The organism is Bradyrhizobium sp. CSA112, assembly GCF_029051645.1.
Lineage (GTDB): Bacteria > Pseudomonadota > Alphaproteobacteria > Rhizobiales > Xanthobacteraceae > Bradyrhizobium.
Genome location: NZ_JAACFS010000002.1, coordinates 505,167 through 552,793 on the forward strand (window position 1 = coordinate 505,167; position 47,627 = coordinate 552,793).

The 47,627-nt window shown below is 60.2% G+C and carries 43 protein-coding genes, 1 tRNA gene and 3 pseudogenes (1 of these 47 only partly in view); 24 read left to right on the forward strand and 23 right to left on the reverse strand.

The window, feature by feature from the left end:
* Positions 1-318, forward strand: partial view of an EAL domain-containing protein gene (locus tag GWE18_RS07385; RefSeq protein ID WP_275185102.1) — the 3' end only. The gene continues 2,403 nt to the left of window position 1, outside the view; 318 of the gene's 2,721 nt are visible here — the last part of the coding sequence; its start codon lies off the left edge, out of view; its stop codon occupies positions 316-318.
* Between the two features lie 19 nt (positions 319-337).
* On the opposite strand, the gene GWE18_RS07390 is transcribed toward GWE18_RS07385, so the two are convergent.
* Together GWE18_RS07390 and GWE18_RS07395 are read right to left on the reverse strand one after the other, a co-directional pair.
* Entirely contained in the window at positions 338-2,812 is a 2,475-nt protein-coding gene (locus GWE18_RS07390) for a PAS domain S-box protein (protein WP_275185103.1), read from the reverse strand.
* 44 nt (positions 2,813-2,856) lie between these two features.
* A complete protein-coding gene (locus GWE18_RS07395; RefSeq protein WP_275185104.1) occupies positions 2,857-3,621 on the reverse strand; it encodes a thermonuclease family protein in 765 nt (254 codons plus the stop codon).
* A gap of 205 nt (positions 3,622-3,826) precedes the next feature.
* Between GWE18_RS07395 and GWE18_RS07400 the strand changes: the two genes are divergently transcribed.
* From GWE18_RS07400 to GWE18_RS07415, 4 genes are all read left to right on the forward strand, one after another.
* Positions 3,827-4,036 carry a hypothetical protein gene (locus GWE18_RS07400; protein ID WP_275185105.1) on the forward strand — a complete coding sequence of 70 codons (210 nt, stop codon included), beginning with the start codon at positions 3,827-3,829 and terminating at the stop codon, positions 4,034-4,036.
* Between the two features lie 137 nt (positions 4,037-4,173).
* Positions 4,174-6,189, forward strand: coding sequence for an acetyl/propionyl/methylcrotonyl-CoA carboxylase subunit alpha (locus tag GWE18_RS07405; RefSeq protein WP_275185106.1), 2,016 nt, complete (start codon positions 4,174-4,176; stop codon positions 6,187-6,189).
* Between the two features lie 108 nt (positions 6,190-6,297).
* The gene (locus GWE18_RS07410; protein WP_275185107.1) at positions 6,298-7,167 is read left to right on the forward strand and encodes an isocitrate lyase/PEP mutase family protein; all 870 of its coding nucleotides are present in this window, start codon (positions 6,298-6,300) and stop codon (positions 7,165-7,167) included.
* Positions 7,164-7,463, forward strand: coding sequence for an acylphosphatase (locus GWE18_RS07415; protein WP_275185108.1), 300 nt, complete (start codon positions 7,164-7,166; stop codon positions 7,461-7,463). The genes GWE18_RS07410 and GWE18_RS07415 overlap by 4 nt, the downstream gene beginning before the upstream one ends.
* Before the next feature lie 88 nt (positions 7,464-7,551).
* On the opposite strand, the gene GWE18_RS42240 is transcribed toward GWE18_RS07415, so the two are convergent.
* The gene (locus GWE18_RS42240; RefSeq protein WP_342804234.1) at positions 7,552-7,710 is read right to left on the reverse strand and encodes a hypothetical protein; all 159 of its coding nucleotides are present in this window, start codon (positions 7,708-7,710) and stop codon (positions 7,552-7,554) included.
* 636 nt (positions 7,711-8,346) lie between these two features.
* Here GWE18_RS42240 and GWE18_RS07425 point away from each other — a divergent pair.
* Positions 8,347-9,261, forward strand: coding sequence for a metallophosphoesterase (locus GWE18_RS07425; RefSeq protein ID WP_275185110.1), 915 nt, complete (start codon positions 8,347-8,349; stop codon positions 9,259-9,261).
* A 58-nt stretch (positions 9,262-9,319) separates the two neighbouring features.
* Here the strand turns inward: GWE18_RS07425 and GWE18_RS07430 are convergent, their stop codons facing one another.
* Complete coding sequence (locus GWE18_RS07430; RefSeq protein ID WP_275185111.1) at positions 9,320-11,185, reverse strand: diguanylate cyclase; 1,866 nt, start codon at positions 11,183-11,185, stop codon at positions 9,320-9,322.
* A gap of 331 nt (positions 11,186-11,516) precedes the next feature.
* Between GWE18_RS07430 and GWE18_RS07435 the strand changes: the two genes are divergently transcribed.
* The 3 genes from GWE18_RS07435 to GWE18_RS07445 are packed head-to-tail and all read left to right on the forward strand — an operon-like array spanning position 11,517 to position 14,190.
* A complete protein-coding gene (locus GWE18_RS07435) occupies positions 11,517-12,074 on the forward strand; it encodes a MarR family transcriptional regulator (protein ID WP_275185112.1) in 558 nt (185 codons plus the stop codon).
* Positions 12,075-12,097: 23 nt separating this feature from the next.
* On the forward strand, positions 12,098-12,757 hold the full coding sequence (locus GWE18_RS07440; protein ID WP_275185113.1) for a DUF4166 domain-containing protein: 660 nt from the start codon (positions 12,098-12,100) through the stop codon (positions 12,755-12,757).
* A complete protein-coding gene (locus tag GWE18_RS07445; protein ID WP_275185114.1) occupies positions 12,754-14,190 on the forward strand; it encodes a TIGR01777 family oxidoreductase in 1,437 nt (478 codons plus the stop codon). Before GWE18_RS07440 ends, GWE18_RS07445 begins: the two co-directional genes overlap by 4 nt.
* 6 nt (positions 14,191-14,196) lie before the next feature.
* Here GWE18_RS07445 and GWE18_RS07450 read toward each other — a convergent pair whose 3' ends face one another.
* Together GWE18_RS07450 and GWE18_RS07455 are read right to left on the reverse strand one after the other, a co-directional pair.
* Positions 14,197-15,720, reverse strand: a complete 1,524-nt coding sequence (locus GWE18_RS07450) for a PAS domain-containing sensor histidine kinase (RefSeq protein WP_275185115.1) — start codon at positions 15,718-15,720, stop codon at positions 14,197-14,199.
* A gap of 102 nt (positions 15,721-15,822) precedes the next feature.
* Positions 15,823-16,677, reverse strand: a complete 855-nt coding sequence (locus GWE18_RS07455; protein WP_275185116.1) for a LysR family transcriptional regulator — start codon at positions 16,675-16,677, stop codon at positions 15,823-15,825.
* A 112-nt stretch (positions 16,678-16,789) separates the two neighbouring features.
* On the opposite strand from GWE18_RS07455, the gene GWE18_RS07460 reads away from it, so the two are divergent.
* Positions 16,790-17,218, forward strand: coding sequence for a 4-oxalocrotonate tautomerase family protein (locus tag GWE18_RS07460; protein WP_275185117.1), 429 nt, complete (start codon positions 16,790-16,792; stop codon positions 17,216-17,218).
* A gap of 20 nt (positions 17,219-17,238) precedes the next feature.
* Here GWE18_RS07460 and GWE18_RS07465 read toward each other — a convergent pair whose 3' ends face one another.
* Positions 17,239-17,538: a hypothetical protein gene (locus tag GWE18_RS07465; protein ID WP_275185118.1), complete on the reverse strand. Its 300-nt coding sequence runs from the start codon at positions 17,536-17,538 to the stop codon at positions 17,239-17,241.
* Positions 17,539-17,660: 122 nt separating this feature from the next.
* Positions 17,661-18,389 (reverse strand): lipoyl(octanoyl) transferase LipB, encoded by a 729-nt coding sequence (gene lipB / locus GWE18_RS07470; protein ID WP_275185119.1) that lies wholly within the window; start codon positions 18,387-18,389, stop codon positions 17,661-17,663.
* A 65-nt stretch (positions 18,390-18,454) separates the two neighbouring features.
* On the opposite strand from lipB, the gene GWE18_RS07475 reads away from it, so the two are divergent.
* On the forward strand, positions 18,455-18,697 hold the full coding sequence (locus tag GWE18_RS07475; protein WP_057835618.1) for a FliM/FliN family flagellar motor switch protein: 243 nt from the start codon (positions 18,455-18,457) through the stop codon (positions 18,695-18,697).
* A 97-nt stretch (positions 18,698-18,794) separates the two neighbouring features.
* Positions 18,795-18,879 (forward strand) — tRNA-Leu (locus tag GWE18_RS07480).
* Positions 18,880-18,902: 23 nt separating this feature from the next.
* Here GWE18_RS07480 and GWE18_RS07485 read toward each other — a convergent pair.
* From GWE18_RS07485 to GWE18_RS07495, 3 genes are all read right to left on the reverse strand, one after another.
* Positions 18,903-20,345: a hypothetical protein gene (locus GWE18_RS07485; RefSeq protein WP_275185120.1), complete on the reverse strand. Its 1,443-nt coding sequence runs from the start codon at positions 20,343-20,345 to the stop codon at positions 18,903-18,905.
* Between the two features lie 120 nt (positions 20,346-20,465).
* A complete protein-coding gene (locus tag GWE18_RS07490) occupies positions 20,466-20,885 on the reverse strand; it encodes a hypothetical protein (RefSeq protein ID WP_275185121.1) in 420 nt (139 codons plus the stop codon).
* A gap of 496 nt (positions 20,886-21,381) precedes the next feature.
* A complete protein-coding gene (locus tag GWE18_RS07495; RefSeq protein ID WP_275185122.1) occupies positions 21,382-22,545 on the reverse strand; it encodes a tyrosine-type recombinase/integrase in 1,164 nt (387 codons plus the stop codon).
* A 122-nt stretch (positions 22,546-22,667) separates the two neighbouring features.
* Here GWE18_RS07495 and GWE18_RS07500 point away from each other — a divergent pair.
* Positions 22,668-23,248: pseudogene (locus GWE18_RS07500) on the forward strand (adenylate kinase).
* Between the two features lie 560 nt (positions 23,249-23,808).
* On the opposite strand, the gene GWE18_RS07505 reads toward GWE18_RS07500, so the two are convergent.
* The 5 genes from GWE18_RS07505 to GWE18_RS07525 all read right to left on the reverse strand — a co-directional run bounded on the left by GWE18_RS07505 (position 23,809) and on the right by GWE18_RS07525 (position 28,204).
* Positions 23,809-24,159, reverse strand: coding sequence for a hypothetical protein (locus tag GWE18_RS07505; RefSeq protein ID WP_275185123.1), 351 nt, complete (start codon positions 24,157-24,159; stop codon positions 23,809-23,811).
* On the reverse strand, positions 24,156-24,905 hold the full coding sequence (locus GWE18_RS07510; RefSeq protein WP_275185124.1) for a molybdopterin-dependent oxidoreductase: 750 nt from the start codon (positions 24,903-24,905) through the stop codon (positions 24,156-24,158). The genes GWE18_RS07505 and GWE18_RS07510 overlap by 4 nt, the downstream gene beginning before the upstream one ends.
* Complete coding sequence (locus GWE18_RS07515) at positions 24,902-25,459, reverse strand: molybdopterin-dependent oxidoreductase (protein WP_275185125.1); 558 nt, start codon at positions 25,457-25,459, stop codon at positions 24,902-24,904. The genes GWE18_RS07510 and GWE18_RS07515 overlap by 4 nt, the downstream gene beginning before the upstream one ends.
* A gap of 363 nt (positions 25,460-25,822) precedes the next feature.
* Positions 25,823-27,241, reverse strand: a complete 1,419-nt coding sequence (locus GWE18_RS07520; RefSeq protein WP_275185126.1) for a TAXI family TRAP transporter solute-binding subunit — start codon at positions 27,239-27,241, stop codon at positions 25,823-25,825.
* Between the two features lie 12 nt (positions 27,242-27,253).
* Complete coding sequence (locus GWE18_RS07525; protein WP_275185127.1) at positions 27,254-28,204, reverse strand: hypothetical protein; 951 nt, start codon at positions 28,202-28,204, stop codon at positions 27,254-27,256.
* Positions 28,205-28,860: 656 nt separating this feature from the next.
* Here GWE18_RS07525 and GWE18_RS07530 point away from each other — a divergent pair.
* Positions 28,861-29,073 carry a DUF2945 domain-containing protein gene (locus tag GWE18_RS07530; protein ID WP_275185128.1) on the forward strand — a complete coding sequence of 71 codons (213 nt, stop codon included), beginning with the start codon at positions 28,861-28,863 and terminating at the stop codon, positions 29,071-29,073.
* Positions 29,073-29,660, forward strand: coding sequence for a DUF488 domain-containing protein (locus GWE18_RS07535; protein WP_275185129.1), 588 nt, complete (start codon positions 29,073-29,075; stop codon positions 29,658-29,660). The genes GWE18_RS07530 and GWE18_RS07535 overlap by 1 nt, the downstream gene beginning before the upstream one ends.
* 1,043 nt (positions 29,661-30,703) lie before the next feature.
* On the opposite strand, the gene GWE18_RS07540 is transcribed toward GWE18_RS07535, so the two are convergent.
* Together GWE18_RS07540 and GWE18_RS07545 are read right to left on the reverse strand one after the other, a co-directional pair.
* Complete coding sequence (locus GWE18_RS07540) at positions 30,704-31,405, reverse strand: hypothetical protein (RefSeq protein ID WP_275185130.1); 702 nt, start codon at positions 31,403-31,405, stop codon at positions 30,704-30,706.
* A 192-nt stretch (positions 31,406-31,597) separates the two neighbouring features.
* Positions 31,598-32,125 carry a hypothetical protein gene (locus GWE18_RS07545; protein WP_275185131.1) on the reverse strand — a complete coding sequence of 176 codons (528 nt, stop codon included), beginning with the start codon at positions 32,123-32,125 and terminating at the stop codon, positions 31,598-31,600.
* Between the two features lie 565 nt (positions 32,126-32,690).
* Here GWE18_RS07545 and GWE18_RS07550 point away from each other — a divergent pair.
* On the forward strand, positions 32,691-32,924 hold the full coding sequence (locus tag GWE18_RS07550) for a hypothetical protein (RefSeq protein ID WP_275185132.1): 234 nt from the start codon (positions 32,691-32,693) through the stop codon (positions 32,922-32,924).
* Positions 32,925-33,816: 892 nt separating this feature from the next.
* Here the strand turns inward: GWE18_RS07550 and GWE18_RS07555 are convergent.
* Positions 33,817-33,897 carry a hypothetical protein gene (locus tag GWE18_RS07555; RefSeq protein WP_275185169.1) on the reverse strand — a complete coding sequence of 27 codons (81 nt, stop codon included), beginning with the start codon at positions 33,895-33,897 and terminating at the stop codon, positions 33,817-33,819.
* Between the two features lie 343 nt (positions 33,898-34,240).
* Positions 34,241-34,708 (reverse strand): hypothetical protein, encoded by a 468-nt coding sequence (locus GWE18_RS07560; protein WP_275185133.1) that lies wholly within the window; start codon positions 34,706-34,708, stop codon positions 34,241-34,243.
* A gap of 911 nt (positions 34,709-35,619) precedes the next feature.
* Here GWE18_RS07560 and GWE18_RS07570 point away from each other — a divergent pair.
* The 4 genes from GWE18_RS07570 (at position 35,620) to GWE18_RS07585 (ending at position 38,549) form a co-directional block, all read left to right on the forward strand.
* The gene (locus tag GWE18_RS07570) at positions 35,620-36,051 is read left to right on the forward strand and encodes a DUF4145 domain-containing protein (RefSeq protein ID WP_275185134.1); all 432 of its coding nucleotides are present in this window, start codon (positions 35,620-35,622) and stop codon (positions 36,049-36,051) included.
* Positions 36,052-36,077: 26 nt separating this feature from the next.
* Entirely contained in the window at positions 36,078-36,431 is a 354-nt protein-coding gene (locus GWE18_RS07575; protein ID WP_275185135.1) for a hypothetical protein, read from the forward strand.
* A gap of 131 nt (positions 36,432-36,562) precedes the next feature.
* On the forward strand, positions 36,563-37,285 hold the full coding sequence (locus tag GWE18_RS07580) for a response regulator (protein ID WP_342804230.1): 723 nt from the start codon (positions 36,563-36,565) through the stop codon (positions 37,283-37,285).
* Positions 37,286-38,369: 1,084 nt separating this feature from the next.
* Positions 38,370-38,549 carry a hypothetical protein gene (locus GWE18_RS07585; protein WP_246738367.1) on the forward strand — a complete coding sequence of 60 codons (180 nt, stop codon included), beginning with the start codon at positions 38,370-38,372 and terminating at the stop codon, positions 38,547-38,549.
* A gap of 154 nt (positions 38,550-38,703) precedes the next feature.
* Here GWE18_RS07585 and GWE18_RS07590 read toward each other — a convergent pair.
* Positions 38,704-39,222 (reverse strand): annotated as a pseudogene (locus GWE18_RS07590) (PH domain-containing protein); the annotation flags it as partial.
* 857 nt (positions 39,223-40,079) lie between these two features.
* Here GWE18_RS07590 and lpxD point away from each other — a divergent pair.
* The 3 genes from lpxD (at position 40,080) to GWE18_RS07605 (ending at position 44,469) form a co-directional block, all read left to right on the forward strand.
* Positions 40,080-41,102 (forward strand): UDP-3-O-(3-hydroxymyristoyl)glucosamine N-acyltransferase, encoded by a 1,023-nt coding sequence (gene lpxD / locus GWE18_RS07595; RefSeq protein ID WP_275185137.1) that lies wholly within the window; start codon positions 40,080-40,082, stop codon positions 41,100-41,102.
* Between the two features lie 318 nt (positions 41,103-41,420).
* Positions 41,421-42,659: a cyclopropane-fatty-acyl-phospholipid synthase family protein gene (locus GWE18_RS07600; RefSeq protein ID WP_275185138.1), complete on the forward strand. Its 1,239-nt coding sequence runs from the start codon at positions 41,421-41,423 to the stop codon at positions 42,657-42,659.
* Between the two features lie 160 nt (positions 42,660-42,819).
* Positions 42,820-44,469: a B12-binding domain-containing radical SAM protein gene (locus tag GWE18_RS07605; protein WP_275185139.1), complete on the forward strand. Its 1,650-nt coding sequence runs from the start codon at positions 42,820-42,822 to the stop codon at positions 44,467-44,469.
* Between the two features lie 262 nt (positions 44,470-44,731).
* Here the strand turns inward: GWE18_RS07605 and GWE18_RS07610 are convergent, their stop codons facing one another.
* Entirely contained in the window at positions 44,732-44,866 is a 135-nt protein-coding gene (locus tag GWE18_RS07610; RefSeq protein ID WP_275185140.1) for a hypothetical protein, read from the reverse strand.
* A gap of 332 nt (positions 44,867-45,198) precedes the next feature.
* Between GWE18_RS07610 and GWE18_RS07615 the strand changes: the two genes are divergently transcribed.
* Positions 45,199-47,079 (forward strand): HAMP domain-containing sensor histidine kinase, encoded by a 1,881-nt coding sequence (locus tag GWE18_RS07615; RefSeq protein WP_275185141.1) that lies wholly within the window; start codon positions 45,199-45,201, stop codon positions 47,077-47,079.
* A gap of 298 nt (positions 47,080-47,377) precedes the next feature.
* On the opposite strand, the pseudogene GWE18_RS07620 reads toward GWE18_RS07615, so the two are convergent.
* Positions 47,378-47,627, reverse strand: a pseudogene (locus GWE18_RS07620) (hypothetical protein); the annotation flags it as partial.

Below are 47,627 nucleotides of genomic sequence, written 5' to 3' on the forward strand. Positions count from 1 at the left end.
GATTTCGGCACCGGCTATTCCTCGCTGCAATATCTGCAGCGCTTCCCGTTCGACAAGATCAAGATCGACCGCTCCTTCGTCAAGGAAGTGACGCGCAATTCCTCGTCGGCCTCGATCATCCGCGCGGTGGTCAGCATCGCCGCCGACCGCAACATGATCACGACGGCGGAAGGCGTCGAGACCCTGCAGCAGCGCGAGACCGTGCAGGATCTCGGATGCACGCAGATGCAGGGCTACCTGTTCAGCGCGGCGCGTCCGGCGCAGGAAGTCCGCGCGTTGCTGGCATCGGGAAAGGCCGGCGTCGAGGCCGCGGCATAAGGTTTGAGACCAGGTTGCTTCAGGCCTGCTGTGGGCGCGCCTCGGAAATCGCCTTCCTGAGAATCCGCGACAGCAACTCCACCGAATAGGGTTTCTGGATCAGCTCAAAGCCGCGGTGGGCGCTCTCCGCCAGCACGTTGCTGTAGCCGCTGGTCAGCACCACGGGCAGGCCGGGATAGCGCTCGCGCACGATGCCGGCGAGCTCGACGCCGTTCATCCCGGGCATAATGACGTCGGAAAACACCAGGTCGGCGGAAAACTCGTCCTCCGCAAGGATCGCGAGTGCGGCATCCGCGCTGGCGACGCGGCGGACGGTGTATCCGAGATCTTCCAACAGCTCGGTGGAGAACTGTCCGACGTCGTCATTGTCCTCGACCACGAGGACGCGGTAACCGCGGCCGCGCGCGGCGGGCTCGCTGCCGGTCGCAGCCGCCTCGACGGCATCGGCCGGCACCGCGGCCTGCGGCAGGTAGATCGTGAACGTCGCGCCCCGGCCGGGTTCGCTCGCAACCGCGATGTCGCCGTCGGACTGTTTGGCAAAGCCGAACGCCTGGCTGAGGCCGAGGCCGGTGCCCTTGCCGACCTCCTTGGTGGTGAAGAACGGTTCGAAGATCGTCTCGAGCAGGGCAGGCTCGATGCCGGTGCCGGTGTCGGTCACGGTAACGGCGACGAAGTCGCCGCTACGGGCGGACTGGGCGCGCAGCGGCGGAATGGCATCCACCTTGCGGACGCGGATGGTCAGCCGGCCCTCGCTGTCCATGGCATCGCGGCTGTTGACGGCGAGATTCATCAGCGCGGTCTCGAACTGCGCGACGTCGGCGATCGCAAAACAGTTGAGATCGGCGATGTCGAGGTCGATCCTGATCCGGGCGCCGACGAGGGGGCGGATCAGTTGCGCCACCGCCTCGACCTGGGTGCCGACATTGAACACCTGCGGCTTCAAAGGCTGCCTGCGGGCGAACGCCAGCAATTGCCCGGTCAGCTTTGAGGCGCGCTCCACCGTCTCGGCAATCGCGTCGATGTAGCGCCGGCGCCGCTCTTCCGGCAGCTCGCGGCGGCGCAGGAAGTCGGTCGCGGACCGGATGATGGTCAGGAGATTGTTGAAATCGTGCGCCACGCCGCCGGTCAATTGTCCGACCGCTTCCATCTTCTGCGACTGGCGCAGCGCTTCCTCGCCCTGGCGCCGCTCGGTGGTGTCGATCGCCTCCGGCACAGCGCCGATGATCGCGCCGTGCTGATCGCGCAGCGGGCGCATCGCAAAGTCGAAATAGCGCTCGCCGATCGGAAGCTGCAGCCGCATCTCGGTCTGGATTTCTTCGCCCCGCATCACGGCGATGAAGGCGTCGCGGACGGCGTCCCGCATGCCTTCGGTGCCCGTAAACCACGGCGTTTCCCAGTACGGCTTGCCGATCACCTCGCTGGCATTTGCGCCGATGCCGGCGAGCGAGGTGCTGTTCGAATGCAAAACGTCGCCGTGCGCGTTGAGCAGCCCCTGATACTGGTGGCTGGTCTCGAAGATCGCCCGCATCTGGGCCTCGCTGGATTCGAGCTGCGCCGTTCGCTCGGTGATCCGCATTTCGAGGATTTCGTTCAGCCGGCGCAAATCGCGCTCGGCCTGCTTGGCTGACGTGATGTCGTGGGCGACGCCGATGAAGCCGACATGATTGCCGGTCGCATCCCAGCGCGGCTGGGATTCCGACCGCAGCCATCGCCATTCGCCGTCGGCGCGCTGGTAGCGAGCCTCCAGCACGAACGGCTTGAGCGAGGCCTCGCCGGCGATCGACTCCTGCACGACGCGCTGCTGGTCGTCAGGATGCAGCCGCTTGCGCCAGTCGAACACGATAGCTTCCTCGAACGGTAGCCCGAGAAAATCGAGATAGGCCTGGTTGGCGAAGGAGCGCGTGCGATCGAGCTTGGTAACCCAGATCGGCACCGGCGCGCTGTTGGCGATCAGGCGAAAGCGCTCCTCGCTTTCGCGCAAGGTTTCTTGCGCCAGCATTTGAGCGGTGACGTCGCAATCCGCGCCGACCAGGCGCAGCGCGCGGCCATCATGGTCGCGCTCGATCTTGGCGACGACGCGGATCCAGCGGGTCGTGCCGTCATTGGGCCGCACGATGCGGTATTCGGCCGAATAGTCCTCGCTCTCGCTCTTCAGCACACCGAACAAATGCTGGACTGTTCGCTCGCGATCCTCGGGATGGATTCGGCTGACCCATTCCTCATAGGTTTCGTTGGCCGCCTCGGGCGGCAAGCCGTGAACCAGGAGATATTCGGGGGAGCGGCGGTTCTTGACGCCGTCACGGAAATCGATCTCGAGACCGCCGACGCCGGCGATGCGCTGGATCCGCGCCAGCTCCGCTTCGCGTTCCTGCAGAGCGCGATGGGCTCTGTCGCGCTCATCAGCGATTTCCTGCAGATGTTGCCGCAGACGCTCGGCGGCGGCGATTTCAGGCAAGACGTTCGAAGTATTGGAAGGGGTCATGCGTGCCGGCAACCTCTGCTGGCACTTTCACACAGGAAACGGCGGCTTTGCCAGCGTCATTTACTCTTGGTGGTTGATCGACAGTTATAGGCTTTGCGGAACCCGGCGGCTTGCGCGTCTTCCTCGGAACAAAACCAGCGATCCGGCTTGGTCAGGCCCGGGTAGGAGCGGCACATCTGAAGGTGGTAGATGCCGAGGTTCCCCGTGACGCGCGCGCGGACGGCGTATTTACCCTTGATGTTGCAGCTTGCCGGCATCACGAGATCCTCGGGGAACAAGGCCTCGCGGATTTCGCGGTCGCGGTCGGCGCGGCACGCGGCGCCGAGCAGGGCGCTATCCTTGTTGCCCGTGCGGAACTCGCGCGGCGCCACGAAGCAGCCTTTCCAGAGTCCCTGGCGGTCTTCCCGGGCGCGGGCTTCATCCACCTGGAAGCGGCCGCTGGCGGAGGCTTCGACATTCACGGCAAAGCCGTTGCGGACCAGCAACTGACTGAGACTTGTGGTGTCGCCCTCGATCTTGCAGACGCCGATGCGCCGTTTCTTATAGGCGGGGTCCGGACCAAGATCGTCGCAGCGGATTTGTTTGCCGCCGGTCAGTTTTGCCAATTGATCGCGCGCCTCGATACCGCAGGTCCAGCTATCGGCGTGTTCGTCGATGCAGAGCTGGTCGACGGTTGGGACATCGATGCCGTCGAGCCGGTAGGTGACATTGCCGAGCTGAAGCGTGCTGCCATCCCGGACGATGGCGGTGGCGGCCGAACTCTGGCTGGCCGGAAGTACGATCGATAGCAACGCCGCAACCAGAAAAATTCGTGACCGCATCTGTTTCATTTCTAATCAATTCCACACCCGCGAGCGCCTTCTAGCATAAGCCGAGGTGATTGAACCAAGCCACTGAAGCTAATCGCGCATGAAAGCACGTTGGGGAAAACCATCAGCGCCGTTGCGGCCAGGCGCCGAACGGCCCATTGACTTCGCAAGAACAAAATAGGAACATTGCCGGCGTCGCTCAACACGGAATATTGCCATGTCATCCTCTTCACAGCCGAAATTTGAAGAGAACGACGGGCTGGAAGCCGCGGTGGATCAAGCGATTTCCACCTGCGGCGGCGACATGAGGGCGACGATCCGCGCGCTGATTGTCGCCAATGAATATCTGGAGTCCGAGGTAGGCGAGCTGATGAAAGCGGTATCCCAGGCCTATGCGCGGGGCCGGTTTAACTCTTATTCCGGCTGAATTGCCGCCACCTGGTCTCGGTCGTCGACACGAGACCGTTGCCTCCATCGATTTTTGCTGTACGACGGGTGGGTTGCCCCGCGTCCCGCATTCCATTGCGGGGGGAGGGTCCTGCCCAAAGCTCAAGCAAGAAGAACATGTTCAAAAGAATTCTGATCGCAAATCGCGGCGAGATCGCCTGCCGGGTTATCAAGACTGCGCGCCGTATGGGGATCGAGACGGTAGCGGTGTATTCCGAGGCCGACCGCGATGCGCTCCACGTCGAAATGGCCGATGACGCCGTGCTGATCGGTCCGCCGGCGGCGGCCGAAAGTTATCTTCTGATCGATCGGATCATCGAGGCCTGCCGCAAGACCGGCGCAGAGGCCGTGCATCCCGGCTATGGCTTTCTGTCCGAGCGTGAAGCGTTTCCGCGCGAGCTCGCCAAGGCGGGCATCGTCTTCATCGGCCCCAACCCGGGCGCGATCGCCGCGATGGGCGACAAGATCGAATCCAAGAAGGCCGCCGCGAAGGCCAAGGTCTCGACTGTACCGGGGCACCTTGGCGTCATCGACGACGAAAAACACGCGGTGAAGATCGCCGACGAGATCGGCTATCCCGTGATGATCAAGGCCTCTGCCGGCGGCGGCGGCAAGGGCATGCGGATCGCGCATTCGCACAAAGAAGTCGCCGAAGGCTTCAAGCTCGCCAAGGCCGAAGCGAAATCCTCGTTCGGCGACGACCGCGTCTTCATCGAAAAATTCATCGTCGATCCCCGCCACATCGAGATCCAGGTGTTAGGGGACAAGCATGGCAACGTGATCCATCTCGGCGAGCGCGAATGCTCGATCCAGCGCCGTAACCAGAAGGTCATCGAGGAGGCGCCGTCGCCGCTGCTCGATGAGACCACTCGCCGCAAGATGGGCGAGCAGGCGGTGGCTCTGGCAAAGGCCGTGCACTACGATTCCGCCGGCACCGTCGAATTCGTCGCCGGCCAGGACAAGAGCTTCTACTTCCTGGAGATGAACACCCGTCTGCAGGTCGAGCATCCCGTCACCGAACTCGTCACCGGCATCGATCTCGTCGAGCAGATGATCCGCGTCGCCGCCGGCGAGAAGCTTTCGATCGCGCAGAAGGACGTCCTGCTGACCGGCTGGGCGGTGGAATCGCGCGTCTATGCCGAAGACCCGTTCCGCAACTTCCTGCCGTCCATTGGCCGGCTGGTGAAATATCGCCCGCCGGCGGAGGCGAGCCAGGACGGCGTCACCATCCGCAACGATACCGGCGTGCAGGAAGGCGGCGAAATCTCGATCCACTACGATCCGATGATCGCCAAGCTGGTCACGCACGCGCCCTCGCGCGCCGGCGCGATCGAGGCACAGGCGACCGCGCTGGATGCATTTTACGTCGACGGCATCAGGCATAACATTCCGTTCCTGTCGGCGCTGATGAATCATCCGCGCTGGCGCGAGGGCAAGCTTTCCACCGGCTTCATCGCGGAGGAGTTTCCGAAGGGCTTTTCGGCGCGCCCGCCGGAAGGCGAGATCGCGCGGCGGCTGGCCGCCGTGGGAGCTGCGATCGATCACGTGCTGGGCGAGCGCAAGCGGCAGATTTCCGGACAGTTGACCGGCCGGCTGGTGCAGCGCGAACGCCGCCGCGCGGTGTGGCTGGAGCGCGATGAAATCGCGCTCGATGTGGCGCGCGAGGCCGATGGCATCGCGGTGCGTTTCATCGGCGCCGACGGTCTGCCCGGCAATCCGCACAATCTGGTCTCGCACTGGACGCCGGGCGAACCGGTCTGGCAGGGCACCATCGACGGCCATTTCGTGGCGATGCAGGTACGCGCGATCCCGAACGGCTTTCGCCTTGCGCATCAGGGCTTTGAAGTTGCGGTCAACGTCTTCACCGAGAGCGAGGCCGCGGCCGCGCGGCTGATGCCGGTGAACTCAGCCGCCGACGCCGGCAAGAAGCTGCTGTGCCCGATGCCCGGCCTCGTGGTGTCGATTGCCGTGAGCGAAGGCCAGGAGGTCAAGTCCGGCGAGACGTTGGCCGTGGTTGAGGCGATGAAGATGCAGAACGTGCTGCGCGCCGAGCGCGATGGCACCGTGAAGAAGATTCATGCCGCTGCCGGTGCGACGCTGGCGGTCGATGCGTTGATCCTGGAGTTTGCGTAACGCTTCCGTCATTGAGAGCGAAGCGAAGCAATCCATCGTGCCGAGAAAGAAGTATGGATTGCTTCGCTTCGCTCGCAATGACGATGGATAGAACTGAGGGCACACTATATGGCTTTCCGTCAGCGCCGAGAGAGACTGCGTTCCATCTTGAACGGCTCGACCTGCATCCGGCCGGGGTCGGTCTATGACGCGACATCGATCCGCATTGCGGAAGACCTCGGGTTTGAGCTCGGCATGTTCGGCGGGTCGGTGGCCTCGCTCGTCGTGCTCGGCGATCCCGATATCGCGCTGATCACCTTGACGGAGCTGGCCGAACAGATGCGCAGGATGTCGCGCGCCTCGACCTTGCCGGTGCTGGTCGATGCCGATCACGGCTATGGCAACGGGCTCAACGTCCGACGCACCGTGCAGGAGCTTGAGGCTGCCGGCGCCGCTGGCCTGACGATCGAGGACACGTTGCTGCCGCCGGCGTTCGGACAGGCCGGAACGCAACTGATCCCGCTGGAGGAGGGCGTCGGCAAGATGAAGGCCGCGCTCGATGGCCGCAGCGATCCCTCGCTGGTCGTCATGGGGCGGACCGGGGCCGTGTCCATCACCGGTCTCGACGACGCGATTGCGCGCGCGCGGGCGTACGAGGCGACCGGCGTCGATGCGCTGTTCTTCACCGGCATCAAGACCCCCGCGGAGCTGGAAGCCATTTCGGCTGCGACGCGCCTTCCCATCGTACTCGGCGGCGCGCCCGAGGATATGGCCGCGCTCGATTATCTCGGAAGCCAGCGCGTGCGGATCGCGCTGCAGGGCCATGCGCCGTTCGCGGCCGCCACGCAGGCCGTCTATGATACGCTGAAGGCGTTGCGTGAGGGAGCCTCGCCGAAGAACCTGAGGGGACTGGCGTCGGCAGAGCTCACCGGCCGCGCGATGCGCGAGTCGGAAGTTAAAGCCCGCAGCGGTGAATTTCTCGGGTTGAAGAAGTCATGAGCGACGCGATCCGTCATGTCACGATCAGGGGCCGGGTGCAGGGCGTCGGCTACCGCGCCTTTGTCGACGACGAGGCGCGGTCGCATGACCTCGAAGGCTGGGTGCGCAATCGCCGCGACGGCAGCGTCGAAGCGGTGTTCGCCGGCCCCGCGGGAGCCGTTACGGCCATGATCGAGTCATGCCGGCGCGGACCATATTCGGCGCGGGTCGACGCGATACAGAATGAGGCCGCTGGTCCCGGCATGCTGAACCTGCGGCGGGCAGGGGAGCGCTTCTCGGTGCTGCCGACGATCTGAGCATCGTGATATGGGAAACACTCACAAACTTAAAACTTAAGCGGTCCCGGCAGACCGGGACCGTTTTTGTTTTGGCCCCGGTTACAACTCATTCAGCGGGCGGCTTACGCCTTTCCCTGAACGGGTCGGCGGCGTCGTCGTGACCACTACGGTTGCTGAAGAACATCAAAGCCATCAGCCCGCAGCCGATCAGGAGTGAAAAGAACGTTCCGAGTCCGAGGGCGATCCAGCCGTGCTTATCCATCACGGCGTCGCTCGTGGCGTTCCACACCGATACAGCCCAAACGCCAGTGAGGCCAAGCAGGGCTAGCAAGATCGCAAGAAGACCAACCTGTCCGAAGCTAAGGTTCCGCATGAGGGCACCCTTTCTAGCACACAGGGGAATGTGGGCAGTCAGAAGCGACACTTAGCCGAGGCTGATGCCTGGCGCGCCATTTCGGGCCGGGGCCACGCATGTAATGCAGCTCGGGCCGGTAGCTATCGCGCACGTCCATAGCCAGGTTGTGAACGATGCTGGCGAAGTCGGAGACTGTCTCAGCCGACTTGCGAGCAAAACCAGATATTGCGAACCAGCGCGCAGCAGCCGGTGCGATCGCACGAGGTCCGACGATGCTTTTCCAGATCATCCTTTTTCTCCGTCCGGTTCGATGTGGGCACCGTGATGATCTAGCGGATCGGAGCTGCGGGGGCGCCAGAGCGATTGCCCAACCTGTAGAGCGATTGCTGCTAGCGCCTGCGCGCCGCAGAGGGCCTGACCGAATACGGCATACGCCAAGTGGTCCGCGGGCACGTAAACAATCCTGAGGGATAGGTGTCACTTTGACAGTCGCTCGAAGGCGAGGTTCAATCGTCAACTGTGACTATATTGGCCTTACAAAGCTTAGTGGATCGGATCGGCGCCGAACATGTAGAACGGCGGCTGAAAGTTGAGACTGAACATGAGGCTCAACTTTTTGGCCAGGGACTGATTCTCTTCAATCTCGAAAATTGGTACAGGGCGCCTTGGATCATTGGAAGCGCGCTGAAGCTGATGGGACTGTACAACCGCGCGCGTCGCAACGCCGATCAGATCGCCATTAAGACGAATCTACTTGAATTTGAGAACCTTCCTCCGGCATTTGCAAATTTCACAATTCTTCATCTCAGTGACCTGCACGCAGACATAAGCGAGGGAGCGATGCGGCACCTCATCGGCATTGTCGGCGACCTCAAATACGACATTTGCGTACTGACGGGAGATTATCGCGGAAAAACCTATGGACCATTCGACCCGAGCCTCAAGAGCATCCATGAGCTGACGGCCCGGATAAAAGGGCCGATGTACGGCGTGCTCGGCAATCACGACAGCATATACATGGTGCCCGCGCTGGAAGAGATGGGGATCCGGATGCTTTTCAATGAGTGCGAAACAATTTCGCGCAAAGATAGTCAGATCTATCTGGCAGGCATCGATGATGCGCATTTCTACCGGACCGACGACATTGAGAGGGCGGCGAAGCGAATTCCAAGCGGCGCATTTTCCGTTTTGCTGTCTCACACGCCCGAGGTCTATAGCGAAGCGGCCAAAGCCGGCTTCAATCTAATGCTCAGCGGCCATACCCACGGTGGACAGCTCTGCCTTCCCGGCGGGATTCCAGTCAAGTTGGAGGCTCGCTTGCCGCGCTCGATGGGTGCGGGCGCGTGGCATCACGGTAGAATGGTCGGTTACACATCGGTTGGTGCCGGAACGAGCCTGTTGCCCGTTCGCTTAAACTGTCCGCCGGAAGTTACTTTACACACGCTTCGCCAGCGGATGTAAGCGCTTGACCTGTACTAATCCGCAGGAAGATGCCGTCGTGCTCGCGCGAAACCTCGCGCTAATGCGTCCGCTCGCCCGGCGCGACTTCGCCGTCGTGCTGGATGGAGGCGCTATCGACATAGTGCAGGTCGCGTGAAGAATACACGACGCTGCGATTGCGGCCGAGGCGCTTTGCCTCGTAGAGCGCGGCATCGGCTTCTCCCACCAACGCTGCCTCGTCGAGGGTCGAGCGGTTTTTGGCGGCGACGCCTGCGCTGATGGTGATGTAGCCGCGGCTGGAGGCCGTGTTCGGAATGCCGAGCGCCCGAATTGTCAGCCGGATGGCTTCGGCCACCCTCAGGGCTTCGTCTCCCGGGGTGTTCGGCAACACAATTGCGAATTCCTCGCCGCCATAGCGCGCTGACAGGCCAGACGTATTGCCGGCCGCATTGCCGATTGCCTTCGCAACCGCCTGCAGGCAGCGGTCGCCGGCCTGATGTCCGTAGGTGTCGTTATAGCCCTTGAAATTGTCGATATCGAACAGCAGCACCGAAATTTCTTCGCAGGCTTCGTATTCGCGTCGCAGGAAGCCATCGAAGGTGCGGCGGTTGGTGAGGCCGGTCAGTCCGTCGGTTGCGGCGAGCTGGGTGAGGCGGCGGTTGAGCTGGGTCAGCTCGTCCTCCATCCGCTTGCGTTCCGTCACATCGCGGATGACGCAGAGAAATTCCGTCCGGGCGGGGTCGCTCGGTTCCGTCGCCAGCTTGAACTTGCTTTCGACCCACGCCAGCGTTCCGTCGGCGCGATAGTGCCGGAACACGACCGTGCTGACGCTATCGATACCCCTGAGCCTTGTGGTGGCCTGCCTGACGCTCTCCCGGTCCTCGGGGTGGACCAGCTCGAAGCATGATTTTCCGATCAGGTCCCTGGCACGCAGCCCCAGCACCGGCTCGACGGAACGGGAAACATAACGGAGCAGGCTGCGGGCATCGATCAGGATGATGATGTCGGCGATATTGTTGGCCAGCAATCGGTAGTGCGCCTCGCGTTCGCGCAGCGTGCGTTCGGTCTTGTTGCGAAAGCGGAACTGCAGGGCAAGCAACGCCGCCAGCATCAGGATCATGCATAACAGCACGCCTGCGACGATGGCGTCGGTGCGCAATCCCTTCCACCATTCGGAAAGCAGCCAGTCTTCCGACATGGCCACGGTAACCACCATGGGGTAGTGCGGCGTTTTCTCGTAGCCGAGGTGCTTCACGATGCCGTCGAACGGCGAGATGATCTTGTAGTATCCGACAGAGCTCAGCTTAAGATGCTTTGAGAACAGGGCGGTCTTGGACAGATCCGTGCCCCTGTCCGACTGCGGCCAGCGTATCAGGAGCGTACCATCATTCCGTATCAGGGTGATGCCGCCGTCCGGGCCGAGCTTGAATGTCCGGTAAAAGCCGTTGAAGTAATCCTTGTCGATCGCTGCAGCGACAACCCCGCCAAAGCTGCCGTCGAGCTTGGTAATACGCTTCGAAAGAACGATCATTGAGGATTGTTCGTCTACACGGGACTGCATCGGCTCACTGATCCGAAGTGCGTTCTCCGGTGTGTCGCGGTGATAGGCGAAGTAGCTGCGGTCCGAGGCAGTGTGGCGCGGTGTCTCCGGCAATGACGAATAGGTCCAGTTGCCCTTGGCATCCGCGACGCCAATGTCGCGCAACTGGGGAAGCGTTCTCGCCGTTTCAGCGAGGTACCTGTTGAACCGATTCGGCTCGGGATCCCGGTATTTCAGCAGGTCCACCATTCCAGCCATCGCGATATCGACCGCCTGAATGGTGTGCGAGGCATGCTCGGAGAGCGAATGGACGAGGTTCTGGATGTCGGAGCTGCCGCTCGCCAGCGCCGCTTTCCTGGCGTCGAGCACCTTCCAGGCCATGACGCCGAGGACACTGGCGGTCATGACAAGCGCAAAGATGATGACCAGGGACGTCGACGTTACCCGCCGCAGCGGCCCGCCCGGGTCTGGGGGATTTCGATGGGGCATTCCATGCCTTGATGACCGCGCCAGACCTCGTTGCGGGTGATGCGCACGGTTGAATCTAAGCCGCGACCGGTACTGAGCGGTTAACGAATCGAACCGAAGAACGACGGAACGGCTTCGATCCGGGGTTCCATCTCGGGAACCCATGCGGAGCGTGGTGTCGGAGGCGGCCGTGCCGCGCACGGCCGCCGGGCCGCCGTGGACTCGCGGCGGGCTTGACATCCGTGCAGTAACGTCAGATATTTCTGTCATGACAGAAACAACCGGCAAAAAGAAACTCCCTGCCGTCGTCGAGCGGTTCATCCTGCACTGGGGCGACATGGGAGACGAGTGGGGCGTCAACCGCTCCGTCAGCCAGATCCACGGCCTGCTTTATCTCGCCGAGGCGCCGATGACGGCGGAAGATATCGCCGAGACGCTCGGTATGGCACGGTCCAACGTCTCCAATTCCATCAAGGAATTGCTGGCCTGGAATCTGATCCGCCGGGTGCCGATCCTCGGCGACCGCCGCGATCATTTCGAGGCGGAAACCGATATCTGGGAAGTCGCGGCGCGGATCGCCGCCCGCCGCAAGGAGCGCGAGATCGATCCTGCCATCGATGCGCTGCGTGCCTGCGTTTCCGACGCGGCTGATGACCCGACCATCAGCCCGGTCGCAAGCAAGCGGCTGAAGGAAATGCTGGCTTTCACCGAACTGGTCGACCGCTGGTACATGCAGATGCTGGGCGTGCCGCGTCCGAGGCTCGTCGCGCTGATCAAGCTTGGCGAGAAGATCGTCAGCTTCTTGCCCGCAGGCAAATCCAGATAGGTGCAGAGGGGCAGGAGTGTGTGATGGCGTCCACCAGAATACCAAGGCCTCCCGCAACACCCGCCTCGAACACCATCCTGCTCGACGACCACCGCTTCCACGATCTGTTGCCTGACGAGGAGTGGGGCCGTCTGCCGCTGGCGACCTGGCGGCGCTTCTCCAAGCGCTTCGCCGACGGCGAGACCGTGGTCTATGTCGGCACGGTCGAGGAAGCGAGCTTCACACCGGCCGGCTGGTGGCTGGCGCAGCTTGCGCGCGTCATCGGCGGACCGCTGCCGCTTTGCACCGAGACCGGCGTGCCGATGGTCGTGACGGTGACCGAGGCGAGCGGCGGCCAGACCTGGACCCGCATCTGCGCGCGCAGCAACGGCTTTCCGCAAGTCATTCACTCGGCGAAACGGTTCGCCGGGCCGACCGGGCTCGAGGAATATGTCGGCTACGGCGTCAGCATGGCGCTGCGGATGTCGGTCGAGCACGATGCGCTGGTGTTTCGCAGCGTCGGCTACTCCTTCCAGTTCGGGCCGTTGAGATTGCCGCTGCCCATGCGGTTCACGCCAGGCGATCTCACCGTGACCCATTCCGATCTCGGCGACGGCACATTCCGCTTCACGCTGGAGATCGTCCATCCGCGCTTCGGCAAACTCATTCGTCAATCCGCCGTGTTCCGGGAGGCCGCATCATGACGTCGCTGCTTTGGATCCTGATCGCCATTCAGGTCGCGATGGGCGTGTTCGACACGTTCTATCATCATGAGCTGACCGAGCGGCTCGCATGGCGTCCCTCGCAGCGCTACGAGCTGCAGCTTCATGCGTTGCGCAACATGCTCTATGCGCTGCTGTTCCTGGTGCTGGGCTGGCTGGAGGTGCACGGCATCCTTGCGATGCTGATCATCGCGGTGCTGGTCGCCGAAATCGTCATTACGCTGATGGATTTCGTCGAGGAGGACATCAGCCGGAAGCTGCCGGCCAGCGAACGCATCAATCACACGCTGCTCGCGATCAATTACGGCGCCATCCTGGTACTGTTGCTGCCGGTGCTGATCGGCTGGGCAGCGCAGCCGACCGGCGTCAAATCGGCTTACACGGGCTGGCTCAGTCTGATCGCGGCGGCAGCGGCCGCAGGCGCGGCACTATGCGGCCTGCGCGACTTCACCGCGTCAAAGCGTCTTTCGCGCATGACCTGCGCGCCCGCGGCAAGCCTGGTCGAAAAACTGCCCGCCGGGCAGACTGTGCTCGTCACCGGCGCTACCGGCTTCATCGGCAGCCGCCTGGTCGCGGGCTTGAGCGGTGCGGGGCATCAGGTCATCGCGCTGGTGCGCAACCCTGCGAAAGCCGACATGCTGCCGCCGCCGATCACGCTGATCACGAGCCTCGATCAGCTCCCGGCGGACACCAGGATCGATGCGATCGTCAATCTCGCGGGCGAGCCGATCGGCAACGGGCTGTGGACCGAAGCCAAGCGCCGCAAGATCCTCGATTCCCGCATCAACATGACGCGCGAGGTCGTCGCCCTGATCGCGCGGCTCGAACGCAAGCCGGCGGTGCTGGTCTCGGGCTCGGCGATCGGCTGGTACGGGCTCTGGCAGGACCAGGTGCTGACAGAATCAGCCAAATCGCATGCCTGCTTCAGCCACGAACTCTGCGAAGCTTGGGAGAACGCGGCGCGTCCGGCAGAAGAGCAGGGGATCCGCGTTGCGTACTTGCGGATCGGCCTCGTGCTCGGTACCGACGGCGGCTTCATCACGCGGATGCTGACGCCGTTCGAGTTCGGCCTTGGCGGGCCGCTCGGCTCGGGCCGGCAGTGGATGTCGTGGATCGAGCGCGATGACCTGATCCGCCTGATCGCCCATGTCATCGCGCGCCCCGAGATCTCAGGACCCGTCAATGCGACGGCGCCGATCCCGGTTACCAACCTGAAATTCACCGAAGAGCTCGGCCGCCGGCTGCGCCGGCCCGCGCTATTCCGGATTCCCGACGCGCTGCTGCGCCGTGTCGGCGGCGATTTTGCCAACGAATTGCTGCTCGGCGGCCAGCGCGTGCTGCCGAACAAGGCGCTGAGCCACGGATTCGTGTTCCGGCACGAAACGCTGCGCAGCGCGTTCGAGGCGATCTTGTGAGCGCCGTCACCGCGGCAGTTTCGCGATCGCCTGGCTGAGTTCGTGAATTTCGTAGGGCTTGCGCAGGATGGGAAAATCGCCGTGCACGTTCAGCGCGGCGTCGCTATAGCCGCTGGCGAGCAGGATCGGCAGTCGGGGTTTGATCGCCTTCAGGTGGCGGGCCAGGCTGAGGCCATCCATTTTGCCGGGCATCACGATGTCGGAGAAGACGAGGTCTATTCCGTCGAGCTCAATTTCGCGCAAGGCCGCTTCTGCATCCGCCACCCGGCGCACGGTGTAGCCGAGCTGTTCGAGCAGGCCGGCGCTGACGGAGGCGACATCCGGATTGTCCTCGACCAGCAGCACGGTGCCGCTGCCGGCGGCCTCGGCCGCATTGGCATCCTCGGCCGTGTCAGCGGTTTCCTTTCGCGGCAGCAGAATCGTGATCCTGGTACCCTTGCCGAGTTCGCTCGCCACCTTGACCGTTCCGCCGGCCTGATGTGCGAAGCCATGAACCTGCGACAGTCCCAAACCGGTGCCCTTGCCGATCGGCTTGGTGGTGAAGAAGGGATCGAAGATCTTGGAGAGGATATCCGGTGCGATGCCGGTGCCGGTGTCCGCCACCGAGATCGCGACATGTCCGCCTGTATCGGCCTTGCCACCGGGCGCGTCGTTGCGCGCCGATATCGTGATGACGCCGCCGCCGGTCATGGCGTCGCGGGCGTTGATGACGAGATTGACCAGCGCCGTCTCGAACTCGGCGACGTCGACCATGACCGGCCAGACGCCCTTGGCGACGTCGAATTGCAACGCCACCGCGCCGCCGGCGGCGGTATCGAGCACTTCGCGCACCGCATCGATGCGCTCGGCGACATCGACCGCCTGCGGGTTGACGCTCTGCCGCCGTGCGAATGTCAGCAACTGGCTGGTGAGGGAGGCGCCGCGTTTGGTCGCGCCTTCGATCGCTGACAGCGCCCGTTGGCACCTGGGATCGTCGCCCACCGCTTTCTTCAGCGTGTGAAGACTGCCGCTGATGATCATCAGAAGATTGTTGAAATCATGCGCCACGCCGCCGGTCAGTTGGCCGAGCGCGTCGAGCTTCTGCGATTCCGCAAGCTGCTGGTGCATCTGGTCCAGCTTGAGCTGGGCTGCGCGGCGCTCGGTAATGTCGCGGGTGATCTTGGCGAAGCTGACGAGCTTGCCGTCCTCGCAAATGGGATCGATGACGACGCTGGCCCAGAAGAACGTGCCGTCCTTGCGAACCCGCCAGCCTTCCTCCTCGTAGCGGCCCTGTTCCCGGGCGATACGCAGGGCACGCAGCGGCTTGCCGCTGGTGCGGTCGACTTCGGTATAGAAGCGGGAAAAATGCTGGCCGATGATCTCTGTCGGCGTGTAACCCTTGATCCGCTGGCCGCCGACATTCCAGCTCGTCACCAAGCCGTTCGGATCCAGCATGTAAAGCGCGTAGTCGGCAACGCCTTCAACCAGGAGTCGGAAATTACGTTCGGATTCGAATAGATCCCTTTGCTGCTGCTGATCTTTCTTGAACATTCGACTGCCCGTTTAAGAGGCGCAAACGCGCAAGGCACCAATTGGTTCCGGAAAAATCGGTCTTTTTAACGAAACGGTACGTTACGCCGGCGAAACGGACCGTTACGCCGAGGCAACCACGCTCCTGAACGTCGCCGCCAGCGTCCGCAACGCTGCGAGCTTGGCCGGGTCGCTGACCTTCGAATGCAGCACCACCTTCGAGGAAGAAAGCCGCGGCAGCCCTTCGGCCGGCCCGATGTCGACCAGACCCGGCGGCGCGATCCGCCGGGCCAGCGGCGCTACCGCGAGGCCCGCCAATGCCGCGGCGACCACGGCGGTGACGCCGCCGCCGACAAAACTCTCGGTCCATGGGATGCCGGCCTTGTCGAGGGCGCGGATGGCGAGCGCGCGCACGCCGCAGGGCGGCGCCAGCGTCGCCAGCGGCAGCGTCTCGCCGCGGCGCCAGACCGGGCGTCTTGCGGCGAACCAGCCGAAGGTGTCTTCCGTCAGCTTTTCGCCGTCGCGCCGGCTGCCTTCCTGCCGCACCACCACGGCGTCGAGTTCGCCGGCATCGTAGGCATCCAGCATCGCGCGCGAAAAGCCGATCGTCACGGAAAGCGCCAGTTGCGACGACATCGCGTGCAGCCGTTCGAGCAGCGGCACCAGTTCCGGACCCGCGGCGTGATCGGAGATCCCGAGCGACAATTGCTGGCGCGCGGGCTTTTCGCCCGACAGCGCGCGGTCATGCGCCTCGATGAGCGCGCGGGCGTGGGGCAGGAACGCCGCGCCGTCCGCCGTCAGCGCGACCGCCCGCGGCGAGCGTTCGACCAGGCGTTTGCCGGCCACGCTCTCGAGCCGCTGCAGCTTCATGCTCACGGCGGCCTGCGTGGTGCCGAGCGCCTCGGCGGCGCGGGTAAAGCTTTGCAGTTCGGCGACCAGCAAGAACGCCTGCACTGTGTCGATATCGAGGGTGTTCATCTGATCATCAATATTCGTTATCACTGTTATGAGAAGAGATAAGATACCAAAATGATGGCCGCGGGTCTAGGTAACGCGGAGCGCGATGCCAGCGCCTTTGAAGGAGAAGACCATGCCGCTCATCACCGTTACCTATTCCAGCGTCCGCAAGTCGCCGTCGCTGAAAGCCGAGATTGCCTCCGCCGTCAGCGATCTCACCGCGCGAATCCTGCGCAAGGATCCCAAGGTCACCGCTGTTATCGTGAAATCGGTCGATGCCGCCGACTGGTTCGCCGGCGGAAAGTCGCTCGCCGAACAGAGCCTCGCCAGCTTCTGGCTCGACGTTCATGTCAGCGAGGGCACCAACACCAAGGACGAGAAGGCGGCCTATCTCGCCGCGCTGTTCCAGCGCATGGGCGAACTGCTCGGGCCGCTGCATGAGGAAAGCTACGCGCATGTCGACGAAGTGAAGGGTGATGCCTACGGCTTCGGCGGCCTCACCCAGGAGCGCCGCTATATCGCGGGCCAGCTCGAGGTCGCGCCGCGCAAGGCGGCGGCGTGAACCTCATCGGGAAGCACATGTCACGCCCTTAGTACGCCCAGCACGGCCGCGGTGGCCGCGACAAACGAAAGGGCAATCACGGTGGCGCGCCACAGCAGTTGTTGGCGCGCGACCCGGCGATCCCTGTACGCAAGCCAGTCCCGGACGAACCCGGCCGGAATATCGAACACGACGGCCGGGCGCTCGGGATCATGAGTTTCGTGATCGGCGAACATCGCCCGCACATTCGGCACGCCCAGGCGGTCAAGTTCGCAATTCCATTCCCAGGCGTGGGCGCCGTTGGTCCATCGGTTCTCGAAGGGAAGCCGATGCGATTTCATCGCGACCTCCTGTTTCGAATCCGTCTGCGTTGGAATATGTGGCCCCGCTTGCCTCAGGCGGAAGATCGATCCGCGTCGGCCGGTGCAAAAAACGCTGCGGGATGAGACTTTGGCCAGATCAGCTAAGCCGTTGCTTCCGGTAGGCGTGTGGCGGTTGCCCCGAACACCTCTTCAAACGCCTGCCGCAGCGCGACGTCGACATCTTCCATCGTCACCGGCAGGCCGAGATCCACCAGCGAGGTAACGCCGTAACGCGGATCGATGACGCCGCAGGGCACGATCGCGGAGAAATGCGACAGGTTCGGTTCGACATTGATGGCGATGCCGTGGAACGACACCCAGCGCCGCAGCCGCACGCCGATCGCTGCGATCTTGTCCTCATAGCCCTGGCCCTTGTCGGGGCGCCTGACCCAGACCCCGACGCGATCCTCGCGGCGCTCGCCGCGCACGTTGAAGGCGTCGAGCATGCGGATGATCCATTCCTCCAGGCCGGCGACATAGGCGCGCACGTCTGGCCGGCGGCGCTTGAGGTCGAGCATCACATAGGCCACCCGCTGGCCAGGGCCGTGATAGGTGAGCTGTCCGCCGCGGCCGGTGGTGAATAGCGGGAAGCGCCGATCGAGCAGGTCGCCCTCCTTGCTGCTGGTGCCCGAGGTGTAGAGCGGGGGGTGCTCCAGCAGCCAGACCAGTTCGGCGGCCTTTTGGTCGGCGATCCCGGCCGCGCGGGCTTCCATTTGGGCCACGGCCTCGGGGTAGGGCACAGGAGCAGCCGAAATCCGCCATTCGACCTCGCCGCCGCCTTTGGCCTGCGCGAACGTCGTCAAATCAAGGTTTTGGCGGTCATTAACCATTGGCTAACCATAACGTGGTCAGGTGGAACCACACAGCAATTTAGTTCCCCTTTGGCGGTTCAGAAGTGGCCACCCTCGATAAAGTCAGCGTCGATCTCATGGTGGTGCTGGGCACCACAACCATGCCCATCCACCAGGTGATGCGGCTTTCCCGCGGCGCCATCATCGAACTGGACGCCACCGAGCAGGACGAGGTCAAGATCCTCGCCAACAACCTACCGGTGGCCAGCGGCGTGGTGCTGGTGGATCGCAACCGCATCGCGGTCGAAGTCAAGCAAATGCTGCCAAAATCTCCTGATGTCAGGTAGTTATCGGAGCGCAAAACTTCCTTGTCCCACCATCCCTGATTTGTTACATCGGCGCCGTTGATCCGGCGGGCCGCAATCCTTCCAGCCGGTATCCCAAGCGCTCGTGGCGGAATTGGTAGACGCGCTGCCTTGAGGTGGCAGTGAGTAAAATCGTGGGGGTTCGAGTCCCTCCGAGCGCACCACCCCCACGTTTGGCGTTGAAATCTCAGGGTTTTTTCCGCCGGTTACTCTCAAAAGTTACTATTCTGTTCTGGTCGGTCGGCATCGCCAGATCGGCGATGTTCTCCATTTGATCATAGGCCTCGATCTTCTCCATCCCACTGATCGCAAGCTTGTCCCGGTTCGCTTTGGCAATGTAGAGCGCCGGCATCTTGTGATCGCGCCAGCCGAACATCGCCATCATCTGCGCTTCCGTGCATTCCGAGTAGGCCGCAACTTCCGCGCGCGCCTTGCGCACGCCATGGCAATTCTTTTTGGGCTCGTTGACGCCGGCCAGCCGAGCAAACTTCTTGAACTTTGCCGCCCACGCCTTCTTGTTCATCGGCATGATCTCGCCCTTCACCAGCTTGCCGGTGAAGACCTCGCCGGTACCCAAGATGCCGGCATTGCGCGCTGCCGCCAGGGAGACCGCGAAGTCGCGATGCACGGGCACCGTCGCCGTGGTGTGGCCCTTGCTCTTTTCGGTCGCGACCTTGACCATCATTGTCTTCAACGTCCGCTGCAGGTGGGCGGATCCAAAGCGAGAAGCATCGCCGAGCCGCAGGTGAGTGTAGTGGAGGATGTCGAACATCAGCCGCGCCTCGGTGCCGAGCGGCCAGCGCGCGCGATACTTCGCCATATCCTCTTCTGTCCACGGCACCCAGCCACCGCTCTCGCGCGAGGCCTTTGCCTTGCCACTCTTAAGCCCGATGGTCGGATCGTCATCCGCCTCGATGTGCTCCTCGTCGATCATCCAGCCGATCATGTGGCGCAGCACCGACAACAGATTGCCGGCCTGAACCGGCGTGCGCGCCTTCAGCTCCTCGCGCAACACCCTGCGCGTAAGTGCGGCAAACGATCGCTCGCCGTTGTCACCAAGCAGCGACTCAATCAGCCCGGTCCGCGCATCTCGCGTACTCTCGGCCAGCCCTTCTTCACCAATCGCCAGATTGCCAAGCCACCGGTCGCTCTGCTTGTAGAGCATCCAGTACCAACGAAAGCTGCCCGGGACTGGCGGCGTAGTCGGCAGTGGCTCGCGCTTTTCGCGCGTCTGCTTTTCGGCGCGAACCCAGTCGGTGGCGTCGCCGAACTTGCCAATCTGGTCGACGATTGCGGCATCGACCGCGCGATTGAACTCATCGCTTCCGAACTCTTCGTTGATTCTGATCTTGGGCAGCTTGTCGCGCAGCTGTACATACCAACGCAGCTGCCCCTTGTCGGAGACGTCACTGATCAGGTAGCGGCGCGAGGTGGCGGGTGCCTCGTCGGGCTTGGTGCGGCGCATGCGTGGCACTCCTCCCAAGGCACGGACCGCAGCCTCCCAAGCCTTGTGAAAGTCGCTCTGCTCAGCCGTGCTGTACTCTTCAACGACGTCGATGCGGCGTCCCGTTTTGCTGATCTTGACGTACCAGCGCAGGCGGCCACGAAAATTGTCGTGGTACAGGTTCATCCGGTGATCCTCGGGCGCGCGAGGAGACCGGACTTTTTGTCCAAGCATTGGCTTTCTCCGTGATCCAATGCTTGGAGTCTAACGATGCGGGGACTCCGCATCAATTGCATAAGGTGCGTTTCACCCGCTTTCGGTGCGTTTCAGGTAACGCTGCAATGCCTCGGATGGTGTCCATTCTTGGTCGAAATCATTTGCAGGCTTGATCGGTGCCGCGCTTGCCGTGAGCGCAATACGAATAACGCCATCGCCATCAACGGTGACAGCGCTCGCGCCGGCTTCCTTGGCGGCGCGGATCGCACGGGCAATGTCTGCTTGTGTGACCTTGGCTGGGCGTCGCGGCATCGCGCTTCTCCTATAGACTGCAAAATTCAGCGCCGTCAGAACCGGAATCGTCGGTATGAAGAACTGAGAAAGCCGCGGACAAAAGAGTAGCCAGTTGTCCGTCGGGCGTTCGGTTAGATTGGAGTGGAAATCGGAGGGTAACTCAGAGGGTCGGGGTAGCTCGACTTGGATCGTCAAAGCGATCTGATTGCCGTTCACCCGTATCTCTGTGCGCGGCCAAGGCTTCGTGCTAAGCGATATCAAGCAAGCTGATCAGGCTCATAACCTGAAGGTCATAGGCTCAAATCTTATCCCGCAACCACTTTCATTATTACCCGCTCACCGTCCCGATCTAACGCCCGGGACGGACTTAGATTTTTCTTAGGAACGCGGAGCGGGCGGCGAGTTTAGTGGGCCGCTGCTGATCGCTACGCCTGCTTGGCGTTCTCCAATGAAAGGCTCGGCTTTGTTTGACAGGGTCGGCCACCGCCGCGGGGTCAACACTAACGCTGATTGAGTACGAATCTGGGGCTGAACGTTCGAATCGTTCGGGCGCGGCAGTTCTCGGGCAAAGAAGAGCACCACCGGGCCCCAGTTTTTCGCCGCGTGAGATTGTTGTAAAGGTCCTCGCTCAGACGCGGCCCTCTCGAGGCTGAAACAGGGGTTCGATTCCCCTAGGGAGCGCCATATCATCGCTCGCCTCCAACATTTTCAATCACTTAGACCCGCGTTTGTGTAATTGGGTCTCGATGTTTGTGTAAGTCGCGTTCGCGCTTTGATCGGTGATCCGCTTCGGCACCTTCGCGACGGCCTCGCGCATCTTCGCCGCGCCGCTGTCCGCAAGCTTCTTCTTGTTCGCCGCCTCGGTGTACCTTTGAACCTCGGCAAGTGACTTGTGGCCCGACTTCGCCATCAACTCATGCGTCGTAAAGCCTGCCTCGGCACCGCGCCGCATGCCGCCTTTCTTGAGGCCGTGCAGCCGGCACTGATCCGGCAAGCCTGCCAGCTTTACCCAGCCCGCGAAGTCGTTGCCAAGGGCCTTCTTGCTTCGCACCTTGCCGCGCTCGGTGTGCAGGTACGTCAGCGGAACGACGCCATTGACGACGCTCAGCCTCGGCATCGCGTCGATTGCCTCCGCCAGTGCGTCCGACATCGGGATATCGACGTCATCGGACCCATGCGTGCGCTCGATCCTGATCCGCCGCTCGCCCTCGCCGCCGACATAGCAATGCTGCGGGCCAAAGCGGACAACCTCGCCGCGCCGGGAGACGGTCTCCAGTGCGAACTCGAACACCAGCCGCTGCTTGGTCCCCAGCTTCCAATGCTTCCGATAGGTCGCAATCTGATCGTCCGTCCAGGTCCAATGGCCCTTGGACTTCGGCAGCTTCACTTGCGCGATCTTCTCTGCGGGATTGTTCTTCCGCATGATTGGCACCGCGTGCTGCAATAGATGCTTGATCGCCTTCAACCATGATCGCCGCGATGACAGCGAGGCGATGTCGTTCATGATCTTCACAAGGTGCGCCTCTTCGATCAGGCGCGCCCGCTTGGGGCCGTGCTTCAAACGGAATTTTTCGATGATCCGGCGCCGCGCGTCCCTCGTATCCTCAGCGAGCGCGCTCCAGTCGGACGACTTGTAATAGGAAACGCAAAGCGCATCGATCGTGCCGGGTGTCGTTCTCTTCTCGCCAATCTCGACCGTTGCATCTGGCAACGCGGCGAGCGCCATCTGATAGGCGTCCATGAACTCCTCGGAGCCCGGCAGGCCGGGCAACGGGATCGCCTTGTGCCCGCGCTTGCGAAAGTAGTACCGCAGCCGCTTGTCGGCGCGGTCTCTGTTCGCGAACTGATTGACGTATTTCAATCTAATGCGTGCCATCGTTCTCGTTGAAAACCTCGTCCCATTCATTGTCGGTTGCCGAGCGCTCGAGGATGCGTCGGTGTAGTTCTGCTGCCAAGCAGTATCAGGCCGAAGATCAGAAATCCGCAATGGAGAATGCAATGAGGATTGTTCTTTTGGGACCGCCTGGATCCGGAAAGGGAACTCAGGCGACCCGATTGGCTCAACGGCTGGCCATTCCGCAATTGTCCACCGGCGATATTCTGCGCGCCGCAGCGTCGGCAGGAACTCCGATCGGGCGAAAAGCCCAGGCGGTGATGGAACGCGGCGAGCTTGTTCCAGACGAGCTTGTAGTTGCCGTTGTCGCTGAGCGCATTCTACGGCCCGATGCCAGGCATGGATTCATACTCGATGGATTTCCTCGCACCATTGCCCAGGCCGTGGCACTTGACGACATCTTGCTGACCAAAGGGTTCGATCTCGACTGCGTGGTTGAGTTGAAGGTGGATGAAGAAGTCTTGTTGGGTCGCATTCTCAATCGCGCCAAAGAAGCAAAGATTAACGGTCACACTGTAAGAGCAGATGACAGCGAAGGTGCATTGAAAGTCCGCTTGGAAGAATACCGCAAGCAAACAAAGCCCTCGCCGACTATTATCGCGCGAAGGGAATTCTCAGAAGCGTCGATGGCTTACAACCAATAGATATCGTGGCGACCTCACTCCTCGAAGCTCTCGAGGCGTGACGCGACAGATTAATCCGCGACTACTTTTCGTGAAAGTCGAAACCGGGAGGCTCCAATGTCCGCCGACACCTGCGCTGACAATCCGGAAGCGGCCGTGCCGCCATGCGCTGTCGACGACGCGGGTCACAACGGTTTGTCCTTGGTGGTCTCAACCGGTCGACGCAGCACTTTAATCTTAGAGAGAAGATGGAGTGCATGGTGATGTGCCCAAGGCTTCACTGCGGCAGAGAAGGCGGACCGCATCCTCTAGGGCCGCAATGGGAAACGCGGTGCGACGTTCGCGATGGTGCCATCTCACAGAGCGCCCGCTCAAGATCTCCGAGCGCATTGTTTATTTCGCGTGCAGGCGAATATGCCAGGATTTTCTGGACGTAACCGATCCTACTGACTATGTCCGCTTACGGGTGTGCTGACCGTAGTCAACGGCTACCATAGGCCGCGAGTACCGGTTCCGCGGCTCTGCGGAAGTTTGCAGCGGGTGCGCAGCCTCGGCAAACGAAAGCCAAACTGATCCACCTTGAATATAACTCAATGCCGATCTGCGCACAAAGCGAAGACACTCACTTGGCAAACGGGTTTTGCCAACCTCTGCGACCCGTTGGCGCGCGCGGCGGATAGGCCGCTTCGAGATAGTTCAGCACCGTTTCGCGGTCTTTGCCGTCGAGCGGCGGCATGTTGTGGCTGCGGACCATCAGGTTGAGCGAATCCTCCCACCGCGCGCGCGTCATGCCCTGCTGCGCCACCAACCGAAAACCGTGGCAGGCGGTGCAGGCGTAAAAGGTCTCGTCGCGGCCGGCGCCCGCGGCGAACTCTTCCGGGCTTTCGTCGCGCGGCGTGAAGCCCGTTTGCGCCATCGCCGGCGCTATCCAAAGCGCGCCGGCCAAGGTGAGCCACGCCAAACGCTGCATCATCCGACCAGCACGGCGATGCGGTGCATGGCGTTGCCGCCATAGCCTTGCGGATTCCAGAAGCCGGCTTGGTGCGGCTGCATCGCGCCTTTGGAATCGGTGGCGCGCGCCCAGATTTCGAAATAGCCGTCGCTCGGCAGTTTTACGGTCGCGGTCCAGCGCTGCCAGTCATATTTGTTCGTCGGCTTTTCCAGCGTGGCCCGCTGCCAGCTCGCGCCGAAATCGGTCGAGAGATCCACCTGCTTCACAGTGAGATCGCCGGCCCAGGAGGCGCCGCGCAGTTTCAGCTCCTTGGTGCCGGCCGCGAACTTCGCGCCATTGGCCGGATTGGTGATGATCGAGCGCACCGGCATCGACTCCAGGATGCGGAAGTTCGCCGGGTCGGCCTTGCCGCCGGGCACCATCGGCTTGATCGCGGTGCGATAGGAAAACTCCGTCATGCCGGGACCATCATGGTCGCGGTCGCGGATGGTGATCCGCGTCAGCCATTTCTGCGAGGCGGAGCCCGACCAGCCCGGCACGATCAGGCGCACCGGCCCGCCATGGATATTCGGCAGCGGCTGGCGGTTCATGGCCCACACAATCATGGTGTTGGGGTCAAGAGCCTTCTCGATGCGCACGCCGCGCGAAAGGCTCGGCTTGCTCGGATCACCCGACAGGTGCAGGTCGGCCGCATAGTGGGCGGTATATTTGGCGCTTTTCTTCAGGCCGGCGGCCTTGAGCAGATCGGCGAGCGGCACGCCTGTCATTCCGCGCAGCCCGCGCCGCCGTTGGTCCATTGGTTGCCGCGCGCCGGCGGCGAGAATGCCGCGCGACCGTTGCCGCCACACTCCAGCACCATGCGGCGCGTCACCGCCTTGTGCTTCGATTTCAGTTCGCCGAGCGTGATCTCGATCTTGTTGTTGACCTCGCCTTCGATGGTGATTTTCCAAGCGTCGGGATCCTTCGTTTCCTCAGGGATCTGGCCGTTGTTGCGGATGTAGAATTTCTCGATCGGCGTGGTGTCGTCGTGGAGCAGGCTTTCCGGCGTCTCGGCGACGAGCGGTTTTTCGCCGAGCACGACGAGCTTGTCGTTCTTGCCGGGGAATTTCAGATATTGCGGTCCCTTCGGCTGGGCGGGTGCGGCAGCGCCACCGGCTTGCGCATGGGCGCCGGGAATGCCTGGGCCGTTGCCGGATAGCGGCACGGCGCTCCCAATGATCGCTCCCATGGCAGCCAGGCCTGTGCTGCCGAGAAATCCGCGCCGGTTGGTCTTGAAGCCGGTCCCGCCGTTCGCGGCGTTCCGCCCGGTTTCCCGCGCCATGATGTTCCTCCTTTATTGCCTGATGTTGTGTTCTTGTTAGCAGGGCTTCCGCAAGGACTCCCATATTGGCCTGAGTATTTGCACTTTGCGGCCTTGCCGTAAGCCTCACGCAATTCGTGATCAGGCCACCGTGCCAAAACGTCGCCGCCCGCGCTCAGACGGACGCACTGAACACGACGGGAATCGACGCGCGAACGGGCGAGCACCTTCCCTGGCGCTTGCCGTCCACTTCGCATGAGCTCCAGCCGTCGGCTCCCCCGTCCGTCTCTACCTAAAGAGTCCCGACAACCGGCAGCCGACACGTGCGTCAAGGCGGAAGATCGGGTTCGCAGCGGATGTCTTTCCTGTGACATTCTTGCGAGTCTAACGCGCCGCCGCCCGTTCCGCCTTAGACTCGGCTAGAAATTTCGTGAATCTGGCGAAAAGCATTTCCCGTTCTTCGGTGGAGAGCGTGTTCCGACCCGACGAAGAGACGTCGCTCTGTATGAATTTCTCGAATGCCGCCTTTAGCTCGGGTGAGGATTGGCCGAGCGTGCTGTCTGGTTTGGCGGATACGGCTTGATTTCGGTGGGCGGCAAGCCATTCGGCCGCGGGCTTAAATCGCACCCAGCCAGGCATTTCGGCCGAAAGATTGACTTCGCGCCACTTGGGATGCCTCGACGGGGTGTTGAATTGATTGATCTTACCGAAAAACGCGTCGATGAATTTCGCGACCCTCTTGTACCGCGGGGAATTCTCCGGCCAAGTATAGGCGACAAGCAATGCCCGGTTCGCGATGGTCGGGACAGAGCTCCCCTCTGCGATCAGGTTCGGATAGTTTTGATGGGTGATCTCTGCGGGAAGATAATTTGCGAACAAATCGCGCAGGTCATGATTTCGCAAGCTTTCCTGATCCAGCGGGAGGAAATGCACGCCGTCTTCCTTCTTCACCTTCGCCAGGGTGGCCTGCGGCGCTCCCGTGAGGATGATCATTGCCGAGATGTCTCCGGACATCAGCCTCTTAAGTGCTTCATCGTTGTCGTAATAAGAGCGCTGCACGGGGATGTTGAGGGCACTGAAAACGGTATCAGCGGTCACTTCGGTCTGGCTGTCCTTCAGGTTGAAGTTGACCTTCTTGCCCTTCAGATCGTCATAGGACTTGATTTCGTTTCGCGCGAGAACATGAAACTCGGAATTGTAGAGCTTCGTGATATATTGAACGCGCTGCTCGATATTGGCATACAGCACCGGATCCTTCTTCTTCAGGAGTCGAAGATTGTCCTCGTCGACGACAGCCATGTCCATGTTCTTGAGAAACAGCACATCATTCACGTTTTGAAGTCCGCCGACCCCAAGAACCGGCAGAACGCGCACCCCGTCCGGCCCCAAATCGTTCACGACGTTCCGGATGTCCTCAGTGAACCTGGCGCACGTACATGAGATGCCGGACACCACGACCGTGACGGCGATATCGTTGGCCTGACGCTTTTTTTCATCGTAACTGACCGCCGGCTTTTGGCTTTGAGCCACCGACTTTTGGCTTTGAGCCACTGGCTTGTGGCTTTGAGCCAAAACAGGACGCAAGGGGACTGTTAAGGATACAAAAAACAAGAGGAACGACAGGCACACGAAGAGATTTCTAGCAGTCGCGGTGAAGACGCCCATAACTTTGCCCTTTGCTGTGATCTGCGGCTCATTAAGTGCGTGCCGCGAAGTAAGTGCCGCGTCCGAAATTCGGTTGGACTCGGTCTGTTCGTTTGCGGCGAACATCCATCGGCAGTAAACGGCTTTGAAAACTGTCATACGATGCGCCGATTATTGCCGCTTGCTTGCGAGCAGTTCGAGCCGCTGAGGCGCCTCCGCCGATCCGAACTTTTTGGCCTTCTCGTACCAGACTCGCGCCATGGCTACGTCCGGCACGAAGCCATGGACGCCCATTTTCTCCAGGATCACTGGATCGTAGGTTCCGGCGAGCGTCATGGCGGCGCGCGCATCTCCGGCGTTAGCCGCGCGCCGCAGCACGAGGCGAGCCGCGGCGAGATCGCCACTCGCGATCAAATCATCCGCTCGCCTGAGCGACGAGGCGATTTCATTAGGATCGAGGTGGCGGATCGCATCTCCCGGGATCATGGGCTCTGGGACAGGTGCCGGCGGCAGAGCGGCAACGGGTGCCCCAGCCGGCGGCGCTACGGCAACTGACGCTGGAGCGCCCGGCGGTGTGGCGGCGGGGGCGCGGCCGTCCTGCATCGCACTCTGATAGGCCGTCGTGATCTCCTCACGCGCCGGCACCGCCGCGACCGTTGTGGCGGCTCGAAAACCAGCGGTCTGATTTGCCGGCGCCGATAGCCGCGCGGCATCCGTGGGATTCCTCAACTGTGTGTCATGTGCCGTCGATTGCGCGGGATCAGGCTGCACCGCTGCGTACGGCGTCGGAAGGGAAGCCGCAATTGAAGCCTTCGCGTTGACGATGATGTCGCGTGTGGCATCCGAAGAGAACATCGCTAATAGAATTGCCGCGGCCGCAGTCGCCAAAACGCCTGCCAGAACTCGTGCCGAGATGGAACGTCCGCCGTCCTTGCGCAAGGGAGTCACGTATTCGCTCGGATCTGGCACACCGTCGTAATCGGAAAGAAACACGGGGACGGGATCTTCCGTGTGCGAAGCGGTTCGGACTGATAGTTCGTACTTGTAAGGCGCCACTCGACGATCGGTCTGTACATCGACCTCAGGATCGTATGGTCGAAAACGCGGTGTCTGGTCCACCATGTTGACGCTCCCAGTACTCTAAAGCGACGATTGGGGCGTTGCCGGAAATTTTTCTTACTGTTCTTATTCCAGAGGCGCCTTGTTACCGAGCACCGATTCAAGCGCCTTGAATGGGTCCAAAAAGCGACCAAGGGTTGGAAAAACGGGAGTCAACTGTTCCCGGTATCGGGATCATGGACGGCTCACCTTCTTCCTTTGTACATGCCGCCGCGTATTCTTCGCTCAACTCGTCCAGCCATTTCAGCCATCCCCGATATGGCAATCGGGGCGGCCTACACATCGTCCTTTCGGCGCTTGCTCGGCGTTTGAGCGATCCAAGCAGTGAGACTAGTCAACTTGTTGTCACGATAGGCGCGGAAATCCTGAGCGGTCGGCACGTTGTCGAGAGTTTAGTCAACGTCCGCTTTTGTGGAGGTTGCGGATGCCGGCCCCGTGCGCGCTGCCACACCGTCATGGGGCCGGCATCCGAAAACCCACACAACGGACGTCACCGGACCTCAACGTCACGCCACATCGCGGCTGATCGATCCTCGCTCTCGCCTGTGCAGCGCGCCACGGTTATTCGCCAGCAGGAGGAACACAAAATGAGCGATCAAAGTTATACAGACGCGCTCTTTGCATCGCGCGTAGCCTTACGAGCGGACCAGGACTGAGCCATGGCCAAAACGTTCAAGGTTGGCGACCACGTGAGCTGGAATTCAGAAGCCGGACGTGTGCGGGGAACGATCGTTAAAGTGCACAAGCGAGCCGTCAATTATAAAGGCCACATCCACCGTGCTACGCCGGAGGATCCGCAGTATGAAATCAAGAGCGACAAGACCGATCACGTCGCCCTGCACAAGGCCGGCGTGTTGAGGCGCCTCGGCTGATGGCCCGGCGTGAATTCGAAAGCACAGCAGCCGGCGCGAAGTTTCCGTTTTTCACCATTGGCCATTCCACGCGCCCAATCGGCGAATTTATCGATCTGCTCGCTGCCTCGGAGATCGGCATCGTCGTCGATGTGCGCACTGTTCCGCGCTCGCGGACAAATCCGCAATACAATTGCGAAAAGCTTCCGGAGTCATTGTCGGGATTTCAGGTCGCATATGAGCATGTCGCCGAACTCGGAGGCCTCCGCGCACGCGCAGAGGATATTGCGCCTGAGGTCAATGCCTTCTGGCAGAATCAGAGTTTTCACAACTACGCCGACTACGCGATGAGCGGCAGTTTTCGCTCCGGCCTCGCCCGGATTCGCGATCTGGGCCGCGTGCGGCGCTGCGCCGTGATGTGCGCGGAGGCAGTGTGGTGGCGGTGCCATCGTCGGATCATCGCAGACTATCTGATCGTTGGTGGCGAGCAGGTGTTTCATATTCTTGGACCGGGCAAAGTCGCAATAGCGAGCCTGACGCCGGGGGCCCGGCCCGGGCCGGGAGACACAGTGACCTATCCGTCGCTAGTGGCGGAAGCGGGTCCATGAGTCAGTGTTGCGGGCCTAACAGTTCAAGCGAAACTGCTGGCAGTCCACTTGCCGGAGCACGGACGTCGCTTTTGGGTCAATGGCGTCGGTTTGACGATATCGGCGCCACTTCCGCGTTTGGCTCCACAGCGTCCACATAGCCGGCGATTTGTGCGACCTCGGCGAAAGGATCGTCCAGGCGATCATTGAAAGTCGGGGCCGCTTGCGACTCGAGACTCGATGATAGGGGTCTCAGAAACCCCGATCTGGACCGAGGTTTCCGGCACCCCGGTGGGTCCGCGCGCGACCCGCCGCTTGGACTTGCGCACCCGCGCACGGTGCGATGACCGATTCCGGCGAGAAGGCCTGCCGGTGACCGCACCGGCCGCAGCGCAGCTGCCGAGTCGCAAGTGGGCAGCGCCGCATTGATCTGACCACGATGACCGAACGCGCCGCCGGACCTTCCAATGGTAGCGGAGCGCCAGCATGATACGCGCGTTACAGGTTGAGGCCGTTACGCTCAGCGTTACAAGTTTACGCGCGCTGCCGCTGAATGGCCTTTGGGCATAGCTTCGCCCTTTCTCTCCGTGATCTGGTGAGGGCCGGCAAAACTTAGCCGCTTCTGACCTTCACCAAGTCACGCCCCGACATGAGGGGCCGGGCATTTGCGCCCGGGGATACTAGTTACCCTTCGCCTGCAAGCAGGCCCACTGCCGGCGGCGTTGGCGGCAGTGTCTCTAGGGCGCTTTTTTCGGCGCGCCCACAATGCGAGCGGCATGTCATCAAGCCCGCACTGCCTTTCACCGTCCCGGGGGCTGCCCGGATCATCACGTCGCAGGTCGCAATGGGCACAGCGTTGCCTGCACTGGTTTGTTTCCGACATTGAGCGGCCGGCGCGCTGCGATCATTCATGGCGGCTTCTTCGAGAGGCCGGCGGCGGGTCAAGATCGGGAGAAGACCGCAGCCATTCTCGCGGCGCGGCGATCTGGTCGGTCGCTCTGCATCAGGTGGGAACCTCCGAGCACCTGACCGAACGACCGGGACCACCGGCCGCGCGTTGGTGCTCAGGATGATCTATCAGGGAGGATCGGCTTGACCTCGTCATAGTTGGCGAGACGCTTCGAATTCCTGTTCCAGTCATCCTCCGTCTCTTCATGCCAGCAGCTGAAGAGGTTGCTGCCAATTACCCACTTCGTTTGATGATCGTGGCAGAAGAACCAATGAGAGCGGCCGGTGTTGAGGAAACCGCTTGATTTGCCGCAGATCGGGCAGCCGCCGAAATAGCTTTCGGTCGCGATCTCAAATACCGGTTCGATCTTGACCGGCTGTTGTGGCCCATCTTCCTCTTTCCATCCATTGACCCAGGCGATGGCGAGCGCGGTGAACTGCGGCCCGCGCCGTTCGATTGGTACTTCCGAGCGTTTGCGTTCGGCCTTGCAGGCGTCGACGCCGCACTGACGGGCGGCTGCGATCGTGGCCTGGTCAGCGTGACCGCGGTCGACCACTTCGTTGGCAAGGCGTTCGATTTTGTCTTGCTTCGCGCGCCAGCGTTCCTCGTAGGCACGATATTCGGCCGCGTTGCGATCTTCGACTCGCTCGACCTCCGCACGCCATTGCTCATAGGTCGGCGTGCGCAACCGGCCGATCAGGCTGCGCAAAGCACGCGCGGAGTCTTCGAGTTCCTGGGCATGGCTGGCGAGCCGCCAATCGATGCGATCCTCTTCGAGACAGCTTTCGCATACCCGGATGAGGCCGCCGTCCGGCAATCTGGCTTCTGCAGCGACCAGATTTTTTTCGGTGCAGCCCGCCGCATATGGTGCAGCTGCGGCGAAAGTACCCAAAGACCTCAACGAGCTTGATCTCGATAGCCATATTGTTGCGGCCGTTCATTGCGTGGTCTCCTCTGGTTGAAGTTCTGTGGCGGCGTGACTCCTGCGCGGGGGCCGCCCGCGCATGGATCAGCTGCTCGGAAGCTCGTGTTGAAGCGGCGCCGCGTTACGGTCGGGGGCGCCGTTACGGTGTGCGTTACGGTGCGTTACGCCCTCAGCGTTACGCTTGCGGTCCCTGTAACGGCGCTGGCGATCGGCGTTGGTCGTCGACCGTTCGGGCGGCGGTTCCGATCGGCTCGTGCCTGGCGGCTCGGACCGCTTCAGCGGCTCGCCGAAATAGGTCGTGGTGATGGTCTCCGGCCAAAGCTCGTCGCGCCCGCCGACCGCGTCGCATACGCGGTCGAGTAGATCAGCTGTCGCCTCCTGGCCGTGGCGCCTTTCAAAGTTGTGGACGATGCAGGCGAGGAAGTCGCCGATATTTTGCTCAGCGACCAGGACCCGGTCGGTCTCGGTATCCTGCGGGTCTTGCTGCTCGATCTCCAGGTCGTTGTCGACGGTGATCCGAACCAAGGTTTCGCACTGCGAAGGCAACGCAATGACCGGCTGGTCGTTAAGCAGTGCTTGCTGTTTCGTTTTGTCGGAGGTATCTGTCGCCATGCGTCTTGCTCCTTTTGGCGAGGGGGTAAAGCGCGTTCACGATCGTGACTTTGAAACCGGTGCCGTTGGTCGCGGCGCCGGTTTCGCGTTTCAGAACCAGTGATGATGGACAGAGAGGCGCGCGCGAGCGGTCGCGGGCGGCGGCGGGGACCGTTTGTAACTGTCGGAAAAAGCCGTTTAGCTTCAATGCACCCGCTTGGGAGCGTTTGTGCATCCAACTATTTGATTTTGCTTGTCTGGGCCACTTCCCTAGGGAGCGCCAATCTTTTCAAGTACTTAGCCTAGATCGGGAGCGCTGCCGTAGTTCTTCGACCAACAATCGACCAATAATCGAAGGGCTGTGAGCGCTTGGATGCCAAGCGTGTGGATTGCTTCGAGCGAACTCCTCAACCACAGCGGGTAACCGATCTTGATCCCGGACTGCTAGAGCGGACGAGATCGCGCGGAAGATTTCCTGTGGTGACGCGTCGGCTTCGACACGTCCACTCAACGAGGCTTGGAGTTAAGTTAATTGCAACCTTTTCCTGATCACGTGCTTCTCCTCCTCGCGTAATGGAGGGCTATGATGAACACTGTGGTGGATCTGGTTTCTCTTCGTGAGCTGGTCGCGGATAAAGAATGCCGCAGTCCCAATTACGACGGTGCGAGCGCCAAACCTTTAGGGGACGTGCGCTGGCGGAATCGCGCACAGGCCAAAAGCTCTTTCAGCGATAATCAAAAGGCTTTAACTCAGGAGCTTCCAGAAAAATCTCGCAAGTTCCTTGAAAACTTTTTAGCTGACAGGGGATCGCTCCTCTGAGCGAATAATTCGGATGGGCTCCGACGCGCGTGCGTGTCCTGATGGTAACACGCGTCATGCTGATGACCGCGACGATGAACGGCGCGTTCGCCGATAGGTACGGCCATAGCCTGAAAATCAGGCGGGGGTAGAGTTCGCAGCGATTTTCTTCTTGAGGGCCTCGGGAAACCGCGGTGCTCTTTTTTTCGTTCCGGCCTCGCTATTGTTAATGACGCGTCGGCGGACGCCTTCAATGATCTGGCTGACGTCCGGCTCTTCACCCTCTTCACCAGAATTTCATTTGCAAGGCATACCGGCTCCACAGTCGCAGCCGATGTCCTTATCCCATGCCTTATCAGGGTGATTTTCGCAGACCCACCCGATGCCGTGGCAGATGGGGCCATTAGGGTCTGTCACCACGCGGCGACCTAGCAAGGTTTGCCTGCGCGTCGCTTTCTGATTGCCGGAGCCGTTCGATCTGCTCTCGGAAGCTCACCGGTAGCTCTCGATCTTCTTTGAATGACGCGCGTAGTCGTTCACCAATCTTTTGGACGATCGCGAGACTATGGGTGGAGTCGATGTCAACAGGCTTTCGCATAACATCACTCCCAGGGAAAAACCGACGCCAATGTCGGGTAGCCGACTAAGACACGGATCAGGATTTCGTTCCGCGTTTTCTGAATATTTGTTCAGATTGCTTGTGGAACTCTGCGAAACAATTTCCACGTAGTGGATCAACGTCTGTCTGGTTCTCTGCAGTTGAAAACTCAGTATACTAACTTCGTGCATTGCCTGGATGCCCAACCGGGTAAGACGAGGACGGCCCCAGCAGCTATGCCCCAGCCCCCAAAAAGCTGGGGCCGTTTCCTCGGGCCATATCGGCAGTTTAGCCTCCGACCTTCGGCATCCACCACTATTTCCGAGACAGCCCCTTAAACGAACTCGAGCGCAAAAGTCCTTCTGAAGTGATGTCGCGGTATTCGACATCAGCCACGAAGGTTGGCTCAACCCATGTGGCCCTCGGCTTCCTGATGGGCTTTGTGAGCTTGGACTTTGGGCTGGACTGTATCGAGTTGCTTCCGGATTTGGCTTGAGACGGTGCGTGACCATCCCGTTCCGACCTTGCCCAGATAGACCAAGTCCTTGCCTTCCTCCTTTCCAAGGTAGAGCGCGGCGACGCCGCTAGGGTCTTTAACGAAGCCGACGACCGGGAATTTGCCCTTCTGAATGGTTTTGTTTTTCAGCCAAGCTTCATTGCGGCCGGAGCGGTAGGGCGCGCCTGGGTTCTTGGAGATGATGCCTTCCCAGTTCAGCTTCGCGGCGTGTTCAAATAACTTCTATCCGTCACCGGTGAGATGTTCGGAGTAGAGGACTGGCAGTTCAATCGCGTTTTCGCCGAGCAGGTCTAGCAGCGCTTGCTTGCGCTCGATTTGCGGGAGGTTACGAAGGTCACCGTCACGCCACAAAAGATCGAAGGCGTAGAAAACTAGCCGGTCCTGCCTGCCTGCCGCCGACTCCGCTTGCAGTTCTGAAAAATTGGGTCGGCCTTCATGGGCGACGACCGCTTTGCCGTCGATGATGGCTTCGCCGGGAATATCGAGCGCACCGGCAATCACAGAGAAGCGCTTGGTCCAGTCGAGCCCGTTACGGGTGAAGACCTTCTTCCTTCCCCTGTTGATGTGGACCTGGATGCGGTAGCCGTCGAACTTGATTTCGTGAAGCCATTGCTCGCCCTTCGGCGCTTTGGACTTCAACGTTGCTAGCTGAGGCTTAATGAAGCCCGGCATCTCAGTACGCTTTGACAATTACTCAACTCACAAAAAAGCCCGCCGGAAAGCGGGCATTCTTGCGCAGTTTTCAGAAATCTCGAACAATAGGAGACGTGATCGTTTCTGCCACTACCAATACCGCACGGCTTGTTCAGAAAGTAATCCCGGTTACCCCGCGCGGCTTCGGCGTACTGGTCGATCGCGACAGTGATCGCTTGGACATGTTGGTAACACCAACCTTCGCGCGGTGCTAACTGCCGAACTTCCGCAAGCGCTTTGATCCAGGGCGGATTGTCAGCTTTGTCGTCATACCATTTCAGGGGATTACTCATGGACGTTATGAGCCGCTGTGAATGAGCGTTGGGCAGAAAAGAACGGTCCCAGCCGTGGGGGAGGCGATGGGCTAGGGACCGTCCCAGGTTGGTGGATGCCTTTTTCTGCGGCGGGACACCCTCCGACTATTCCAAAGAGTTCCACACACCAAAGGTTCCAAACTCAACGATCACCTGCGAAACGACTAAGATTTGCATTGGACCTACAGCCCGATGATGAAGGTCGCCCGGTATTGCCCTAGCGCAAAGGTTGCGAAACACTCCCGCCGCGTCGAATCGGAGAACGTTCGTTGGCAGTTCGGGCGAGCAGATCAAGATCACAGATAACTAGAACGAGGGAAGACGGAGTGACTGAATACGTCGCAAACTGTCCAAGATGCCATGCCAACAGAACGACCTTTGACGTCCTTTCAACCACAGTCGTTGCCGTCCAGTATAGCTGGCAGCGTTTGTATGAGATGTTCTGTCGATGCCGTCACTGCTCACGTACAACTACCTTCGTGTTAGCCCAAAAAAATCACGCAGATGGGGATGCGTTAGACACGAAACCTCCGGAAGCAATCTCCGGAAGCATCAGCCGCTATTTCGAGCATAAGGGATACGTCAGTCAAAAGGATGAAGGCGCACCGAGCCACCGGACATGTCCCGGAGAATTTAGCCAAAATTTTTGCAGAGGCCACCAAATGCGTCGCTGTTCAGTGCTGGAACGCAACGGGCGCAATGTTTCGCCTGTGCGTTGATATGACAACAGAACCATTGTTGCCGGAAGCAGAAACTGAAGGCTTAAATTCTCACACGCGGAGAAATCTTGGGCCACGCGTAGAATGGCTATTTAAGAATGGCAAATTGCCAGCTGAATTATTTGCCTTGTCGGACTGTATCCGCGAAGACGGCAACGACGCCGCACATAGAGGCGCGTTAGGCAAAGAGGATGCCGAAGACCTGTTGGACTTCACCGTCGCTCTGCTCGAAAGGATGTTTACTGAACCTGAGCGCCTAAAGCTAGCGCGGCAGCGCAGGCAGGAAAGAAAAAAGCCGTCAGGCTAGTTTTTGCAACCTAAGACGAATTCAAAATGGCTATTCTCACAAAATTGAACGTTGCCAGACATCAGCTTGGCACCGCTCTCGACCTCTTTATACGAGACCGCGATCCTATCGCTGTTCAATGTTTGGCTTGTGGCGGCGGAGAACTAATCGACGGTATTGCCGCCTCCAATAATATTCCGACATTCTCAACCTACATGTTGGAAACCGTACCGGATCTGGATATTCCCAAATTGCGGTACCTGCAGCGCAAATACTGGAACGCCTTCAAGCATATGAATGGAAGAGACGGAAAGCAGCCGCGCGACGATACTGAGACATTGGCCGCGTTCAATGACACAAAGAATGATGCTGCACTCTTCGTCGGCTGGTGGCACTACTAGACCGGCAAACTCCCGCTACCTGTCCAGGTCTTCCAGACAGCCGGACAGAATCCGTTAAGATTTAACATGGCTCAGGTTGCGTTTGCTGATATCCTAAGACCCTTCTCGGGGAGAGACCTGTGCAGGGGTACGTGCATATTGTCGATGACGATGCGTCCTTCCGAGCAGCGATGGAACGTCGTTTGACGAAAGCCGGTTATGAGGTCGCCACCTATGCTTCGACCCAGCACTTGCTGGATCGCTTGCCGAGCGAAGGTGTCCCGAGCTGCGTTCTCCTTGACGTGCGGATACCGGAACTGAGCGGTCCGGAACTGCAAGAGCGCCTGGGCAAACTTGGTTTGACGCTGCCAATCATATTCCTCAGTGGGCATCCCGATATTCCGGCCACGGTTCGCGCTATCAAGGCGGGCGCGGATGACTTTCTGATCAAGCCTGTATCCTCGGATGTACTTCTTCAGGCAATCGAGCGGGCGATTGCGCATCATGAATTGACGCGAGCCTTGAAGTGCAAGCTGGATATCGTTCGCGCCCGCATCGGGACACTCACGCCGCGCGAACGGCAGGTCTTTGAACTCGTCGTTCGCGGTAACTCCAACAAAATGGTCGCCCGCGCATTGGGCGGGACAGAGCGCACTATCAAGGCCCATCGCCACAGGGTGATGGAGAAGATGCAGGTACGGTCCTTGCCGGAACTTGTGTCCCTTGCCGAGCGGGTCGGCATGGGGTCGGCTACTGGACAGACGGCGCGATGGACTGGCGACCTTGATCTCCTGCTTCATCAGCGCGGTCTTGCTGATCTGGATCGTCCGAGTGATACGGCCCGCTTGAAGACATCGGATCCACTCCGACGGTAAGAAAGGCTTGCTTCGGCCAAGCCCACATCACAGCACCGGCAGACCACAGCGAGCAGCCCTTGTATTATTGTCTACGAGAAAAGGACCATCGGAGCGACCGATGGTCCCAAAAGCCCTAAAGCTTTTCGTTGGCAATGCCGCCAGTTAACTGCACGCAGACTGGCTGGCTGCGGCAGGGTTGATGCTCGCTTTACGCTGGCCTTCTGGACACTGGCCCTTGGACGCTGGCTTTTGGACACTGGTCCCGTCGGACGCTGGTTGCCATCGGCACTGGTCGCTTTCGGCGCTCGTCGTTTTCGGCTCGGGATGGTGCGAGAAACCCGCTCAATCAACCGCCGACAATCCAACAACCGATCCGACGGACAGTCCAGACGACTATCAAGAGTTCCTCTATGAAATTTGGGTCACCGAGACTGTCAAAACACCGCGCCGACGTTCACAGCTAATTCCGCTTGGGGATCGGTCGTGCGTCGGTCTATCGAGCGCTCGACGCGTGATTTAATCAATGACCCGCAACGAGGGTCGGGGGATGCACTCTTGTTCAGGATACCCGGGGAGGGAAAACGCCTGACAAAAGCATGCTTTTCGCTGTAAGCGCAGTCGGCATTTGCGTCAAATTGAGAACTGATGAGCATACGCCAGTCAGGAGCGCTTCGCGATCAGCAATAGGAGAAGGCAATGAGGGGGATTGGAGTAGCACTTGTTCTACTGTTCGCCGCCCGTCTAACAGATCAGCATTTTGCTGAAGGAAAATACACTGATGCAGCAAAGCGCATGATCACACAAATAAGGCATTCGACCGGAATCCAAATCGCCGTTGGTATGCTGCAACGCCAGACCGAATCCCGGTTCGCTAATTCTTGGACCGCGCCATTCGTGTAGATCCAAATGCGCTCGCCAGTGACGCCCGCAAAAGCTTTTGTCTTAATCGTAAGTGGATTCAACCTCCAAGCTGTCCGCCACGACGGATGACGCTTCCACGTTCGCGGGGAGGAGCCGCATCAAGCTTGGAATAGCAGGCTTTGCAAGCGCTAGTATAGTGAGAATAAGCTAGAACTAGCTATTTCGCATGGAGGGGGTGCCAATGGCCGATCCAAGAGACGTGATCTACGCCGCGATTCATTCCGCGTTTGTCAAATATCCCAAGGAAGATGATCCCGCTTCGCACGATCATTGGATACAACCGGAAGAGGCCGCTCACTTGACGAAGGTGGTCATGACGGAGCTTGAGACCAACGGGTTCGAAATCGTGAAGAGGAAATAGGTGCGGGGACGCACTCATGAAATCCGATTTCGCGATTGGTTGGCCGGGTTCGCCTAGGGCTCAGGAGCAGGTAGGAATGTTATGGACGCCCCGCCGGGGGAAAATTCGACGTGAAGCCGCCTGTCACACCAGGCGTGATCTGCGTGCCAACCGGCCTTGTCGTGATGGCGTTGCGAAACGCGAGCGGCGAGGCAATGGTGGAAATGGTTTGCGTGCCCTCGCCGACGCCCTGAATGGTGAGGTCACCGTAGTCCATAAGGCGGCCAAGAATGCTCTGGTTGACGTCGACGCTCTCGACTTTATCGAGGCTCATCTCGAAGCCGCGATCGCAGTGCTTCTCGCTATAACCGCTCGCCATGCAACGGTTCTTTTGCGCTGCATCTATTTGCGCCTCACATTTAAAATAGATGCCCATTGCGTCCTTGATGTCCTCATCGGTCCAATCACTGGCCGGCTTGCCAAACACCTCCGGGTTCGCTCCCCTGGGAAAGTCGCGGCGTACGTCAATTGCGATGTTGCCTAACCGATTGAACGCCAGACGATGCTGCCCGCATCCACCGTTGGCGTCGAAGTAGTTCTGCAACCAGCGCTCTTCGCCAGCATGGCTTTTAGAGGTGGTAAGAAAAATTGTTAGTGAGGCTGCGAAGAAGCAGCAGCTAATCGTTCGTAACATTAGTGCCCCCGACCTTTAAGCGAGGTCTTTGGACAAGGATGGCGATAAAAATCGCAATATGACTTTGGCAGAGAGGTTACGGAACCAACAATTTCGTGGAGTTCAGGCGACGTGCTGGAAGAGGTCCGTCGCGGACGCGCGCTCGTAGGCGCCGCCGCCGGCACCCATACTTGCCCGGATAGAGCGTCCTGAATGGATGCCGCACAATTGCGGTGTTCATGAAGTTTTATATTTGCTTTCGCCCCGGTCGCCTCACTGGCGCGTTGGATCGCGTCGATATTCGCGTGCGCAGGATCAATTATGTTTCCTGAAGGAGAGAAGACACGAAGCTATGCATCGCGTTAGGGACGACCCTGTTTATGGCCGGGTTCCTGACCACAAGCGCCGATAAAGCGAGCGCCATGGTGCATGGCCAATAGGTTGATTACCGCGCCAATTGCATCGTGAGGCCCGGCGTCGTGCTGTGGCCGCTCCGGTGACGCGAGAGGAGTACGGCCTGGAACGCCGATGAACCGTGTCGGCTCGGTGGATCGGGTAGGCAGGCGCTGACCCGTAACGCCGCCAGCCTAGCTGGCATCGATCGAGGTGGATAACCGGCGATTACCGCCGGCAAGGAGGAAGCCCGCGACGTCATAGCGCCGCGGCGCGGACATCTCGTTTGTAGATGCGGAGTTCATACGAAGGCGGGGCGCTGCTAGAGGTAGCGGGCGCGGCAGGCGAACCGCCCCACGGCGGCGCGCACGTTGCGCCCGATAAGGGGCTGACGCATTTGATCTGTATCAACGCGCCGATCGCTCCGTTGCACCAGTCAAAAAGGGTAACCCTAGCTGAACCGGTTCGCTAGCAGGGAAACGCGGATGGTTGAAGCAACTTTGGGCAACGCAAGGTTCTTTCGCCGAAGTGGGCCATATTCGCTTGCAGTTGTTGCGAGTACGGCACACGGGGTTGCGGATGAACTCGAACTGCTCCTCGAAGGTGTGGCCCCCTTGCAAACGGCTGGCTCGAATGAAGTGAGTTTTCTGGATAATCGACGTTATGCGTCGGCACTCGATCAGACATCGGCCGGTGCTGTGATTGTGCATCCTGATATGGCAGCGCGAGTGCCTGCTGGGACAGTGGCGATCCGGACCACCGAACCCTACGCGGCATGGGCGCGTGTTGCTGCACTGTTCTATCCTGTGCCTCCAGTTTCTCCCGGCATCCATCCGTCCGCAATTGTCGCAGAGGGGACGCGCGTCGATCCGTCTGCGGAGGTCGGGCCGCTGTCCGTGATTGAGGCCGGAGCAGAGATAGGACCTGGCTGTCGGATCGGTCCTTGCGCGGTTATCGGCAGCGGCGTTGTCGGTCGGGACTGCCGGATTGGCGCACATGCGAGTCTAAGCCACGCGCTTCTGGGAGCACGTATCTACGTCTACCCCGGCGCCCGGATCGGACAGGAAGGGTTTGGGTTCGCCTCCACCACAGATGGATTTCTATCTGTTCCCCAGCTTGGGAGAGTTATTCTTGAAGACGATGTCGAAGTGGGTGCGAACACCACGATTGATCGAGGATCATTGCGAGACACGGTGATCGGTGCCGGCTCCCGTCTCGATAACCTCGTCCAGATCGGCCACAATGTTATCCTCGGCCGGTGTTGTGTCATCGTCGCACAGGTCGGTATTTCGGGTTCAACCATATTAGAGGATTTCGTTCGCGTCGGGGGGCAGGCGGGTATGGCCGGGCATCTTCGGATCGGTCAAGGCGCGGAGATCGGAGCGCAGGCGGGCATTATTTCGGATGTGGATCCAGGCGCTAAAGTGCTTGGCAGCCCTGCTCAGCCAAAAAGAGACTTCTTCCGGCAAATTGCCACGCTCAAGAAGATGGCAAAGGGAGAAGGATAACACGGTTTGTACCGCATGAGCGGTCTACAAAGTACATGAGAATATCCGCTTGCGACTTCCGTTGTTAGCACCAAGCGAACACGCCCGCGGATACCCGCATGTCCGATCTTCGGGGATAGTGTTGCAATGTCTTCAGTGACGCAAAAAGATGCTTTTGCAATACTATTGCTGAACTCAAGTTCCGATGAGCACCCGAAACGTACCTTGATGGTGCAAAATTCGATTCCGTGAGATCGTTCAGCGCTGCTTCGTCCGGCGCCCATGACCTCTTTCGGATACATTGCTACAGAGACTTGCGGCGCCACGGAGGACTGCCACGTGCGTTTGTTGTCCAATCTGCTTCGACGCTTCATCCGCCAGGGCACTCTGCGAGTCCGCGACGCCGAAGGCAAGATCCATGTCTTCGGCGAACGTCTGCCCGGGCCCGACGTCGCCATCCACCTCCACGATCGCAAGCTCTACACCACGCTGTTCATCAATCCGGAGCTATACGCCGCTGAAGCCTATATGGACGGCAGGCTCACGCTGGAGGGCGGTGCTGCAATCCATGATTTTCTGCTGCTGTTCTCAGTCAACCGCGCCGGGCTTTATGCGTACGGCTCACAGAAGCTGATGCGGCGGGTGTGGCGCGGCCTGCGCCGCTCGCATCAGGCCAATCCGATCGGGCTTGCCGCCGCTCATGCGCGCCACCACTACGACATCTCGACCGAGCTTTACCGCCTGTTCCTTGACGATCAGATGCAATATTCCTGCGCTTATTTTCGAGACCCCGAGCATGAAACGCTCGAACAGGCGCAGCGCAACAAGCTGATTCACGCCACTAGCAAGCTGCAATTAAAGCCCGGCATGACGGTCGCCGAGATTGGCTCCGGCTGGGGCGGCTTCGCCATTCATCTGGCGCGCGAAACAGGCGCCCATGTCACCGCGGTTAATGTTTCGCCCGAACAGATCAGGGCAGCACGCGATCATGCCGAGGCCGCCGGCGTCTCCAATCGCGTCTCGTTTCGCGAGTTAGACTATCGCCAACTCACCGGCCAGTTTGACCGAGTGGTTTCGGTCGGCATGATGGAGCATGTCGGCATCCGTCATTTTGATGAATATTTCCTGAAAATCCGTGAGCTCCTGGCGCCTGACGGCTATGCCTTCATCCATTGCATCGGCCGGATGTCGCAACCCGGCACCACCGGCCCCTTCATCCGCAAATACATCTTTCCTGGCGCCTATGTGCCGGCGCTATCCGAGACCTTCGCTGCCACGGAGCGCTGCGGTCTGTGGTGCAACGACATGGAAGTGCTGCGATTGCATTATTATTACACGGTGAAACACTGGCGCGAGCGCTTCGCCAAAAATAGAGCCCGGGCTGCTGCGATCTACGACGAGCGGTTCTGCCGGATGTGGGAATTCTATCTTGCCGCCGTCGAACTCGAATTCCTGCATGGCTCTCACATGGTGTTTCAAATTCTGCTGTCGACCAAACGTGATGCGGTGCCGATCACGCGCGACTTTATGATCGACTTCGAGCGGGCAGCCTGGGCGCGCGAGCAGACGGCCGGCTGAAGGACGTCGAATCGGCATTCCACCGACCTTGCTGACACGCGTCGGGATGATCGAATAGATCGGCCGATCACTTACGGCAATGGAACTCTTCGGAAGAAGCGCCCCCTTGAGTCCCGGCAAACTGCGTGACACCCTGCGCCCCAAACCTACGGGGAGGCACATGACGATTCTCTGCCGTGTCCTAATGGTCTATCCGGAGTTCAATCCGAACTCGTTCTGGAATTATACGGAAGCCTGCGAACTGGTCGGCGCGAAGTATCCGGCCGCGCCACTCGGCCTGATCACGGTCGCCGCCATGCTGCCGAAGCATTGGGACATCCGTCTCGTCAACCGCAACACCGAACCTTTGACGGACGCAGACCTCGACTGGGCCGATCTCGTGATGATCGGCGGTATGCTCAACCAGCAGCCTGATTTCATCTACCTGATCGATCTCGCCCACCTGCACGGCAAGCCGGTATGCGTCGGTGGACCTGACGTGTCCTCCAGCCCGCATCTTTACGCGGACGCGGACTTCCAGGTGATCGGCGAGGCCGAGCAAGTCATCCAGCACTTCATCGCCGCCTGGGAAAGAGGTGAGCGTAAGGGCGTGTTCATCGCCGAGAAATTCAAGATCGACGTCACCCTAAGCCCGATGCCCCGCTACGATCTGATTAAGTTCGATCACTATCTCTTTATCGGCGTGCAATATTCGCGTGGCTGCCCATTCACCTGTGAGTTCTGCGATATTATCGAGCTATATGGTCGCGTGCCGCGCACCAAGACCAACGATCAGATTCTCGCCGAGCTGCAAGCGCTCTACGATCACGGTTATCGCGGGCATGTCGATTTCGTCGATGACAATTTCATCGGCAACAAGAAAAACCTTCGCACGCTACTGCCGCAGCTCCAAGCCTGGCTGGAAGAGCGCGACTATCCGTTCGAGTTCTCGACCGAAGCCTCGATCAATATCGCGGACGACGATGGTCTGTTGCAGGCGATGAAGGACACAAATTTCTTCGCGATTTTCGTCGGCATCGAGAGCCCGGATCCAGAGGCGCTCGTGCAGATGAGGAAGAAGCAGAACACCAGGCGCAACATCGCGGAGTGCGTCCATAAGATTTACGGCTACGGCATGTTCATCACCGCGGGCTTCATCGTCGGGTTCGATACCGAGAAAGTCTCGATGGGACAGGCGATGATCGACGTCATCGAGGAGACGAACATTCCAGTCTGCATGGTTGGACTACTCTATGCGCTGCCTGGTACACAGCTGACACGGCGGCTAGCCAAGGAAGGCCGCCTGCACAACGGCCATGACCTCATGAAGGTCGAGCAGGCGGGCGACCAATGCACGCTCGGATGCAATTTCGACACCAAGCGTCCGCTTCGTGACATCCTTGTGGATTACAAGGCAGTGCTCGATCACGTTTTCTGCCCGACGGCATACGCGGGACGGCTGTCACGGCTCGCCGTCATGCTTGACCGCTCCGACCGTCGCCGCGACCTGCCAGACGGCGACATGCGCAAGAGACTTGGCGGCATCGACAGCGTACACAAGGTCATGCGGATCCTACCGGAGGTTCGCGAGCCGTTCTGGAAGGCCTTCGTCGAGATCGCTAAGACCAATCCAGGCGCGCTGCGTTACATCGTGATGCTGATGGCGCTATACCTGCACCTCGGGCCGTTCTCGAAGCGCGTGATCGGTGAGATTGACCGCCGCATTGCCGAGTTGGACGGTAGGCATCCGGTGAGGGCCATGGAGTCGTCTGCTTGTGCTCGTCCGGTAAAGGCCACGGGTAGTAATAACCCGAGGAATGAGCAAGTTTAGTCCGTGAACTCCTAAAGATGCAGAAGCGGACATCCGCTCGATCAAAATGCACAAGGAACAGGGACCGGGATTGGTTCGGGCACTGCGACCGGCGCGGCTTCTGATCAATGCTGGGACGTGAGCACCAACATGGTCCGCGACAAAGGTGCTGGCGGCTCGGCGTCCGGCAGCAGCGCGACTGGCAGCACCACTGGGACTGCGGCTTCCGGGTCTGCTGGCATATCTGGTGGCACAAAGGGCGGTGGTTCAATCCCTGATTCCATCAAGGCCGCTGCACGCCCTGCTGGAATGCCGAATTGCTAACCACCTGGTTGCGGGTCGTCGGATTGAGAACACCGCAGTAAGGCGAGCCGCACGGACAGGAGATCAGAATGACGCCGCGCGAGCGCAAAGACATGCCTTGGCTTCTAATGGGCTTTGCCGTCGTCATCATTGTGATGGTCGCTAGCGCCGTTTCCCGTTGGCTTTAACGGACAGTAAGGCCGCCTTAGTGGCGGCCTTTTTCATTTCTTGATGTCACCTCTTGGCACTTTTGAGACATGCTCACTGGCCTGACGACGTCCATTTACAGGGAAAGTCCGGAAGTTATCGACGGAGGGCCAAGCCGACGCGATTGACCCATCTCGGACAACGGCTCTGGACCCACAGCACGTCTGGAACAACTCTTTTTCCTGTCAATCATCGGGGCAAGCTCCTACGGTGCTGATAATTGCCGGGAGTAGGACGGTAATGCGTTTCTGGCCGACGGCCTTATCATGGCGACGGTTTTGCGCGCGGACCTTCACCGCTGTGCTTGCCGCCGCATTGTTGCTGGCAACGTTGTGCCAAAGTCAGGCGGCTGATCCAGAGCCAAAGCGCGTTCTGATGCTGCAATCATTCGGCCTCCGCTTCAAGCCATGGACCGATTTCGCAGCGTTTCTTCGGCCTGCAATGATCAAGCAGTCGAAAGTCCCGATAGACTTTCAGGACCACTCGCTGTTGACCGCTCGAGTGGACGACGACAGGGCGCTTGCGCCATTTATCGATTACCTACAAGCGTTGTACGGGGCAAAGCCTCCCGACCTCATTGTCGCTCTCGGTGCGCCAGCCGCCGAGTTCGTGCAACGATACCGCAATCGTCTTTTTCCCCAGACACCGATGCTCTTTACTTCCGTCGAGGCCCGTCGTGTCCAATACGACAAGCTAACCGGATACGATACGGTGGCCGCTGCGGCTCATAATTTTCCCGCCGCTATCGAAACCATCCTGCAAGTGCTGCCCGACACAAAATTGATCGCGGTGGTAAATGGGGCTTCCCCAAATGAGGTGTTTTGGCAAGGAGTGTTCGAGCGTGAACTCGCGCCGTTCAGCGGGCGTGTTGAACTGCGATGGTATAACAAGCTGTCATTTGAGGACATTCTGAAAGACGCGGCACATCTTCCACCTCACAGCGCCATTTTCTGGCATCTGATGAGCGTTGATGCGGCGGGTATTACGCATGAGGGCAGTACTGCATTGCACAGGCTCTCCGCCGCCGCCAACGCCCCAATCTTTTCTTATCTTGACGGATTTTTCGATGGCTCGATTGTCGGCGGCTCCATGCATTCGGTTGAGAAGGGGATGGTCGTCGCAGCCGCAGCGGCAATTCGCATTCTGAACGGTGAAAAGGCTGGTGACGTGAAGGTCGCACCCTCCGAATTTGAACTGCCGAGGTTCGACTGGCGTCAAATGCAGCGCTTTGGCATCGGTGAAAGCAATCTGCCTCCTGGCAGCACCGTTTACTTCCGAGAGCCAAGCGTATGGCAGCGATACTCGTGGCAAATCGCATTCATCGCCGCCGTGCTTCTGATACAGGCGGGCCTTATCATGGTCCTGTTGCAGGAACACCGTCGTCGTCAAATAGCAGAAGTGCAGTCGCGGCAGCGCATGGCTGAACTTGCCCATGTCAACCGCTTCGCGACGGCTGGCGAACTGACCGCCTCCATCGCTCATGAAATTAACCAACCGCTCGGGTCTATTCTGACCAACGCCGAAACCGCAGAAGAAATCCTGAAATCATCGAGCCCCGATATCGGCGAACTCAGGGAAATCGTGAGCGATATCTTACATGATGACCGGCGCGCCACCGAAGTCATCCGGAGGATGCGCGCCCTTCTGAAAAAAGCACCGTTTGAACAGAAACAATTCGATCTCAATGAAGTCGTGCAAGAGACGATCAGATTTTTTGCGGCATTAGCCATTGGCCGGAAATTTCAATTGGTGAGTGCCATCACACCGGAGGCGCTTCCCGTTCTCGGCGACCGCATTCAGCTTCAACAAGTCATCTTGAACCTTGTCATGAACGGGATAGAGGCGATGAAGGACACGCCGAGCGAATACCGCATCATCAGCATCCGGACTTCGCGGGCCGAGAACTTTGCAGAACTGTCGGTGTCGGATCGCGGACCGGGCATTCCCGAGGACAAATCGAAAGAGGTCTTCGACCCGTTTTACACCAGCAAGCCCGAAGGCATGGGCATGGGATTATCCATCGCGCGCACCATTATCGAGGCTCACAAAGGGCTGATATGGGCGGAAAATCGCGATCACGGCGGCTCGTCCTTCCGGATTAGCCTTCCTCTTGTCCAGTAGTTCGTGACCGACGGCGTGACCCACACGAAGCAGATCCGATTTCCGCCTCTGGCACGAAACGGACTAACCGGGCCAACCTGACGATGTCCGTTGAAGGGGGCAGAGCGGAAGTCGGCGGTACGCAGTCAAACCGACGCGATTGACCCATCTGAGACATCAGCCGCGCATTGCGGTAGAGCAACACTTCGTCCCCGCACACAACCGCGGGCGGTGTTACTCGTCAGGAATCCATATGCGACAATCCGAGCCACCATTCTCGTGAAAATCAGCAGTGCCGGGACGCCGTCAGAATTCCCGCTTACCAATAGCCCCAAGGCCGCCCGCCGTACCCGTAAGGTCGGTAGAAGCTAGCGGTCCCGGGTTCCTGGATTGCTTCCCAACTATAGTCGACGGGATAGTAGCTGTAGCCGCCGTAATACGGGCCGACGGGGTAATAGCCGCCGTAATACGGGCCGCCCCCATAATAGCCATATGCGCTGCTCGCGATCGCGCCACCGACTAGGGCACCAGCAAACGCGCCCGCTCCCCAACCCCGACCTCGATAACCC

What these genes read in the sequence shown, in the direction of transcription:
- GWE18_RS07395 (WP_275185104.1), bottom strand. Translation starts at nt 3,621, where the DNA reads ATGCGGTCACGAATTTTTCTGGTTGCGGCGTTGCTATCGATCGTACTT.
- GWE18_RS07400 (WP_275185105.1), top strand. Translation starts at nt 3,827, where the DNA reads ATGTCATCCTCTTCACAGCCGAAATTTGAAGAGAACGACGGGCTGGAA.
- GWE18_RS07405 (WP_275185106.1), top strand. Translation starts at nt 4,174, where the DNA reads ATGTTCAAAAGAATTCTGATCGCAAATCGCGGCGAGATCGCCTGCCGG.
- GWE18_RS07410 (WP_275185107.1), top strand. Translation starts at nt 6,298, where the DNA reads ATGGCTTTCCGTCAGCGCCGAGAGAGACTGCGTTCCATCTTGAACGGC.
- GWE18_RS07415 (WP_275185108.1), top strand. Translation starts at nt 7,164, where the DNA reads ATGAGCGACGCGATCCGTCATGTCACGATCAGGGGCCGGGTGCAGGGC.
- GWE18_RS07430 (WP_275185111.1), bottom strand. Translation starts at nt 11,185, where the DNA reads ATGACCGCCAGTGTCCTCGGCGTCATGGCCTGGAAGGTGCTCGACGCC.
- GWE18_RS07435 (WP_275185112.1), top strand. Translation starts at nt 11,517, where the DNA reads ATGACAGAAACAACCGGCAAAAAGAAACTCCCTGCCGTCGTCGAGCGG.
- GWE18_RS07440 (WP_275185113.1), top strand. Translation starts at nt 12,098, where the DNA reads ATGGCGTCCACCAGAATACCAAGGCCTCCCGCAACACCCGCCTCGAAC.
- GWE18_RS07445 (WP_275185114.1), top strand. Translation starts at nt 12,754, where the DNA reads ATGACGTCGCTGCTTTGGATCCTGATCGCCATTCAGGTCGCGATGGGC.
- GWE18_RS07450 (WP_275185115.1), bottom strand. Translation starts at nt 15,720, where the DNA reads ATGTTCAAGAAAGATCAGCAGCAGCAAAGGGATCTATTCGAATCCGAA.
- GWE18_RS07455 (WP_275185116.1), bottom strand. Translation starts at nt 16,677, where the DNA reads ATGAACACCCTCGATATCGACACAGTGCAGGCGTTCTTGCTGGTCGCC.
- GWE18_RS07460 (WP_275185117.1), top strand. Translation starts at nt 16,790, where the DNA reads ATGCCGCTCATCACCGTTACCTATTCCAGCGTCCGCAAGTCGCCGTCG.
- GWE18_RS07465 (WP_275185118.1), bottom strand. Translation starts at nt 17,538, where the DNA reads ATGAAATCGCATCGGCTTCCCTTCGAGAACCGATGGACCAACGGCGCC.
- lipB (WP_275185119.1), bottom strand. Translation starts at nt 18,389, where the DNA reads ATGGTTAATGACCGCCAAAACCTTGATTTGACGACGTTCGCGCAGGCC.
- GWE18_RS07485 (WP_275185120.1), bottom strand. Translation starts at nt 20,345, where the DNA reads ATGAACCTGTACCACGACAATTTTCGTGGCCGCCTGCGCTGGTACGTC.
- GWE18_RS07495 (WP_275185122.1), bottom strand. Translation starts at nt 22,545, where the DNA reads ATGGCACGCATTAGATTGAAATACGTCAATCAGTTCGCGAACAGAGAC.
- GWE18_RS07505 (WP_275185123.1), bottom strand. Translation starts at nt 24,159, where the DNA reads ATGATGCAGCGTTTGGCGTGGCTCACCTTGGCCGGCGCGCTTTGGATA.
- GWE18_RS07510 (WP_275185124.1), bottom strand. Translation starts at nt 24,905, where the DNA reads ATGACAGGCGTGCCGCTCGCCGATCTGCTCAAGGCCGCCGGCCTGAAG.
- GWE18_RS07515 (WP_275185125.1), bottom strand. Translation starts at nt 25,459, where the DNA reads ATGGCGCGGGAAACCGGGCGGAACGCCGCGAACGGCGGGACCGGCTTC.
- GWE18_RS07520 (WP_275185126.1), bottom strand. Translation starts at nt 27,241, where the DNA reads ATGACAGTTTTCAAAGCCGTTTACTGCCGATGGATGTTCGCCGCAAAC.
- GWE18_RS07525 (WP_275185127.1), bottom strand. Translation starts at nt 28,204, where the DNA reads ATGGTGGACCAGACACCGCGTTTTCGACCATACGATCCTGAGGTCGAT.
- GWE18_RS07530 (WP_275185128.1), top strand. Translation starts at nt 28,861, where the DNA reads ATGGCCAAAACGTTCAAGGTTGGCGACCACGTGAGCTGGAATTCAGAA.
- GWE18_RS07535 (WP_275185129.1), top strand. Translation starts at nt 29,073, where the DNA reads ATGGCCCGGCGTGAATTCGAAAGCACAGCAGCCGGCGCGAAGTTTCCG.
- GWE18_RS07545 (WP_275185131.1), bottom strand. Translation starts at nt 32,125, where the DNA reads ATGGCGACAGATACCTCCGACAAAACGAAACAGCAAGCACTGCTTAAC.
- GWE18_RS07550 (WP_275185132.1), top strand. Translation starts at nt 32,691, where the DNA reads ATGAACACTGTGGTGGATCTGGTTTCTCTTCGTGAGCTGGTCGCGGAT.
- GWE18_RS07570 (WP_275185134.1), top strand. Translation starts at nt 35,620, where the DNA reads ATGAAGGCGCACCGAGCCACCGGACATGTCCCGGAGAATTTAGCCAAA.
- GWE18_RS07575 (WP_275185135.1), top strand. Translation starts at nt 36,078, where the DNA reads ATGGCTATTCTCACAAAATTGAACGTTGCCAGACATCAGCTTGGCACC.
- GWE18_RS07585 (WP_246738367.1), top strand. Translation starts at nt 38,370, where the DNA reads ATGGCCGATCCAAGAGACGTGATCTACGCCGCGATTCATTCCGCGTTT.
- lpxD (WP_275185137.1), top strand. Translation starts at nt 40,080, where the DNA reads ATGGTTGAAGCAACTTTGGGCAACGCAAGGTTCTTTCGCCGAAGTGGG.
- GWE18_RS07605 (WP_275185139.1), top strand. Translation starts at nt 42,820, where the DNA reads ATGACGATTCTCTGCCGTGTCCTAATGGTCTATCCGGAGTTCAATCCG.
- GWE18_RS07610 (WP_275185140.1), bottom strand. Translation starts at nt 44,866, where the DNA reads ATGTCTTTGCGCTCGCGCGGCGTCATTCTGATCTCCTGTCCGTGCGGC.
- GWE18_RS07615 (WP_275185141.1), top strand. Translation starts at nt 45,199, where the DNA reads ATGCGTTTCTGGCCGACGGCCTTATCATGGCGACGGTTTTGCGCGCGG.